The 55,440-nt window shown below is 65.2% G+C and carries 56 protein-coding genes (2 of these 56 cut by a window edge); 31 read left to right on the forward strand and 25 right to left on the reverse strand.

The window, feature by feature from the left end:
• Together ACE04A_RS02310 and clpS are read right to left on the reverse strand one after the other, a co-directional pair.
• Window positions 1-848, reverse strand: partial view of an alpha-2-macroglobulin family protein gene (locus ACE04A_RS02310; RefSeq protein ID WP_448715959.1) — the 5' end (the start) only. It extends 4,390 nt beyond the left edge of the window; only the first 848 of its 5,238 coding nucleotides appear in the window; it begins with the start codon at window positions 846-848; the stop codon falls past the left edge of the window.
• A 146-nt stretch (window positions 849-994) separates the two neighbouring features.
• Window positions 995-1,309 carry an ATP-dependent Clp protease adapter ClpS gene (clpS, locus tag ACE04A_RS02315; protein ID WP_006220276.1) on the reverse strand — a complete coding sequence of 105 codons (315 nt, stop codon included), beginning with the start codon at window positions 1,307-1,309 and terminating at the stop codon, window positions 995-997.
• 227 nt (window positions 1,310-1,536) lie between these two features.
• On the opposite strand from clpS, the gene ACE04A_RS02320 reads away from it, so the two are divergent.
• The gene (locus ACE04A_RS02320) at window positions 1,537-1,782 is read left to right on the forward strand and encodes a cold-shock protein (protein ID WP_006220277.1); all 246 of its coding nucleotides are present in this window, start codon (window positions 1,537-1,539) and stop codon (window positions 1,780-1,782) included.
• 91 nt (window positions 1,783-1,873) lie between these two features.
• Complete coding sequence (locus ACE04A_RS02325; protein ID WP_485819825.1) at window positions 1,874-2,386, forward strand: DUF192 domain-containing protein; 513 nt, start codon at window positions 1,874-1,876, stop codon at window positions 2,384-2,386.
• A 111-nt stretch (window positions 2,387-2,497) separates the two neighbouring features.
• Here ACE04A_RS02325 and pcaF read toward each other — a convergent pair whose 3' ends face one another.
• From pcaF to xseA, 5 genes are all read right to left on the reverse strand, one after another.
• Complete coding sequence (gene pcaF, locus ACE04A_RS02330; RefSeq protein WP_100856362.1) at window positions 2,498-3,703, reverse strand: 3-oxoadipyl-CoA thiolase; 1,206 nt, start codon at window positions 3,701-3,703, stop codon at window positions 2,498-2,500.
• A gap of 159 nt (window positions 3,704-3,862) precedes the next feature.
• The gene (locus ACE04A_RS02335) at window positions 3,863-5,284 is read right to left on the reverse strand and encodes a chloride channel protein (RefSeq protein WP_279996356.1); all 1,422 of its coding nucleotides are present in this window, start codon (window positions 5,282-5,284) and stop codon (window positions 3,863-3,865) included.
• 78 nt (window positions 5,285-5,362) lie between these two features.
• Window positions 5,363-6,985 carry a methyl-accepting chemotaxis protein gene (locus tag ACE04A_RS02340; RefSeq protein WP_259246248.1) on the reverse strand — a complete coding sequence of 541 codons (1,623 nt, stop codon included), beginning with the start codon at window positions 6,983-6,985 and terminating at the stop codon, window positions 5,363-5,365.
• A 286-nt stretch (window positions 6,986-7,271) separates the two neighbouring features.
• Window positions 7,272-7,850, reverse strand: a complete 579-nt coding sequence (gene sodB / locus ACE04A_RS02345) for a superoxide dismutase [Fe] (RefSeq protein ID WP_050445200.1) — start codon at window positions 7,848-7,850, stop codon at window positions 7,272-7,274.
• A 166-nt stretch (window positions 7,851-8,016) separates the two neighbouring features.
• On the reverse strand, window positions 8,017-9,384 hold the full coding sequence (xseA, locus tag ACE04A_RS02350; protein WP_438859095.1) for an exodeoxyribonuclease VII large subunit: 1,368 nt from the start codon (window positions 9,382-9,384) through the stop codon (window positions 8,017-8,019).
• 350 nt (window positions 9,385-9,734) lie between these two features.
• On the opposite strand from xseA, the gene ACE04A_RS02355 reads away from it, so the two are divergent.
• From ACE04A_RS02355 to lpxK, 3 genes are read left to right on the forward strand one after another with little or no spacing between them, the layout of a single operon-like run.
• A complete protein-coding gene (locus ACE04A_RS02355; protein WP_259246246.1) occupies window positions 9,735-10,358 on the forward strand; it encodes a MotA/TolQ/ExbB proton channel family protein in 624 nt (207 codons plus the stop codon).
• A complete protein-coding gene (locus ACE04A_RS02360; protein ID WP_100856366.1) occupies window positions 10,355-10,768 on the forward strand; it encodes an ExbD/TolR family protein in 414 nt (137 codons plus the stop codon). Before ACE04A_RS02355 ends, ACE04A_RS02360 begins: the two co-directional genes overlap by 4 nt.
• Window positions 10,765-11,808 carry a tetraacyldisaccharide 4'-kinase gene (lpxK, locus tag ACE04A_RS02365; protein ID WP_448715958.1) on the forward strand — a complete coding sequence of 348 codons (1,044 nt, stop codon included), beginning with the start codon at window positions 10,765-10,767 and terminating at the stop codon, window positions 11,806-11,808. Before ACE04A_RS02360 ends, lpxK begins: the two co-directional genes overlap by 4 nt.
• Here the strand turns inward: lpxK and ACE04A_RS02370 are convergent.
• A complete protein-coding gene (locus tag ACE04A_RS02370) occupies window positions 11,805-14,045 on the reverse strand; it encodes an IgaA/UmoB family intracellular growth attenuator (RefSeq protein WP_448715957.1) in 2,241 nt (746 codons plus the stop codon). The two genes, lpxK and ACE04A_RS02370, sit on opposite strands and share 4 nt — an antisense overlap.
• A 191-nt stretch (window positions 14,046-14,236) precedes the next feature.
• Here ACE04A_RS02370 and ACE04A_RS02375 point away from each other — a divergent pair, with 191 nt between their 5' ends.
• The 7 genes from ACE04A_RS02375 to rpsT all read left to right on the forward strand — a co-directional run bounded on the left by ACE04A_RS02375 (window position 14,237) and on the right by rpsT (window position 20,235).
• Window positions 14,237-14,416, forward strand: coding sequence for a Trm112 family protein (locus ACE04A_RS02375; protein WP_100857804.1), 180 nt, complete (start codon window positions 14,237-14,239; stop codon window positions 14,414-14,416).
• 10 nt (window positions 14,417-14,426) lie between these two features.
• On the forward strand, window positions 14,427-15,191 hold the full coding sequence (kdsB, locus tag ACE04A_RS02380; RefSeq protein ID WP_259246243.1) for a 3-deoxy-manno-octulosonate cytidylyltransferase: 765 nt from the start codon (window positions 14,427-14,429) through the stop codon (window positions 15,189-15,191).
• A gap of 90 nt (window positions 15,192-15,281) precedes the next feature.
• Window positions 15,282-15,938, forward strand: coding sequence for an adenylate kinase (gene adk, locus ACE04A_RS02385; RefSeq protein WP_259246241.1), 657 nt, complete (start codon window positions 15,282-15,284; stop codon window positions 15,936-15,938).
• Between the two features lie 134 nt (window positions 15,939-16,072).
• On the forward strand, window positions 16,073-16,831 hold the full coding sequence (locus tag ACE04A_RS02390; protein WP_100856370.1) for a 3-hydroxyacyl-CoA dehydrogenase: 759 nt from the start codon (window positions 16,073-16,075) through the stop codon (window positions 16,829-16,831).
• A gap of 110 nt (window positions 16,832-16,941) precedes the next feature.
• Window positions 16,942-18,501 (forward strand): murein biosynthesis integral membrane protein MurJ, encoded by a 1,560-nt coding sequence (gene murJ / locus ACE04A_RS02395; protein ID WP_259246240.1) that lies wholly within the window; start codon window positions 16,942-16,944, stop codon window positions 18,499-18,501.
• A 193-nt stretch (window positions 18,502-18,694) separates the two neighbouring features.
• Complete coding sequence (locus ACE04A_RS02400) at window positions 18,695-19,666, forward strand: FecR domain-containing protein (protein WP_259246239.1); 972 nt, start codon at window positions 18,695-18,697, stop codon at window positions 19,664-19,666.
• A 305-nt stretch (window positions 19,667-19,971) separates the two neighbouring features.
• Entirely contained in the window at window positions 19,972-20,235 is a 264-nt protein-coding gene (gene rpsT / locus ACE04A_RS02405) for a 30S ribosomal protein S20 (RefSeq protein ID WP_025135824.1), read from the forward strand.
• Window positions 20,236-20,354: 119 nt separating this feature from the next.
• Here rpsT and ACE04A_RS02410 read toward each other — a convergent pair whose 3' ends face one another.
• The gene (locus ACE04A_RS02410; RefSeq protein WP_259246238.1) at window positions 20,355-21,278 is read right to left on the reverse strand and encodes a LysR family transcriptional regulator; all 924 of its coding nucleotides are present in this window, start codon (window positions 21,276-21,278) and stop codon (window positions 20,355-20,357) included.
• Window positions 21,279-21,393: 115 nt separating this feature from the next.
• Here ACE04A_RS02410 and lysA point away from each other — a divergent pair, with 115 nt between their 5' ends.
• Window positions 21,394-22,626, forward strand: coding sequence for a diaminopimelate decarboxylase (gene lysA / locus ACE04A_RS02415; RefSeq protein WP_448715953.1), 1,233 nt, complete (start codon window positions 21,394-21,396; stop codon window positions 22,624-22,626).
• Between the two features lie 77 nt (window positions 22,627-22,703).
• On the opposite strand, the gene garL is transcribed toward lysA, so the two are convergent.
• From garL to ACE04A_RS02440, 5 genes are all read right to left on the reverse strand, one after another.
• A complete protein-coding gene (gene garL, locus ACE04A_RS02420) occupies window positions 22,704-23,471 on the reverse strand; it encodes a 2-dehydro-3-deoxyglucarate aldolase (RefSeq protein WP_259246236.1) in 768 nt (255 codons plus the stop codon).
• A 76-nt stretch (window positions 23,472-23,547) separates the two neighbouring features.
• Complete coding sequence (locus tag ACE04A_RS02425) at window positions 23,548-24,549, reverse strand: tripartite tricarboxylate transporter substrate binding protein (protein ID WP_485819826.1); 1,002 nt, start codon at window positions 24,547-24,549, stop codon at window positions 23,548-23,550.
• Between the two features lie 115 nt (window positions 24,550-24,664).
• Window positions 24,665-25,777, reverse strand: a complete 1,113-nt coding sequence (locus ACE04A_RS02430) for an Ldh family oxidoreductase (RefSeq protein ID WP_259246234.1) — start codon at window positions 25,775-25,777, stop codon at window positions 24,665-24,667.
• Window positions 25,778-25,830: 53 nt separating this feature from the next.
• On the reverse strand, window positions 25,831-26,604 hold the full coding sequence (locus tag ACE04A_RS02435) for a FadR/GntR family transcriptional regulator (protein WP_485819827.1): 774 nt from the start codon (window positions 26,602-26,604) through the stop codon (window positions 25,831-25,833).
• Window positions 26,605-26,708: 104 nt separating this feature from the next.
• The gene (locus tag ACE04A_RS02440; protein ID WP_100856378.1) at window positions 26,709-27,638 is read right to left on the reverse strand and encodes a dihydrodipicolinate synthase family protein; all 930 of its coding nucleotides are present in this window, start codon (window positions 27,636-27,638) and stop codon (window positions 26,709-26,711) included.
• A 187-nt stretch (window positions 27,639-27,825) separates the two neighbouring features.
• Between ACE04A_RS02440 and ACE04A_RS02445 the strand changes: the two genes are divergently transcribed.
• The 3 genes from ACE04A_RS02445 to ACE04A_RS02455 all read left to right on the forward strand — a co-directional run bounded on the left by ACE04A_RS02445 (window position 27,826) and on the right by ACE04A_RS02455 (window position 30,974).
• A complete protein-coding gene (locus ACE04A_RS02445; protein ID WP_259246233.1) occupies window positions 27,826-28,827 on the forward strand; it encodes a Bug family tripartite tricarboxylate transporter substrate binding protein in 1,002 nt (333 codons plus the stop codon).
• A 73-nt stretch (window positions 28,828-28,900) separates the two neighbouring features.
• A complete protein-coding gene (locus ACE04A_RS02450) occupies window positions 28,901-29,872 on the forward strand; it encodes a Bug family tripartite tricarboxylate transporter substrate binding protein (RefSeq protein WP_259246232.1) in 972 nt (323 codons plus the stop codon).
• A gap of 145 nt (window positions 29,873-30,017) precedes the next feature.
• Window positions 30,018-30,974 carry a 2-hydroxyacid dehydrogenase gene (locus tag ACE04A_RS02455; protein ID WP_447992302.1) on the forward strand — a complete coding sequence of 319 codons (957 nt, stop codon included), beginning with the start codon at window positions 30,018-30,020 and terminating at the stop codon, window positions 30,972-30,974.
• Window positions 30,975-31,122: 148 nt separating this feature from the next.
• Here the strand turns inward: ACE04A_RS02455 and ACE04A_RS02460 are convergent, their stop codons facing one another.
• From ACE04A_RS02460 to radA, 3 genes are all read right to left on the reverse strand, one after another.
• Entirely contained in the window at window positions 31,123-31,359 is a 237-nt protein-coding gene (locus ACE04A_RS02460) for a hypothetical protein (protein ID WP_259246230.1), read from the reverse strand.
• Window positions 31,360-31,622: 263 nt separating this feature from the next.
• Window positions 31,623-32,450: a sulfite exporter TauE/SafE family protein gene (locus ACE04A_RS02465; RefSeq protein ID WP_448715950.1), complete on the reverse strand. Its 828-nt coding sequence runs from the start codon at window positions 32,448-32,450 to the stop codon at window positions 31,623-31,625.
• Between the two features lie 50 nt (window positions 32,451-32,500).
• Complete coding sequence (gene radA / locus ACE04A_RS02470) at window positions 32,501-33,862, reverse strand: DNA repair protein RadA (RefSeq protein ID WP_259246228.1); 1,362 nt, start codon at window positions 33,860-33,862, stop codon at window positions 32,501-32,503.
• Between the two features lie 179 nt (window positions 33,863-34,041).
• Here radA and ACE04A_RS02475 point away from each other — a divergent pair, with 179 nt between their 5' ends.
• Together ACE04A_RS02475 and hpaR are read left to right on the forward strand one after the other, a co-directional pair.
• On the forward strand, window positions 34,042-34,635 hold the full coding sequence (locus ACE04A_RS02475) for a hypothetical protein (RefSeq protein ID WP_448715949.1): 594 nt from the start codon (window positions 34,042-34,044) through the stop codon (window positions 34,633-34,635).
• Window positions 34,636-34,756: 121 nt separating this feature from the next.
• Entirely contained in the window at window positions 34,757-35,233 is a 477-nt protein-coding gene (hpaR, locus tag ACE04A_RS02480) for a homoprotocatechuate degradation operon regulator HpaR (protein WP_259246226.1), read from the forward strand.
• 7 nt (window positions 35,234-35,240) lie between these two features.
• Here hpaR and hpaD read toward each other — a convergent pair whose 3' ends face one another.
• Both hpaD and hpaE read right to left on the reverse strand, forming a co-directional pair.
• Window positions 35,241-36,092 (reverse strand): 3,4-dihydroxyphenylacetate 2,3-dioxygenase, encoded by an 852-nt coding sequence (gene hpaD, locus ACE04A_RS02485; RefSeq protein WP_447990053.1) that lies wholly within the window; start codon window positions 36,090-36,092, stop codon window positions 35,241-35,243.
• Between the two features lie 22 nt (window positions 36,093-36,114).
• A complete protein-coding gene (gene hpaE / locus ACE04A_RS02490) occupies window positions 36,115-37,581 on the reverse strand; it encodes a 5-carboxymethyl-2-hydroxymuconate semialdehyde dehydrogenase (RefSeq protein WP_279996368.1) in 1,467 nt (488 codons plus the stop codon).
• A 197-nt stretch (window positions 37,582-37,778) separates the two neighbouring features.
• Here hpaE and ACE04A_RS02495 point away from each other — a divergent pair, with 197 nt between their 5' ends.
• From ACE04A_RS02495 to hpaI, 4 genes are read left to right on the forward strand one after another with little or no spacing between them, the layout of a single operon-like run.
• Entirely contained in the window at window positions 37,779-38,831 is a 1,053-nt protein-coding gene (locus ACE04A_RS02495) for a fumarylacetoacetate hydrolase family protein (RefSeq protein WP_485819828.1), read from the forward strand.
• Between the two features lie 25 nt (window positions 38,832-38,856).
• Window positions 38,857-39,612, forward strand: a complete 756-nt coding sequence (locus ACE04A_RS02500; protein ID WP_448716120.1) for a fumarylacetoacetate hydrolase family protein — start codon at window positions 38,857-38,859, stop codon at window positions 39,610-39,612.
• A 20-nt stretch (window positions 39,613-39,632) separates the two neighbouring features.
• Entirely contained in the window at window positions 39,633-40,436 is an 804-nt protein-coding gene (gene hpaH, locus ACE04A_RS02505) for a 2-oxo-hept-4-ene-1,7-dioate hydratase (protein ID WP_259246222.1), read from the forward strand.
• A 15-nt stretch (window positions 40,437-40,451) separates the two neighbouring features.
• Window positions 40,452-41,252 (forward strand): 4-hydroxy-2-oxoheptanedioate aldolase, encoded by an 801-nt coding sequence (gene hpaI, locus ACE04A_RS02510; RefSeq protein WP_259246221.1) that lies wholly within the window; start codon window positions 40,452-40,454, stop codon window positions 41,250-41,252.
• 71 nt (window positions 41,253-41,323) lie between these two features.
• Here the strand turns inward: hpaI and ACE04A_RS02515 are convergent, their stop codons facing one another.
• Window positions 41,324-42,043, reverse strand: coding sequence for an SDR family oxidoreductase (locus ACE04A_RS02515; RefSeq protein WP_259246220.1), 720 nt, complete (start codon window positions 42,041-42,043; stop codon window positions 41,324-41,326).
• Window positions 42,044-42,217: 174 nt separating this feature from the next.
• On the reverse strand, window positions 42,218-43,345 hold the full coding sequence (gene alr, locus ACE04A_RS02520; protein ID WP_100856392.1) for an alanine racemase: 1,128 nt from the start codon (window positions 43,343-43,345) through the stop codon (window positions 42,218-42,220).
• 128 nt (window positions 43,346-43,473) lie between these two features.
• On the opposite strand from alr, the gene hpnC reads away from it, so the two are divergent.
• From hpnC to hpnE, 3 genes are read left to right on the forward strand one after another with little or no spacing between them, the layout of a single operon-like run.
• The gene (hpnC, locus tag ACE04A_RS02525) at window positions 43,474-44,304 is read left to right on the forward strand and encodes a squalene synthase HpnC (RefSeq protein ID WP_279996370.1); all 831 of its coding nucleotides are present in this window, start codon (window positions 43,474-43,476) and stop codon (window positions 44,302-44,304) included.
• Window positions 44,305-44,320: 16 nt separating this feature from the next.
• Window positions 44,321-45,184, forward strand: coding sequence for a presqualene diphosphate synthase HpnD (hpnD, locus tag ACE04A_RS02530; RefSeq protein ID WP_448715945.1), 864 nt, complete (start codon window positions 44,321-44,323; stop codon window positions 45,182-45,184).
• On the forward strand, window positions 45,181-46,503 hold the full coding sequence (gene hpnE, locus ACE04A_RS02535; RefSeq protein ID WP_448715944.1) for a hydroxysqualene dehydroxylase HpnE: 1,323 nt from the start codon (window positions 45,181-45,183) through the stop codon (window positions 46,501-46,503). The genes hpnD and hpnE overlap by 4 nt, the downstream gene beginning before the upstream one ends.
• Before the next feature lie 17 nt (window positions 46,504-46,520).
• Here hpnE and crcB read toward each other — a convergent pair whose 3' ends face one another.
• Window positions 46,521-46,913, reverse strand: coding sequence for a fluoride efflux transporter CrcB (gene crcB, locus ACE04A_RS02540; protein WP_448715943.1), 393 nt, complete (start codon window positions 46,911-46,913; stop codon window positions 46,521-46,523).
• A 244-nt stretch (window positions 46,914-47,157) separates the two neighbouring features.
• On the opposite strand from crcB, the gene ACE04A_RS02545 reads away from it, so the two are divergent.
• The 5 genes from ACE04A_RS02545 to ACE04A_RS02565 all read left to right on the forward strand — a co-directional run bounded on the left by ACE04A_RS02545 (window position 47,158) and on the right by ACE04A_RS02565 (window position 51,613).
• Entirely contained in the window at window positions 47,158-47,784 is a 627-nt protein-coding gene (locus ACE04A_RS02545; RefSeq protein ID WP_448715942.1) for a PepSY-associated TM helix domain-containing protein, read from the forward strand.
• A gap of 28 nt (window positions 47,785-47,812) precedes the next feature.
• A complete protein-coding gene (locus ACE04A_RS02550) occupies window positions 47,813-48,328 on the forward strand; it encodes a DUF2271 domain-containing protein (protein WP_259246213.1) in 516 nt (171 codons plus the stop codon).
• A 31-nt stretch (window positions 48,329-48,359) separates the two neighbouring features.
• Window positions 48,360-49,160 carry a DUF4198 domain-containing protein gene (locus ACE04A_RS02555; protein WP_259246212.1) on the forward strand — a complete coding sequence of 267 codons (801 nt, stop codon included), beginning with the start codon at window positions 48,360-48,362 and terminating at the stop codon, window positions 49,158-49,160.
• Window positions 49,161-49,242: 82 nt separating this feature from the next.
• A complete protein-coding gene (locus ACE04A_RS02560; RefSeq protein ID WP_485819845.1) occupies window positions 49,243-50,235 on the forward strand; it encodes an FAD:protein FMN transferase in 993 nt (330 codons plus the stop codon).
• Between the two features lie 4 nt (window positions 50,236-50,239).
• Window positions 50,240-51,613, forward strand: a complete 1,374-nt coding sequence (locus ACE04A_RS02565) for a sulfite reductase subunit alpha (protein ID WP_448715941.1) — start codon at window positions 50,240-50,242, stop codon at window positions 51,611-51,613.
• 33 nt (window positions 51,614-51,646) lie between these two features.
• Here the strand turns inward: ACE04A_RS02565 and ACE04A_RS02570 are convergent, their stop codons facing one another.
• Both ACE04A_RS02570 and ACE04A_RS02575 read right to left on the reverse strand, forming a co-directional pair.
• The gene (locus ACE04A_RS02570; RefSeq protein WP_485819829.1) at window positions 51,647-52,606 is read right to left on the reverse strand and encodes a tripartite tricarboxylate transporter substrate binding protein BugE; all 960 of its coding nucleotides are present in this window, start codon (window positions 52,604-52,606) and stop codon (window positions 51,647-51,649) included.
• Window positions 52,603-54,078 carry an N-acyl-D-amino-acid deacylase family protein gene (locus tag ACE04A_RS02575; protein ID WP_485819830.1) on the reverse strand — a complete coding sequence of 492 codons (1,476 nt, stop codon included), beginning with the start codon at window positions 54,076-54,078 and terminating at the stop codon, window positions 52,603-52,605. Before ACE04A_RS02575 ends, ACE04A_RS02570 begins: the two co-directional genes overlap by 4 nt.
• Before the next feature lie 89 nt (window positions 54,079-54,167).
• Here ACE04A_RS02575 and ACE04A_RS02580 point away from each other — a divergent pair, with 89 nt between their 5' ends.
• Entirely contained in the window at window positions 54,168-55,157 is a 990-nt protein-coding gene (locus ACE04A_RS02580; RefSeq protein WP_448715938.1) for a LysR family transcriptional regulator, read from the forward strand.
• 32 nt (window positions 55,158-55,189) lie between these two features.
• Here ACE04A_RS02580 and ACE04A_RS02585 read toward each other — a convergent pair whose 3' ends face one another.
• On the reverse strand, window positions 55,190-55,440 hold the final stretch of the coding sequence (locus ACE04A_RS02585; RefSeq protein ID WP_100856404.1) for a phosphoenolpyruvate hydrolase family protein. The gene runs 580 nt beyond the window's last position; 251 of the gene's 831 nt are visible here — the last part of the coding sequence; its start codon lies off the right edge, out of view; it ends in the stop codon at window positions 55,190-55,192.

Genomic DNA, 55,440 nt, shown 5'->3' on the forward strand with positions numbered 1-55,440 from the left:
TAGCGCCAGTTGTCCTCTTCGTCGTAGCCGGCTTCATCTTCGTCGGATGCGCGCGCGGTGTTGCGGCCAATGCCCAGCACCGTTTCGAACAATTCCGGCACGCGATCCGGCGCCACGCGCAGGAACTGCACGTCGACCTCGGGCACGTTCACGGTTGCGACCGGCAAACCGCCGTTCTGGCCGGCCGGCAGCACCACGCCACGGCTGGCGAAATAGAACGACGGCGGCATGGCCTGCGTATTCACTTCGCAATTCGAGGTTTCAGCCAGCACGACCTTGTCACCGACGCCGGGCAAACCCGAACGTACCGTGATGGCGTATTTGCGCTGCGGCTGGATGTAGGGGAAATACACCATGCGCGGGTTCTCGCCCACGATCCAGCTGCCTTTCAGGATCTTGCCTTTGGGCGCGGAATCACCAGGCTTGACCGAGGCCGGCTGGTCACCCGCATTGGCGGCGGTTTCGTTGTCTTCGTCGGCCTTGCCGGACGAGGCGCCCAGGTCGGTGACCTGAAGGAAATCATCCAGCTTGGCCTTGGCGTCCACCGGCTGGGTGAAGGTGACCGAGAGCGACAGCGCGTCGTTGAACTGGCGCGGCTGGCAGGTCAGCGCCGCAAAGGGATCGGGTGCGCCCACCGTCGCGCTGGCGCCCAACGCGGGCTTGCCGTCACCAGCCGCAGCGGCCGGGGCCGCAGCAGGGGCCTGCGTCGCGGAGGAAACCGCCGGCGCCGGGACCGGGGCCGCGCCCTGCTTGTCCTTACCGCCCATCCACCAGCCCACGCCGATGGCGCCCGCCAACACCACAACGCCGGCAACCGCCAGCCAGGTCTTACTAACCTTTCCACTCACGGCAAACCCCTCCGCCTACTCGAATACAACGCTCCTGTGCGGCGGAGCTGCCGACCTGCTGCGCCGCGCGCTTCCCCACACGCGGAACCTGCCGTGTCTTGCACAGCACAACGCCGCCTTCGAGGGCGGCGTCTTTATTCTGGGTATTAAACGGGTTCCATCACACATTGCAGCGGGTGCTGACGCGCCCGCGCATACTGTCCTACCTGGGCAATGCGGGTAGCCGCGAGGTCTCGGGGATACACCCCGCATACTCCGCGACCTTCGTGATGCACTTGCAACATGATCCGCGTTGCCTCTTCATGGTTTTTATTGAAGAATTTTTGCAGGACTTTCACGACGAATTCCATCGGCGTGTAGTCGTCATTCAGCAGCAGAACCTGATACATCGGAGGCGGCGCGGCGCGTGCCGGTGCCTTCTCGACGGCCAAATCATGCTGGGTATCCAAGGTAGAACTCATAGGGCGGCTATTCTATTTAAACTGGGGACGCCTAACGCGCAACTTACTTAAAATTACACGCAGAAATACGTAGTTTCCATACTTGACGACACGAAGAAAAGCGGCGCATTATCAGCGCATTCTGGGGTTTTCAACTCATCGAAAATCTGACAGGAATTCGGAGGGGGGGACAGAGGTCTAGACCGCGATGCCCTTCTGTCAACATACGATTCAATGAGGCAGTCCGCATGTCTGATACGACCGCAACCGCCGTCCAAGGGGACAATCCCAAATCGACGGGTACCGTCAAGTGGTTCAACGATGCAAAGGGGTTTGGCTTCATTACGCCCGACGACGGCGGTGAAGATCTGTTCGCCCACTTTTCGTCCATACAGATGAATGGTTTTAAAACCCTGAAGGAAGGCCAGAAAGTGGCTTTCGAAATCATTCAGGGGCCTAAAGGCAAACAGGCGCTTAATATCACGGCGGCCTGAGTATCCCTTAAAGTGCAGCGGTAAGGCTGCACCATTATCCAGGCGGGGCTTTCGGGCCCCGCCTTGTTATTTTCTTTTTACTGCGCCAGTCATGCTGAAGAATGTGAAGTTATTGCCTGTCAACCCTACGTTGTTCAAGACAGCGTTCTTTAAACCAGCATTTCTGAAAGCACTGTCGGCGGCACTGGCCCCCACGGCGCTTGCGCTGACCGCGGGCGCCCAAGCGCAAACCGGTCCACAACCGCCCTTGCCCACCACGCAGCTTTCAGCGGGCATCCATATTATCCGCGCGGAAGTCGCCGATACCGACGCCACCCGCCAAAGCGGCCTGATGTTCCGCAAAGAACTCCAGGGCAACGACGGCATGCTGTTCGTGTTCGAGCGGCCGGACGTGCAGTGCTTCTGGATGCGCAACACGCTCTTGCCGCTCTCGATAGCCTTTATCGCCGACGACGGCACGATCGTCAATATCGACGACATGGCGCCCCAGACCGAAGACCCGCACTGCGCAAGAAAGCCGGTGCGCTATGCCCTGGAAATGGCCCAAGGCTGGTTCGACCAGCACGGCATCAAGGCCGGCCGGAAAGTCGACGGGCTGCCCTGATCGGCGGCCCCAGGGCGCCAGCGCCCCCTTCAGATACGGCAAGGGAGCCCCATGGGGCTCCCTTTTCGCTTCCGCCCCTGTCAAAGCAGCGGAAAAAACAACACTTCAGGCTTAGACGCGCTCGATGATCAGCGCGATGCCCTGGCCCACGCCGATGCACATCGTGCACAGCGCGTAACGGCCGCCCGTGCGGTGCAGTTGGTTGATGGCCGTGGTGGCCAGACGCGCACCAGACGCACCCAAGGGGTGACCCAGGGCGATCGCGCCGCCGTTGGGGTTCACGCGCGGGTCGTTGTCGGCAATGCCCAATTGACGCAGCACAGCCAGGCCTTGGGCGGCGAACGCTTCGTTCAGTTCGATCACGTCCATCTGGTCCAGCGTCAGGCCGGTTTGCGCCAGCACTTTCAGCGTGGCGGGCGCCGGGCCGATACCCATGATGCGCGGCGCAACGCCGGCGGTGGCCATGCCGACCACGCGGGCGCGCGGCGTCAGGCCGTGGCGGGCCGCGGCCTTTTCATCGGCCAGCAGCAATGCGGCGGCGCCGTCGTTCACGCCCGACGCATTGCCGGCCGTGACGGTGCCGCCTTCGCGGACCACGCCCTTCAGCTTGGCCAGCGATTCCAGGCTGGTTTCACGCGGGTGTTCGTCTTTGGAGACGACGATGGGGTCGCCCTTTTTCTGGGCGATCGACACCGGCACGATTTCGGCATCGAACACGCCTTCTTGCTGAGCGCGAGCCGTCTTTTGCTGGCTGGCCAGCGCGAACAGGTCTTGGTCTTCGCGGCTGATCTTGAAGTCGTCAGCGACGTTTTCGGCCGTTTCGGGCATGGAGTCCACGCCGTACTGGGCCTTCATCAGCTTGTTGACGAAGCGCCAGCCGATGGTCGTGTCGAAGATGGCGGCGCTGCGCGAGAACGCGCTGTCGGCCTTGCCCATGACGAAGGGCGCGCGGCTCATGCTTTCCACGCCGCCGGCCAGCATCAAGCCGGCTTCGCCTGCGCGGATGGCGCGGGCGGCGGTGCCGATGGCGTCCAGGCCCGAACCGCACAGGCGGTTGACCGTGGCGCCGGGCACTTCGATGGGCAGACCCGCCAGCAGCGTGGCCATGCGAGCCACGTTGCGGTTGTCTTCACCGGCCTGGTTCGCGCAGCCCATGATGGCGTCGTCCAGTTCTTCCCAGCGCACGCCGGGGTTGCGCGCAATCAGCGCCTTGATGGCAACGGCAGCCAGGTCATCAGGGCGCACGCTGGCCAACGCACCGCCGTAGCGGCCGAAGGGAGTGCGGATCGCATCACAAATAAAGGCATTCACGGTCATGGGAAGCTCGAAGTGAAGTGAAAAATTCGGGATCGGACGATCTTAGCGCACCGCATTTCGCGCCAAGTTGGTGCACAGTCGAGGTGTCCGCTACACGGACGGTGTCCGGTAGGTGTTCACCCTGATTGCGTGGCGGGGGGGGGGGGGGGCCCAACGCCGTCAGGCTGACGGCGCCTTGGACGGCGCGACGCCTGACTCGGCTTGCGCCGCGCGGCCCGCTTCTACCAAGGCTTGCCGACGGAAACGCCCCGCCGCCAAATGGTAGAACGGTTGCGGGCAGAACTGGCGCGACACGCCAGAGGCCAGCAAAGACCCCACCAGCAACCAGAACAGCATCGGCTGACTGCCTGTCATTTCCATCACCACCACGCTGGCCGTCAGCGGCGCCTGCGTGGCCGCGGCCAGGAAAGCCGCCATCGACACGAGCACCAGCACGCGCTGGTCAACGCCCTCGCCCGCGAGCTCCCAGATGTGCTGGCCGATGCCGGCGCCCGTGGTCAGCGCGGGCGTGAAAATGCCACCAGGAATACCTGCCCAATACGACGCGACGGTAGCCGCCAGCTTGGCCAGGCCGAAGCCGGCCGGCGCCGTGTCGTGGCCCGACAGCAGGTCGGCCGCCACGCCGTACCCGGTGCCGTAAACACTGCCGGCCGTGCAAAGGCCGATCACCGCCAGCACCAGACCCATGATGAAGGCCGTCCAGATAGGATGCGCGCGGATCCAGGCGCGCCAGGCGGCCGGTGCGGCGCCGGATGCGCCTTTGCCGAGCAGCCGCGCGAAGATGCCGCCCAGCGCGCCGTTGATCGCGCCGCAAATGACGATCCACATCACCATGCCATGGGCCAGCGGCGCGCCGCCGAACACGCCGAAGTACGGGTTGTTGCCCTGCACTGCCACCACCAGGAAGCCGGCGGCCAGCACGCCGATCAGGACCAGGCGCTGCCAACGCAGCACCGTGCCGCGCCCCAGCTCTTCGATGGCGAAGATGACGCCGGCAAGCGGCGCATTGAAGGCAGCAGCCAGCCCGCCCGCCGCGCCGGCGGCGATCAGTTCATTGGAATGGAAGCCGCGCAACTGCACGCCACGACGCTTCCAGAAGTCGCCCCAGGCCAGCATCAGCGCGGCGCCCACTTGCACCGACGGGCCTTCGCGCCCGATCGACGCGCCGGCCAGCATGCCGAAGAACGACAGTGGGATCTTCCATAGCGTTTGCGCCAGCGACACCAGGCTGCTTTGGCTGGGGCCGGGAGGCAAGGACAGCGCGCCGATGACTTGTGGAATGCCGCTGCCCGCCGCGTTCGGAGCAAAGCGCAGCGTCAGCCAACGCAGCGCGGCCAGGCTGAATGGCAGCACCAGCAAGGCAAGCCAGCCATTGTGGCCCACCCATTCGCGGTTCCAGTCCAGCGCCTTGTCGGCCAGATACGCAAACCCCAGCGACATCATTGCGACCAGACCCGCACCGCCCAGCAGCAGCGCCATTTGCAGGCTCTTGCGCGACAAGCGGTTGATCTGGCGCACCTTGCGCCGCATCAGGCGGCGGGCGGCGGTGGTGGTCCGGCGAAAAGGTTCGGTCAGGCTCATGGGCTGCTGGCGTGCGGCGCAAAGTGAGTAACCTTACCACTCTCACCTGACCCGCAGCCCACAAGTGTCAGCAGAAAATCACACCGCCGGAAGCAGTCGAGCTTGCGCGATGTGCGCCGAGCTCGCGCTCGACCCCGCGCCCGCTTCGACCTTGAAGCGGCGCACTTCCTGCGCCAGACGCCCGGCCTGCTCCTGCATGCTGGCGGCCGCTGCCGCCGCCTCTTCGACCAGCGCGGCGTTCTGTTGCGTCACGGAGTCCATCTGCGATACGGCCTGGTTGACCTGGCCAATACCCGCCGATTGCTCTTCCGACGCGCTGGCGATGTCGCGCACCAACACCGCCACCTGACGCACGCTGTCGACCACTTCGCGCATGGTGCGGCCGGCTTCGTCGACCTGGCGCGTGCCGCCTTCGACGCGCGCGGCCGACTCATCGATCAAGGCCTTGATTTCCTTGGCGGCCACCGCCGAACGCTGCGCCAAGGTGCGCACCTCGCCCGCCACCACGGCAAAGCCACGGCCTTGTTCGCCCGCGCGCGCCGCTTCCACGGCGGCGTTGAGCGCCAGGATGTTGGTCTGGAACGCAATACCGTCGATCACACCCGTGATATCGGCGATGCGGCGCGAACTATCCGAGATCGCGCTCATGGTCTGGACCACGCCATCCACCACTTCACCGCCACGCACCGCCACGGTAGACGCATGCGTCACCAGACGGTCGGCCTCGGTGGCGTTGTTGGCGTTTTGCTGCACGGTGCTGGTCAGCTCTTCCATCGACGCCGCGGTTTCTTCCAGCGACGAGGCCTGCTCTTCGGTGCGTTGCGACAGGTCGGAGTTGCCTTGCGCAATTTGCGACGACGCCGATGCGATGCTTTCACAGCCGTCGCGCACGTCCGCCACGATGCGGGCCAGGCTTTCGTTCATGGCCTTGAGCGCGGCCATCAGCTCGCCCGTTTCGTCGCGCGTGGCAACCTGGATGTTGGTGGTCAGGTCACCCGCGGCCACCTGGCGCGCGGCCTTCACGGCTTGCTCCAGCGGGCGCACGATGCCGCGCGTCACCAGCCAGCCCAGCAGCATGCCCACCACCACGCCGGCCACGGCCAGGATGATCATTACCGCGCGCACGGTGTTGTACAGGTTCGTGGCCACATCGACGGATTGCGCGGTGGACTTTTCCTTGCCCACGGCCAGGTCGGTCATCAGGTCGTCAAGCTTTTGCGACGAGGTGATGACGCGCTTTTCGATCTCGGCAACTTGCGGATCCGTCTGCGTCAGCGACTGCGATTTCGCGGCGGCGAAGAACGCTTCCGACTCACGCTTCCAGACCTGCTCGGTCTCGACGAACTGCGCCAGCAGGCGCTTGCCCTCTTCTTCGTGGAAATTCTTGGCGGCCTTGTCGCGCAGCACGTCCATGTTCTTGACGGCCTCGTCGAACTGCTTCTTCAACGCCTGACGGTCCTGATCGGTGCTGGCGGCCAGATAGCCGCTGCGGGCACGGCCCGCGTAGATCAGGTGCAGATTGGATTCTTTCAGATCCGAGATGCCCCGCAGCTCGGTGTCGTACAACCGGTCATTCAATTCGTTGATGCGAGACAGCCCCCAAACCCCAAAAGCCCCGATCGCACCCCCAATTACCGCCACGAGCAAAAACGCGCCCGACAGGCGCGCCCCGATGCGCAAGCCTGAAAATAAGCGAAACATGCTTCCCTTCCCTGTAGTTACCCCGGTTGTGAGCGGGCATGCCGCAATCCGTTGGCCCCGTGGTTCAGCCCCCCGACCGTTGGCAACAATAGAGGCAGGAAACCCTAGGGATAACCCTAGATAAAAGCATGTTTCGTCGTCATTTCCCTGGAATGAAATCGACAATCGACAGGGTTTTGTAAGCTGAATTTTTCCTGAATAGGAATAAAAAAACCCCTTGGCAATGCGCAAGGGGTTTTTTGGTGCAAGCCAGCGGCGTGGAAGCCGAGGCTTGTTTCTTTACCGATCAGGCAAAGTTCTTGGCGGCGAACTCCCAGTTCACCAGGGCCCAGAAGTTTTCCAGATACTTGGGACGCGCGTTGCGGTAGTCGATGTAGTACGCGTGTTCCCAGACATCACAGGTGAGCAGCGGCGTGTCGGCCGTGGTCAGCGGGGTGGCGGCGTTGCTGGTGTTGACGATGTCAACCGAGCCGTCGGCCTTCTTGACCAGCCAGGTCCAGCCCGAACCGAAGTTGCCGGCTGCCGACTTGTTGAACGCTTCCTTGAAAGCGTCGAAGCTGCCCCACTTGGCGTTGATGGCGTCAGCCAGCTTGCCCGAGGGTGCGCCGCCGGCCTTGGGGGCCAGGCTGTTCCAGTAGAACGTGTGGTTCCAGATCTGGGCGGCGTTGTTGAAAATGCCACCCGAGGACTTCTTCACGATGTCTTCCAGCGACAGCGTTTCGAATTCCGTACCCGGGATCAGGTTGTTCAGGTTCGTGACGTAAGTCTGGTGATGCTTGCCGTAGTGGAACTCCAGCGTTTCCTTGGAAATGTGGGGAGCCAGGGCGTCGAGTTCGTAAGGCAGGGGGGGAAGAGTATGTGCCATGTGTGGGTTCCTTCTGTTGAGTGCACGATCAAGCCGGTCAATTGTATCGGCAACTAATGAGGATACCGCGTTAACCCCGTGCCCGCGCGGGGTTAACGCGCCGCATCCGCCAGAGCAATGGTCTGCGTTGGAATGTCATTGGCCGGCATGCCGCGCCAAGCAGGGCTTAACCGGCGTCGCGCGTCTTGCGGGTCTGCCGCACGTCGACCTGCGCGCCGCCTTGCGCAAAGCTAAGGTCCAGCGCCTGCCCGGCTTCCAGGGCGGCGGCGTCGCGCACGATGCGGCCGTCGGCGTCACGCGCAATGGCGTAGCCGCGCGCCAGGGTGTTGCCCGGATCAAGCGCGCGCAATTGCGCCGTGGCCGAGGCCAGGCGGTTGCGGCCCTGCACCAGCAGGCGGGCATGCGCCTGGCCCAGGTGGCGCGCCGCGTTGGCCAGGCGGTCGGCCGCGCGGCGGGTGTCGGGCGCCCGGTGCGACAGGCGCTGTGTCAGCAGATTGACGCGAGCGGTACGCCGGTCTTGCGGGCCGGACCAGGCGGACGCCAGGCGAAAGCGCAGGCTGTTCAAGCGTTCGCGCTGGTGCTCCAGCCGTTGCGCGGGCGACACCAGTTGCCCCGCCGCACGGTCCAGGCGCTGCGCGGCGCGCTCCAGGCGGCGTTGCTGGCCGCGCGCCATGGCCTGGGCGGACTGCATGACCTGGCCCAGCAATTCAGAGCGCGGCACGCAGGCAAGTTCCGCCGCGGCAGTGGGCGTCGGGGCGCGCACGTCGGCCACGAAGTCCACGATGGTGAAGTCGGTTTCGTGGCCCACGCCGCTGATCACGGGAATCTCGCTGACTGCCACCTGGCGCGCCAGGTCCTCGTCATTGAAACTCCAGAGGTCTTCGATGCTGCCCCCGCCCCGCACCAGCAACAGCGTGTCCACTTCGGCACGCGCATTGGCAAGGCGTACCTGGGCAGCCAGACGGCTGGCGGCGTCCGCCCCCTGAACTGGGGCCGGATAGATGATGACCGGCACCTGCGGCGCCCGGCGAGCCAGCGCCGACAGCACATCCCGCAACGCCGCCGCGTGCAGCGAGGTGACGACGCCGATCGCGCGTGGCAGCCGGACGGGCTCGCGCTTGCGGGCCGGATCGAACAGGCCTTCGGAGGCCAGTTGCTCTTTCAACCGCAGAAATGCTTCATACAAGTTGCCCAGCCCGGCGCGGCGCATGGCATCGGCCTGCAACTGGTAGTCGCCACGGGGCTCGTAAAGGGAAACCCGGGCGCGGATTTCGACCTGATCACCCGCGCGCGGCACAAAGCCCACTGCGTTGGCGCGGCTTCGGAACATGACAGCGCGCACAGAGGCCCGGCTGTCCTTGAGCGTGAAGTACCAATGCCCGGATGCCGCCTGCGTGAAGTTGGAAATCTCGCCTCGCACCCACAACGCCGGAATGCTGCGCTCCAGCAATTGCCCTACTGCTTGGTTTAGCTGGGCAACTGTCAGGATATCCCGCGTGAATGCGTTGTTTGTGACTGCAAGTTCAATTGTCATGAGGCTTCCCGATGCGTATCTGTCCACAGGTCACGCGGAGCGGGCCGCCATGATACCGTTTCCAGCGAATTTTGCAGCGACCGCCCCGAAAGCCAATAAAAAACACGCAAGGCACTGATTTAAATGAGGTTTTTTATTAAACCCGGCTGCGCGATTTTGAAGCAAACAAGCGCAAGCCCTGTGCCCACAAGCGTTCCGGGGAAGTTTTGCACAGAATTATCCACAATTTCTGTGGATAATTCCGGGGGTTCCCCGCCTTGCCACAAACCCGCCGCGCCGTTACAGTTTCGGCTTGATCTGATTCCAAGGCGCGAGCGCTTCGCTGCCCTGGCCCCCGGGAGTTGAACGCTTTGCTTTCCATTTTGCGCGAGGCCGGCTGGCCTATCTGGCCCCTGCTGGCGACATCCGTGCTGGGACTGGCGCTGATCTTCGAGCGCTTCTTCTCCCTGCGCCGCAGCCTGATCCTGCCCCGAGGGCTGAACGATCAGGTGGTGGACATGCTGCGCAACCGCCAAGACACCCCTGAAGCCATCAACCGGCTGGAACGCAATTCGCCGCTTGGCCGCGTGCTGGCCGAGGTGATGCGTCACCGCCATCTGCCGCGCGAAGAACTGCGCAGCGTGGTCGAAGACACCGGGCGCGCCGTCGCGCACGACCTCAGCCGCTACATCCCCGCCATTGGCACCATTGCCGTCGTGGCCCCGCTGATGGGCCTGTTCGGCACCGTAGTCGGCATGATCGAAATTTTCGGTTCGTACACGCCAGGCGGCGGCGACCCCGCCCAACTGGCGCGCGGCATCTCGATTGCGCTGTACAACACCGGCTTCGGCATCCTGATCGCCATTCCCGCCATGATCGCGCATCGCTACCTGCGCGGCCGGGTCGACGGCTACCTCAGCGCCATGGAGCAATCGGCCTCGCGGCTGGTCCGCGCCTTGTCGCCGACGCCCCCCGTGCGCGAGGGGCGTTCATGAATTTCCGTGGTGCCCGCGGCGAGCGCGACGAGCTGGACATCAACCTGATTCCGCTCATCGACGTGTTGCTGGTCATCCTGATCTTCCTGGCGGCCACCACGTCGTTCACGCGATTCACGCAGTTGCAGGTGACGTTGCCCCAGGCCTCGTCGGAACAGGACACGCCCCCCGCACTGGAAGTGGCGGTCAGCCAGGACGGGCGCTACGCGCTGAACGGCACGCTGATCGACGTCTCCACGCCGCCGGAAATCGCCGACGCGCTGCGCCAGGCCGCGGCCGGCAAACCCGATGCGCTGGTCATCATCAACGCCGACGCCCAGGCCACCCATCAATCCGTGATCAACATCATGGAAGCCGCCCGCCTGGCCGGCATTGGCCGCGTCAACTTCGCCGCCCAGACTTCACGGTGAGCACCCCGCGTTCGTCCCCTTCGCTGCTGGCGCGCCAGTGGCAGCACGGCGGCTGGCTGTCGGCCCTGCTGCTGCCGCTATCCGCCCTGACGGCGTGGGCCGTGGCCAGAAAACGGGCCGCCTACCAAAGCGGCGCCAAACCCAGCTACCGCGCCCCCGTGCCCGTCGTGGTGGTGGGCAACATCTATGTTGGCGGCACGGGCAAGACGCCCGTGGTGATTGCCACCGTGCAAGCGCTGCGCGAACGTGGGTTTACGCCCGGCGTGGTCAGCCGGGGCTACGGCGTGAAGATCGGCGCGCAGGCCCGGGTCGGCGTCGGCGCCTTGGAGCCCGCCCGCTTTGGCGACGAACCCGCACTGATTGCGCGCGCCACGAACGCCCCGGTGTCCGTGCACCCCAAACGCGCGCTGGCGGCCCAAGCCTTGCTGAAAGCCCACCCCGAGGTGGACGTGATTGTCTCCGACGACGGCCTGCAACACCTGGCCCTGGCCCGTGATGTGGAAATCGTGGTGCAGGATGAGCGCGGCGTGGGCAACGGCCGGCTGCTGCCCGCCGGACCATTGCGGGAACTCGCCAGCCGCTTGCGCGAGGTGGATGTGGTCGTCACCAACATCGGCACGCCAGATGGCAGCCCGGCCGACACGGGCAACGCCCGCCCCCACCCGGTGCGCATGTGGCTGGAACCTGGCGACACCCGCAACATCGAAAACGGGGCAACGCGCCCGCTGTCCGCCTATGCAGGGCAAGCCCGCATTGCGGCGGCGGCCGGCATCGGCAATCCGGAACGCTTTTTCACGACGCTGCGCGCGGCGGGGATCACGCTGGACGCGACGCTACCCCTGCCGGACCATCACGATTACGCCGATTCCCCTTTCCAGGCGATGACGGCGGACACCATCCTGGTCACGTCCAAGGACGCGATCAAGTGCGCCGCGTTGCACGACGCGCGCCTGTGGGAGGTGCCGGTGCAGGCAGCGTTTTCGGATCCCCAGCTGTTCGATTGGCTGGCGCAACGTCTGCGCCAGCCCGCCCACGCTTAAAAGAACGCGGGCTTGGCGGTGCCGCGGCGCTGCGCATGGTCCTGCAAGGCCTTGCCGCGCGCTGACGCGGCGCGTATGCGGATCAGGGCCAGGGGCGCATGCACCAGAACCAGCAGCGCGGCCAGCAGCAACCATGCCATATGGGCGACGGACGGCCAGGGGTTGTCCAGGCTGCGCGAGGCATCCACCGTGATTGCCGGCGCACCGGAAGCATCACCGTCCACGCCCACCACCAGGCCGCCAACCTTGAACGGCATGGCGCCATCCGGCAGGAACATGCGCACCTGCTGTTGCCATTCGGCCAGGGCGTCCGCCGTGCGGGTCCGTTTCAACTCGGGCAACAAGGCATACGGGCCCGGCAGCACGTTAAGCACAAGGCCCCCTTTTTGCGTGTCCATTGCAAGGTCCGACGCGCGGTACAGTGCAGCCCGGACGGCGGGTTCGGCGCTGGCACGGGCCAGGCGCCGAGCCTCTTCGACGGAGCGGGACAACATCAAGCCTTCGTCGCCACGGCCTTTCGCCGTCAAGGCCCCCGCTTCCACCAATTTGAGCAACTCGAGCCATTCTCGCGGCTCTTCCCTGGCCAACGTAACGCTATCGACAAAGGCGCGCTTAAGCCGATCGCAAGCGGCGATAGCCTCGCCGGAAACGGCCTCGCAGGCCGTTTCGATGCCCAGCACCGTGTTGCTCAGTCCCACCACATTCACCACCGACACCGACCGCCCGTTGTACAGCCCCATCTGGTTATTACGCATTTGGCCGAGGACTTGGCCCTTCACCAGCATATCCATCATCGGATTGGGTTTGGTCCTGAGGAAATCACCGGAATACAAACGCAACAGCGGCTCATCAATCTCCAACTGCGCGGCTTGAGGCTGGCCCCCACCCCAGCGCAGCCGGCTGCAATCGAATGCCGCCCCGCCCCCGCTGAACTCATCGGCTCGGACCAGCTCGCACCGCGCGCGGCCTTGCAACGCCACCAAGGTACCGAAGCCCGGAAGATCTTTCTTGAACTCCGCGGCCGAGTCATAAGAGCGCGGCTGCGCGCCGCTGACCCAGGCGCGCGTCAGTGCAGCATCCGCTTTCAGGTTGTCGGCCGTGATCCACAATGCCGCGCCGGCCAGCAGTCCGACCAGCGTCAACGTCACATGCCGCCCCCAGTAGACGCGCGGGAACAGGCGTTGCTCTTCGTCCAGAGAGTGACTGCCGCCCAGACGCACGACGGAGTAGTCCTGCACCCGCATGTCGACGTCGACGCGGCCGTCGTCCGGCAGCACCAGGTTGCTGCGCCAGTGTTCCGGCAATTTGATCGGCAGCTTGTCGCCCAGGAAAAGCTGCGTGGACACGGCCTGCGTGTTGTCCGGATTGGTCAGCACGATAGCGTTCAGTTCACCGCGCGCACGATTGACCTTCTGGGGTGCGTCGGGCGCGCGACGTCGCCAAGTCAGCCACAGGGCCAGCACCGCCAGCGCGGTCGCCGCGCCGGCAAACGCCAAGCCGCCATCCGCCGCCGTCACAGCCAGACAAATGAAGGCCAGCAACCAGACCACCGACACCCAGAAGGCGACGCCCGGTTGCTGGCGCTCGGCGATTTCGGCAGGCGTTTCGTCGCGTTGGCTCAGAATTTCCACCCGTACCACATCGGCCAGGCTGTGTTCTCCCTTTTCGCCGAGCTTTTCGCCCTGCTCGCCCGCCGGGCCTGCATCGGGCTCTTGCGGCACCACGTCCTGCAACGCTCCAAGCTTGCCGCTGGACCATTGTTGGTCCTGCTTCTGACGGCGTTGATCACGTTCCCGGCCCCCGGCGATGTCGAATTCACCGTTCAATGCCACGACGATGGCGAATTTCTCGGTCATCACGACGTCAGCAACGTTATCCTCGCGCAGATAATTCCGCGCGTCGTACGGCAACACCACATCGACGCCGCCCAGCGTGTCATGCATGGTCGACCCGCCCTGGCCGGTTTCGAGCCCATGTCGCACGAATGCGCCCTTCAGCGGGAACACGCGGTCATTGACCAGGCTGGCCGTTTTCTTGGGATTCGCGGGGAACACAAGGAATGGCTGCACCAAGGCGGCCTCTTCGGACGTCATTGCCCGCAGCGACTGACCCTCATGCTTGAGCTCACGCAGCGCGCCTTTGTTATCGCTGCGCCGCATCATGTACGTGATCCAGCTGATCAACGACCAAACCAGAATGATCAGCATCAATCCTAGCTTGAGGGTGTTGGAATCCATCTTGCTATCTTCCTCCGCATAGAACGCGGCGGATGATAGCGCTGATGCGTCCCATATTTTGAGACGGATAATTCAATTCATGACATTAATTAACCAAGCGCGTATGCACGCGATTCCGACTTCGCGAAAATCAGACCTGCTCCCCAGGCAAGCGGGTCCTGCCCCACGCAAACTGTTTTAGAATCGCGGTCATGGAATCCCGACTTCTCGACATCCTCGTCTGCCCCTTATGCAAGGGCCGCCTCGAACACGACCGGCAGCAAGCCGAACTGGTTTGCCGTGCCGACCGTCTGGCTTTCCCGATTCGTGACGGTATTCCCGTCATGCTGGAGTCGGAAGCCCGCGTCCTGGACGAAACCGTCTCCTCCTGACCGCCGCACCGTGAGCTTCATTGCCCTGATTCCGGCGCGCGCCGCCTCGACCCGCCTGCCCGACAAACCGCTTGCCGACATCGCCGGCAAGCCGATGGTCGTGCGTACCGCCGACCGCGCCGCCCTCTCGGGCGCGTCGCAACTGTTCATTGCCACCGACGACGTCCGCGTCCAGGCGGCCGCGCAGGCGCATGGCCTGACCGCCCTGATGACGCGCGGCGACCACCCCACCGGCACCGACCGGCTGGCCGAAGCGGTGGAACAGTTGGGCCTGCCCGACGACGCCATTGTGGTGAACGTGCAGGGCGACGAACCGCTGATCGAACCGGAACTCATCGACGCCGTCGCCGCCAAGCTGCTGGCCTGCCCCGAGGCGGATATCGCCACCTGCGCCTGTCCGCTGGCCGACGCCGAGGCGCTGTTCAACCCGAATGTGGTGAAGCTGGTGTGCACCGCGGATGACCGCGCCATGTATTTTTCGCGCGCCCCCATTCCCTGGGCCCGCGACGCGCTCGCCAGTGGCGAACGGGTGCTGGCCGACGGCCTGCCCGCCTGGCATCACATCGGCCTTTACGCCTACCGCGTGTCGTTTCTGCGCCGTTTCCCGACGCTGCCGCAAGGCATGCTGGAACGGTTCGAGTCCTTGGAACAACTACGCGCCATGGAACATGGCCATCAAATCGTCGTACACCGTACGTTCAACCCTCCCGCGGCAGGCGTAGATACCCCGGCTGATCTGGAGCGCGTGCGACGGTTCTACAGCAAACAGATGTAAGGGTTATTCCCATGGCGCAGCCCCGCATTGGCTGCTGCGTTGCGGCATAATTCCCCGGATCACAAAAAATAAACCCCATCAGGAGCACTCATGCGTCTCATCTTGCTCGGACCTCCCGGCGCCGGCAAAGGCACCCAGGCCGCGTTTCTCACCCAACACTTCGGCATTCCTCAAATCTCCACCGGCGACATGCTGCGAGCCGCGGTGAAGGCAGGCACGCCCTTGGGTATTGAAGCCAAAAAGGTCATGGATGCCGGCGGTCTGGTTTCCGACGAGATCATCATCGGCCTGGTCCAAGACCGCCTGAAGCAGCCCGACTGCGCCGGCGGCTACCTGTTCGACGGCTTTCCCCGCACCATCCCGCAGGCCGACGCGCTGAAAAGCGCCGGCGTCAAGCTCGACTACGTGGTGGAAATCGAAGTGCCCGAAGAAGACATCATCGAACGCATGAGCGGGCGCCGCGTGCACCAGCCCAGCGGCCGCAGCTACCACGTGCGCTTCAACCCGCCCAAGGTCGAAGGCCGCGACGACATCACCGGCGAAGAACTGATCCAGCGCGACGATGACCGCGAAGAAACGGTGCGCCATCGCCTGTCCGTCTATCGCGAACAAACCCGTCCCCTGGTCGATTACTACTCGACCTGGGCGCAGCAAAACGCCGCCGAGGCTCCCAAGTACCGCAAGATCTCGGGCGTGGGCGCCGTCGACGAAATCAAGTCGCGCCTGTTCGAAGCCGTCAAGAGCTGATTGGCGCTTTGATGGCCCAAAGGCCTTCGGCGCCGGCTGGACGCAATGCGCTCCGGCATCGGCCCGAAGGCCTTGTCGCATTCGGCGCCTGCCGCGCCGCTTTCATCCCCTTGAATTGAACTGGTGGTAGAGACATGGAAATCGCGAACAAGGTATTCATCGTTACGGGTGGCGCGTCCGGATTGGGCGCGGGCACCGTGCGCATGCTGGTCGAAAACGGCGCCAAGGTCGTCATTGCCGACGTGCAGGACGAACCCGGCCAGGCCCTGGCCAAAGAGCTGGGCCAGCGCTACGTGCATTGCGACGTCACCCAGGAAGCCGACGGCAAGAGCGCCGTGGCCGCCGCGCAAGAGCTGGGCGCCCTGTTTGGCCTGATCAACTGCGCGGGCGTCGCTCCCGCCGCGAAGATCGTGGGCAAGAACGGCGCGCATCCGCTGGATCTGTTCCAGAAGGTTGTGTCGATCAACCTGATCGGCAGCTTCAACATGATGCGGCTGGCCGCCGAAGCCATGAGCGCCAACACGCCCGAGCCCACCGGCGAACGCGGCGTCATGATCAATACCGCATCGGTTGCTGCATTCGACGGCCAGATCGGTCAGGCGGCTTACGCCGCCTCGAAGGCCGGCGTGGCCGGCATGACGCTGCCGATCGCCCGCGACCTGGCCAAGACCGGCATTCGCTGCATGACCATCGCCCCGGGCATTTTCGGCACGCCGATGATCTTCGGCATGCCCCAGGAAGTGCAAGATTCGCTGGCCGCCAGCATCCCCTTCCCCGCCCGCCTGGGCCGCCCGGAAGACTACGCCAAGCTGGTCCACAGCATCGTCACCAACGATATGTTGAACGGCGAAACAATCCGCCTGGACGGCGCCATCCGCATGCCGCCGAAGTGATGTAGTACAAAGGCCGGCCCACGAAGTGGGCCGCCTTTTTATGTGACAGTCTTCACGTTTCACGCAGTCGTTTCGGGCCGGCCCGCACTTTTTTTACGTAGTACCCATCCATGAGCCTGTTTCGTTCGGCGGCCACTGTCAGCAGCTTTACCCTGCTGTCCCGCATTTCCGGCCTGATCCGCGACATCCTCGTCGCCCGCGCGTTTGGCGCCGGCCCCATCACTGACGCCTTCTGGGTCGCCTTCCGCATCCCCAACCTGCTGCGGCGCTTGTTCGCCGAAGGCGCGTTCGCCCAGGCGTTCGTGCCCATTCTGGGCGCCGCGCGCAACCAGCGGTCGGAAGAAGAAGTCCGCATTCTGCTGGATCGCGTGGCGCTGCTGCTGACCGCCGCGTTGATGCTGATCACCTTGATCGGTATCGTGGCCGCGCCCTGGGTGGTGTCGGCCATGGCCAGCGGCCTGCGCGGCGCCGCTCGCGATACCGAATTCGGGGCGGCCGTCTGGATGACGCGGATGATGTTCCCCTACATCTTCTGCATGTCCCTGATTGCCTTCGCCTCGGGCGTGCTCAACACCTGGCGCCGTTTCGCTGTGCCGGCCTTCACGCCGGTGCTGCTGAACCTGTCGATGATCGCCGCCTGCATCTGGCTGGCCCCGCGCATGGATGTTCCCGTCTATGCGCTGGCGATCGGCGTGATGATCGGCGGCGTGGCGCAACTGGCCGTACAGTGGGTCGCCCTGGCGCGATTGGGCCTGACCCCACGCTTTTCGCTGCGCTTTCGCCAGGCCTGGGCCGACCCCACCGTGCAGCGCATCCTGAAGCAGATGGCGCCCGCCACGCTAGGCGTGTCTGTGGCGCAGATTTCCTTGCTGATCAACACCAATATCGCCACGTGGCTGACGCCGGGCAGCGTCACCTGGCTGTCTTTCGCCGACCGGCTGATGGAGTTCCCCACCGCTTTGCTGGGCGTCGCATTGGGCACCGTGCTGTTGCCCAGCCTGTCGGCCGCCCACGCCCGCGACGACCAGGGCGGCTATAGCGCCCTGCTGGACTGGGGCCTGCGTCTAGTGCTGTTGCTGGGCCTGCCCGCCGCCGTGGGCATGGCGTTGCTGTCGGACGGCCTGGTGGCCACCCTGTTCCATTACGGCGCGTTCGCCGCGGACGACGTGCTGCAAACGCGCCTGGCCGTGATTTCCTACTCGGCCGGCTTGATCGGCCTGCTGGCCGTGAAGATTCTGGCCCCCGGTTTCTACGCCAAGCAGGACATCCGTACCCCGGTCAAGATCGCCATCGGCGTGCTGATTTTGACGCAGTTGATGAACCTGGTGCTGGTACCCATCATGGCCCATGCCGGCCTGGCGCTGGCCATCGGCCTGGGCGCCTGCCTGAATGCACTGGCCCTGCTGATCGGCCTGCGCCGCCGCGGCGTGTATCAGCCCGGCCCTGGCTGGACCGTGTTTGCGCTGCGCCTGCTGCCGGCGCTGGCGGCGCTGGCCGCCCTGCTCTGGTACGCAGACGGCAAGATCGACTGGATCGGCTTGCAGGCCCATGCGGGCTTGCGGGCGGCGTGGCTGGGTGGCGTCCTGGCGGCAAGCGGCGTGGTCTACTTCGGAATGTTGTTACTCTTTGGGTTCCGACTTAAAGACTTTGGCCGTCGTCCAAAAGCCTGATTTCATCCCTGCGGGCGACATTCCCACCAAAAAGCCGGCTTCGCGCCGGCTTTTTGCATTAGATTCGTCAAGAATTGACAAGCGGCCGGTAATCTTTGGTAAAAAACCTTTATTATTTACAAATTGCCATCGAAAGGATTCCCGCGCGGCTTGCGTGCGGGAAGATGAAGTGAAGTACGCCCAAGGACAACCCATGGCGGACCAGGTGATCAATTGGTTGCTCTTGCTGCGCTCTGGCAAGGCAACCGCGCAGGACTACAACGACTTCCTGGCGTGGCGTGCGGCTGACCCTCTCCACGAGAATGCCTGGCAGCAACTGACCGGCACGCTCGCAGGGTCGACGTTCGGACGGCTTGGTGACGCTTACCCCGCAGCGGGTTACGCCACCGGAGCCGCGCCTGCCGCGCCGTCGCTGATCCCTCCGCCCCCGGCCATCGTGCCGCCCCGACGCCGTTTTCTGACCGGCGCGTTGGCGCTCGCCAGTACCGGTGCCTGCGCCGCCTACGTCGGCAACGCCTTCTACCCGCTCAATAACGTGGCCGCGGACGCCGCCACGGCAACCGGCGAACGCCGCCGTTACCTGCTTTCGGACGGCAGCCAACTGCTGCTGGACGCCCGCAGCCGAGTCGACCTGGACTTCACCCCTGCCTACCGCCAAGTCCGTTTGCTGGACGGCGCGGTGACGGTTTCCGTTGCCCCCGACGCGCGCCGCCCCTTCCTGGTACAGACGGCGGAAGGTACCGTTCGCGCGCTTGGCACCCGCTACATGGTGCGCCAGCAGGCACAGCGCACGGTGGTGGTGGTGCATGAGCACGAAGTCGAGGTCGAAACCATGGCTGGCGCCCACGGCACCGTCCGCGCCGGCACCGGGGCCCGGTTTGATGTATCCCGCATGGACATCCCGCGCGCCGAACTGATGGCCGAAGCGGCGTGGGAATCCGGCTGGGTCGACGCCCGGGGCCGCCCGTTGGCGGAAGTGATCGCCGCGCTGCGCCCCTACCGCACGGGCACGTTGCGTGTGTCCATGGCTGCGGGTGGTTTGCCCGTGTCGGGGCATTTTCCGCTGGACGACACCAACGCCGCGCTCGACGCGCTGCAAGAGATGATGCCCATCAACGTGCGGCGTTTTACGCCCTGGTTCGTGTCCATCAACGTCGCCACCTGACAACGCTATGCCGCGCGCCTGTGCCTCGGGCTCGCTTCGTTGTATACTCGGTACCGTATTTTTATCCAGTAGGCGCCGCGGGTTTTCCTCAAGGCTTTGGTTCTAGGCTTTAGCAGGGATTATCCGAAAGGGTTCACTAGCTAAAACACTTTAGCTAGAACTCTTTAGCCCCAGGGACTTTTCTTCCCCAGCGCCCCCCGCCCGGTTGACGGGCGCTCCATCGACAGATCTGACATTAAAAGCTTGCAATCCCACGGGGACTTGCTAAAATGTTGGACTTTGCCGAATTCAACTTATATAGCAACATGGCCAATACCGCCCAAGCCCGCAAGCGCGCTCGCCAATCCGTTGAGCGCAACAAGCACAATTCCAGCCTGCGCTCGATGCTGCGCACCGCCATCAAGCGCGTTCGCCAATCTATCGCCGCTGGCGACAAAGCTGCGGCTGGCGACGTGTTCCAGAAGGCCTCGAGCGTGATCGATCGCGTGGCTGACAAGAACATCATCCACAAGAACAAGGCTGCTCGCCACAAGAGCCGCCTGGCTGCCGCCATCAAGGCGCTGGCCTAAGATTCTGCCGCCCCGCTTTTTGGGGCGTCATGAATACGGCAAATGAAGAAGGATGCCCCCGGGCATCCTTTTTTGTTTTCTGCTGGTTTTGCAACGGTTTTGTCGAAATCCAGTTTCGCCTAATGCGCGCCGGCATACGTATCCGCCAGCCTGGCCTTGATGGCGTCAGCGGCATCGGATAGCGCTGCCATGAACCCATCCACCAGCGGATTGGCCGGACGATGCTCCGGAAAGACGGCGTTGACGCGAAACGGCAATGAGCGGCGCAGCGGCCGGATGTGCAAGCCGCGACCCGCGAAATCCAATGCCGTCAGCGGGTTCACGATAGCCAGGCCCAGCCCGAGTCGCACGAACGTGCAAACCGACACCGCTGTGGGCGTTTCAACGATGGACCGCCGCAACACCCCCGCTTCCGCAAACGCTTCGTCGATCTGTAACCGATAGGGATCGTTGGCCGACAGGCTGACAAAAGCGTGCCCTTCGAAATCCGCCAGATCGATTTCCGCGCGCGCCAGCAGCGGATGCCCGTCCGGCAGCACACATACCTCATCCACCTGCAGCAGCAGCCGAACCCGCGTGCCAGCCGGGGCGGCGTCGTGTTCGGTCAGGCCCAAATCGTAGCGCTGCGCTGTCAGCCACTCTTCCAGAAACGGCGATTCCTGCGTTTCCACTGACAGGCTTACCCCCGGATGCAGGCCATGAAAGCGCCGAAATGCGTCGGGCAGAATGGAATGCGAAAAGGCAGGCAAGGCGATCACCGACAACTGCCCGCCCCGGAACTCGCGCAGCCGCGCCGCGGCCGACACCACGCGCTCCAGGCCCGCATAGGACTGCCGGATCTCGTCGTAGAGCGCCAGGGCGGGCATGGTGGGTCGCAGGCGGCCGTGTACGCGCTCGAATAGCGCAAAGCCAATGCCCTGCTCCATGCGGGCCAGTTCGCGGCTGACGGTGGGCTGCGAGGTGCTCAAGAGCTCGGCGGCCCGTGTCACGCTGCCGGCGATCATCACCGCCCGGAACACTTCGATATGCCGGTGCGTCAGCACGCCACGCCCCATATCAGGAATGAATGGATCTTCAACATATAAGCATTTTACTGGATGCCTTGAAACCGGCATCATTCCGCCTGCTTTCAACTCTTCCATTCAAGGTCAGCCCGTCATGGCATTCGATCCGCGCCAACTCACCCAACTCGCCACGCAGCATGGCACGCCGCTATGGGTGTATGACGCCGCCGTCATCCGCGAACGCATTGCGCAACTGCGCCGCTTCGACACCATCCGCTATGCGCAAAAAGCGTGTTCCAACCTGCACATCCTGCGTCTGATGCGCGAGGAAGGCGCGGTGGTCGACGCCGTATCGCTGGGTGAGATCGAACGCAGCCTGGCCGCCGGCTTCGACCCCAAGGGCGAGCCCGAAGGCATGGTCTTCACGGCCGACCTGATCGACCACGCCACCTTGGCCACTGTGCTCAAGCACGGCATCACCGTGAACGCCGGCTCGCTGGACATGCTGGACCGCGTGGGCCAGGCCTCGCCCGGCCATCGCGTGTGGTTGCGCATCAACCCCGGCTTTGGCCACGGCCACAGCAACAAGACCAACACCGGCGGCCCGCAAAGCAAGCACGGCATCTGGATCGACGACGTGGCGCAAGCCGTGTCTATCGTGCGCCGCCACGGGCTGAAGCTGGTCGGCATCCACATGCATATCGGCTCGGGCGTGGACTACGGCCACCTGTCCAGCGTCTGCGACGCCATGGTCGACGTGGTGCGTTCGCTGGACCATGACATCGAAGCCATCTCGGCTGGCGGCGGCCTGTCCATTCCTTACCGCGATGGTGAACCGCGCATCGATTGCGACCACTATTTTGAACAATGGGATTCGGCCCGCAAGCGCGTTGAACAGTTCCTGGGCCATGACGTCCGGCTGGAGATCGAACCGGGCCGCTTCCTGGTGGCCGAAGCCGGCGTGCTGGTCACCGAGGTGCATGCCGTCAACCACCGCCCCGAGCGCGACTTTGCCCTGGTGGACGCGGGCTTCAACGATTTGATGCGCCCGGCCATGTACGGCAGCTTTCATCGCATCTCGGTACACGCGCGCGACGGGTCGGACCCGCAGGGCGTGGCCGAAACGCGCATCGCCGTTGCCGGACCGCTGTGCGAATCGGGTGACGTGTTCACGCAGGAAGAAGGCGGCGTGATGACCGACCAGTTGTTGCCGCAGCCGCGCATTGGCGACTTCATGGTCATGCACAACGCGGGCGCATATGGCTCGTCGATGTCATCGAACTACAACAGCCGGCCGCTGGCGCCCGAGGTCTTGCTGGATAACGGCGAAGCGCGTTTGATCCGCCGTCGCCAGACCGTCAGCGAATTGCTGGCGCTGGAGGACTGAGCACTAAGACTCAGCAAGAAAATCAAACCACACGCCCCGCCTTGTTCGCGGGGCGTGTCGCATCAAGCCCTACGCAATCAAGTCGGGAATGCGTCGCGCAAGGCAAACGTGGCTTGCTTGAACACGCCCAGGTCCGTACCCACGGCAACAAAGTGCATGCCCATGTCCAGATAACGCCGCGCATCCGCATGCACGGGTGCAAGGATTCCCACGGCCTTGCCCTGGGCCGTCACGCGCTGATGCAGATGGCGGATGGTTTCTTGCACTTCCGGGTGGCCGGGATTGCCGATGTGGCCCAGCGCGGCGGCCAGGTCCGACGGGCCGATGAACACGCCATCCACCCCTTCCACGGATGCAATCTCGTCCACCGCCTCGATGCCCGGACGGCTTTCAATCTGCAGCAGCACGCAGATGTTGTCGTTGATGGTTTGCAGGTAGTCCGGCACCGTGCCATAGCGGTTGCTGCGCTGCGCGCCCGCCACGCCGCGCATGCCCTGCGGGGGATAGCGGGTAGCCGCCACCGCCAGGCGCGCGTCAGCTTCGGACTCGATGAACGGAATCAGCAAGTTGTAGAAGCCGATATCCAGCAGGCGCTTGATCTGCACCGGATCATTCCACGACGGCCGCCCGACGGCGGCGCTGGCGCTGCCCTGCAATGCCTGCAACTGTTGCAGGAACATTGGCACCTCATTGGGCGAATGCTCGCCGTCCAGAAGCAGCCAGTCGAAGTCCGCCAGCCCGACCAGCTCGGCCGTGATGTGGCTGGACATGCACATCCAGAATCCGATGAGCCGTTCGCGGGCAAGGATGCGTTGCCGGAAGCGGTTGGGTAAGGGAGAGTTCATTGCTACCTTCGTCTGTGCAAGATAAAAATCCGAAAACCTGAAAGAACAGGCCGGGCCGAAACCCGGCCGCCCCGCGTCAATCCATGCGAGCGCCCGACGCCTTGGCCGCCTTGCCCCACTTGCTGATTTCGTTATCGACGAACGCCGAGAACGACTTCGGGTCGTCGCCCACCACGACAAAGCCCACGCTCTCCAACTTTTGCCGGATGTCGGGCGAAGACAGCGCTTTGACGGTTGCCTGGTTCAAGCGCTGGATCACGGCAGGCGGCGTCTTCGCGGGTGCGGACAAGCCAAACCAGGATTCCGCCGAGAAGCCCGGGTAGCCCGATTCCGCCACCGTGGGCGTGTCGGGATAGGCCGGGTTGCGCTTGGCGCTGGCCACGGCCAAGGCGCGCAATTTGCCCGATGTCACCTGCGGCAGCAGCGTGTCCTGATTCAGGAACATGACCGAGACGCGCCCGCCGATCATGTCGGTAATGGCCGCGGCGCCGCCCTTGTACGGCACATGCACCAGGTCAATCTTGGCGTCCTGCTTAAGCATTTCCATGGCCAGGTGGCCCGACGAGCCGCTGCCCGAGCTGGCATGCGTGTACTTGCCCGGGTTCTCGCGCGCCAGCTTGATGAAGTCGGCGAAAGTCTTGCCGGGAAAATCCATGTTGGCGACCAGCACATTCGGGCCGGTGGCCAGCAGCGAGATATGCGCGAAGTCGCTGTTGCGATACGGCATGTTCTGGTAGATGGCGTAGCTGATGGCATTGGAGCCCACGCCCGACAGCAGCAAGGTGTAGCCGTCCGGCTCGGCCTTGGCCACCACATCCGAACCGATGTTGCCGTTGGCCCCGCCCTTGTTTTCGACGATGACGCTCTGGCCCAGTTCTTTGGAAAGCTCGGCCGCCAACAGCCGGCCCACCGAGGCGGTGCTGCCGCCGGCCGGGAACGGCACGACCAGCTTGACCGGCTTCGTTGGCCAGGCGCCGGATTGCGCCATGGCTGCCGCGGGCAGCAGCGCCGCGGCGCCAAGCGTGGCCGCGGCAAGCACGGCAAGGCGTCTGCGCGCCGAGGGTTTGGGTTGTTGCATGGTTGTCTCTTCCGTATGGTTTTTCTTAGGGTGTGAGCCCGGTGACCGGGTCTGGTGTTAGGGGTAAAACAATTCGGGCACAACAAAGTCAGCGCAACAAACAAACCGCTTGCGATCAGATATCGTCCAGCAGATAGGGCGTGCCCGCGCGTTCGCAGATGCCGCGCAGGCGCTCGGCCAATGCCGCCGAAATGGGGATGCCGGCGCGCAACCGGCGCGCGCGCTCGGCCGCTTCGGGTTCACCCGCCACCAGCACCGGCTCATCGGGGTTGGCCGGCGGCGTGTCGTGCAGCGAATCGATCATGTCGTCCATATCGGATTCGAATGAGCCTGCCGCGCGGAACGCATCGGGGTTCAAGGCCAGGAAGAAATGGCCCACGTCATCCGGCTCGCCTGGTTTGCGCGTCGGTGCGCGGCGCGCGGCAAACGCGCTGCCGCTCAGCGTGCCGCCAAGTATCTGCGCCATCATCGCCAGGCCGTAGCCCTTGTGGCTGCTCATGGCGGGCGTGCCACCCAAGGGCGTCAGCCCGCCTTCGGGATGTTTGAAGATGAATTGCATCGCGGCATCGGCGTCCGTCACGGCGCCGCCCTGCCCGTCCACCGCCCAGCCGGGCGGCAGCGGTTTACCCAGGAAGTCATACACCTTGACCTTGTTCGCGGCGACGGTGGTGGTGGCCATGTCCAGCACGAAAGGCTCGTTGTGCGCGGCCGGTGCGCCGAACGCAATGGGGTTGGTGCCCAGCATGGGCATGGCGCCGCGCGTGGGCACCATGATGATGCCGTTGGCGCTGCTGGTGACCAGCCCGACCACGCCGCGCTCCACCGCAATGCGCGCATAGACGCCGGCCGCGCCGAAGTGATGCGAGTTGCATACCGACACCGCGCCCACCCCGTGTTCCAAGGCCTTGTCCACGGCCAGGTGCATGGCCTGCGCGGCCACCGGATAACCCAGGCCACCCATGCCGTCGATCAGCGCGCTGGCGCCACCGTCGCGCACCACCTTTGCGCGCGCGTCCAGCCGCAAGGAGCCGGCGCGCCATTTTTCCTCGTAGGAAGGCAGCATCGAAATGCCATGTGAATCGATGCCCAGCAGATCCGTCTGCGCCATCAGGCCGGCGGTGGTGTGCGCCAGGTCCTCATCCATGCCCCATGCTTGCAGCACCTGCAAGATTTGTTCACGCACCTGCTCTACCGGCACGTCCCTGGCTGTTGCTCCGTTGCCTTGCACTGGTTTGTCTCCGTTTGATGTTATGTGGCGGGCGCACCCCGGCGCGCGATCGATCAGTCGCGGTCGCGGTCCACCAGCCGATGGCGCGCCTGCCCCAGATGAAACTGCATGGCCACGCGCGCGCGCTCGCTGTCCTGTTCGCGGATGGCGTCCAGGATGGTGGCGTGTTCGTCCACCACACGCTGCGCGCGCTGGCGCGAACCGGTGCGCGTCAGGCTCAACGTGAGCCGCATGAAACCGTTGATGGATTCGTGGATGCTTTCCAGCACGCCCAGATAGAAGTCGTTGCCGCTGGCCTCGGCGATGCTGGCATGAAAAGCCAGGTCGGCTTCGGGCGACACCTGGCCGTGCGTCAGGCTGTCGGCAAACGCGGCATGCGCGTCGGCGATTTTCTTGAGTTGTTCGTCGGTGCGGCGCAGTGCCGCCAGCCGCGCGGCATCGCCCTCCAGGGCGACGCGCACCTCTTGCGCGCGCAAATACGCGCTGACGTTCTGCACATCGTTGAACGTCTTCAGGCGCGGCGCGGGCTGATGGCTCACAAACCTGCCCAGCCCCTGATGCGCGGTGATGAGCCCATCGGCGCGCAAGCGCAGCAGCGCTTCACGCACCACCGGCCGCGACACCCCGAAGCGCTCCGAGATCTCGTTCTCGGACGGCAGCTTGTCGCCCACGTTCAGGCCACCCGACACGATCTGTTCAAAGATCTGCCCGTAGACCTGGTCCGCCAGCCGCACCCGGTGTCCGCGTTCCAGCACATGGGAACCGGATACGTCGGCCTGTTCGGGCGCTTGCGGTTCGGATGATGTTGTTGTTTTGGATCGGGCCACGAAACCTCCTGAATGCGTAAGGCCTGCCCGCCTTTACGCGGACAGCGCCCATCGTACCGCCAACACGCGGAACGATGAGCGAAGCGCGGCCATGCCGTTCACGCTCAAGCCGCCACGGCTTCCTTGTCCCAGGCGGCCAGGGCACGCGCCACCGGGGCCACGCGCTCGCGCTCGGCGCTGGAAATGCCGGTCAGCAGCGGCAGCATGGGGCCCATGTCGGCCACGCCGGACAAGGTCACGGCGTCGTGCAGCACGCGGATGGGGCTGATGCCGTCGCGGCAGTCTTCCAGGCCCATGTAGTGTTGGCGCACGGCCTCGGCTTCGTCGTAGCGGCCTTCGCGCAGCAGATGCAGCAAGCGCATCGATCCGCGCGGCGCCACGCAGACGGAGCCCGACGTAAAGCTCTTCAAGCCGAAGTCGCGGTAGTGCACGATGGCCGGGCGTTCGCCGATGCCGCTAACGACCCAGCGCGAATCCACGGATTCCAGCAGCGACGACAGATACGCATCCTTTGCCGGCTCGTCGCGAACGACGGCGTACTTGAACGCCACGATGCGGCCTTCTTCAATAAGCCGGGCGGCGGTTTCGGGCGCCAGGTAGTCGGCGGACTTGATGTACATGACGGCCGGCTTGCCCAGCGCGTCGGTGAAGCGGCGCACGCCATCGGCCAGGCCCGCATCCGTATAGGGGAACGACATCGGCAGCAGCATCGCGGTGGGAAACGCACGCGATCGCAGGATGGCCGCCTGGTCCATCATCTTGCCGTAGTCGGGCCCCACCGAGGGCAGGATCCACGTGTCCGAACCGGCCAGGCCAGCCAGCATGTCCACGATGCGCGCGTATTCGCTGACACCCACGTTGTAGAAATTGGCGTTGCCGCCGTACATGACGTTGCGCACGCCGCCCGCTTCCAGATGGCCCAACAGCGCCTTGTTGGCGGCCTCGTTCAGGGAAAGATCGTCATGGCGGGCCAGGGGCGGCACGGCAATGACCGAACGCTGCAAGTCCTGCGCGGTGACCGGGGAAGTTTTCATGGACGGGGCTCCTGGCTGATCCAGTTGTCAGATAAGTAAGGTGAAAAAAGTATACTTGGTTGACAAGCATAATCTCAATACCTATATTTGTTTGACAAGTGAAACGGCATCACAAAGCGGGGTGCGTTGCGGCACCTTGCGGTTGAAAAGAAAGCGCGGCCACGCGCACACCCAAGGAGACAAGACCATGCACGCCCCCATCGCGCGACGCCGGCTGATCGCGGCCGCCACCTTGACGGCCATCGCCTTGGCGCTACCCGCCGCGCAAGCCCACGCCGACTACCCCGAACGCGACGTGAAGATCATCGTGCCCTTCCCCGCCGGCGGCACCGCCGACATTGCCGCGCGCGTCGTGGCCGCGGAACTGGGCAAGACCTGGAACAAGTCAGTGGTGGTGGACAACAAGGCGGGCGCGGGCGGCAACGTCGGCACGGCGGAAGCCGCGCGCGCCACCGCCGACGGCTACACCTTGCTGATGGGCACCGTCAGCACGCATGCCATCAACCAGTCCGTCTACAGCAAGCTGCCCTACGATCCGGTGAAGGATTTCATGCCGGTCACGCTGGTCATCCCCGTGCCGAACATTCTTGAGCTGAACCCCAAGTTCGCGGACAAGCACGGCATTCGTACCGTGGCTGACCTGATCAAGTACCTGAAGGCAAATCCGGATACCGTCAACATGGCTTCCACCGGCAACGGCACGTCCACGCATCTGTCGGGCGAACTGTTCCAGACCATGACGGGCACGCGCATGACGCATGTGCCGTACAAGGGCAGCAGCCCCGCGCTGACCGACGTGATGGGTGGCTCGGCCGACCTGATCTTCGACAACCTGCCCTCGTCCATGGGCTATATCAAGGGCGGCAAGCTGCGCCCGCTGGCCGTGACCACCACCGCGCGCTCGCCCGCCCTGCCCGACGTGCCGACCATGGCCGAAGCAGGGGTGAAAGGCTACGAGGCCTCGAGCTGGTTCGGCCTGCTGGCGCCGGCGGGCACGCCGCCCGCCATTGTCGAGAAGATTCAGCGCGACGTCGCGGCCGCCTTGCAACAGGAGCCGGTGCGCGCGCAGTTGCAGGCGCAAGGCGCCACGCCGTCGGGCAACACGCCCACGCAGTTCAAGCAATTCATGGCGCAAGAGACCGTCAAGTGGGCCGAGGTGGTGAAAACCTCGGGCGCGAAAGTCGACTGAACCTACGCAAATTCGGCCCGTGCGCAACGCGTGAGCGCCGGGCTTTTCATCACCACGCGAACCAGGAGACAACATGAATAAACTGTTCTGCGCGGCCGCCGCGGCGGGCGCTGTGCTACTTGCCGGGCCCACGGCCCAGGCCGCGGACTACCCGGAGAAGCCGGTCACCATGATTGTGCCGTTCGTGCCGGGCGGTTCGTCCGACATCACGGCGCGCTCGGTCACGCCGGTGCTGTCCCAGACGCTGGGCCAGACCTTTGTGGTTGAGAACAAACCCGGCGCCAACAGCGCCATCGGCGCGCAGGCACTGGCCCGCAGCACGCCCGATGGCTACACGATGATGGTCGGCTCCATCGGCACCTTCGCCATCAACGAAGCCCTCTACAAGAATCTGTCCTACAACCCCAGCAAGGACTTCGCTTACCTGACGCAGGCGGTGCGAAACCCTAATGTGCTGGTAGCGGCTACCAAGTTCCCTGCCAGCACCGTTGCCGAACTGGTGGCCTATGCGAAGAAAAATCCGGGCAGCGTGTCTTACGCCTCGTCCGGCACGGGATCGTCGGACCACCTGTCCGCCGTGCTGTTTCGCCAGCGCACGGACAGCACCGGCGTGGACGTGCCCTACAAGGGCGGCGGCGCGGCCATTGCCGACCTGATCGGCGGACAGGTCAACGTGTCGTTCCAGAACCTGGGCGCGGTGCAAAACCACATCAAGGCCGGCAAGCTCAAGGCTTTGGCCATCACGGGGGATACGCGCGCGGCCGACCTGCCCGACGTGCCGACGCTGGCTGAAGCCGGCATCAAGGACATGGTGGTGTATTCGTGGCAGGGCTTCGCGGTGCCCAAGGGCACGCCGCCGGCCGTCGTGGACAAGCTGTCCAAGGCCTTGCAGAACGCGCTGCGCGACCCGAAGACCAAGCAGACGCTGCAAGGCTTGGGCTTTGAAGTCGTGGCCAACACGCCGGAACAGTTCGCGGCGTTCCAGCAGGCCGAAGTGAAGCGGTGGAAGGACGTCATCCAGAAGGCCAACATCCAACTGGAGTAGGCGACGCCGGGCCGCCGGACCGCCGGACCGCCGGATCGCCGGACCGCCGGATCGTCATGGGGGGGTGTCTTCGGGCATCCCCTCAGCGGCTTTCAAGCTTGAATCAAGTAGCATGACCGTTTTCGCCATCCACTCGTACGACAACATGACCACCAAGCATCGCATCATCCAGGTCGGCTCGCTGGCCGGCTCTCCCTCCGCCAACAAGAACCTTGCCGACGGCTATGACGTCGTGGAATTGTGGAAGTTTCCCGACCGCAAGGCCGCGCTGGCCGAACACGGCAAGGGCATCACCGCCGTCGTCACGTCGGCCAATTTCGGCGCCGACGCCGAACTGATCAACGCGCTGCCCGACCTCAAGGCCATTTGCAGCTGGGGCGTGGGCTACGAGACCATCGACGTGGACGCCGCCAAGAAGCGTGGCGTGCAGGTCAGCAACACGCCCGACGTGCTGACGGATTGCGTGGCTGATCTGGCTTGGGGCCTGCTGATCGCGGGCGCGCGCCGCATGGGCCAGGGTGAACGCTTCGTGCGCGCCGGCCAATGGGGCCAGGTGCATGGCAGCATTCCGCTGGGCCAGCGTGTCAGCGGCAAGAAGCTGGGCATTGTGGGCCTGGGTCGCATCGGCGAAGCCATCGCCAAGCGCGGCGCGGGTTTCGACATGGACGTGCGCTATCACAACCGCAGAAAGCGCGACGACATCGCTTATGGCTACGAGGCATCGCTGGTAGACCTGGCCGCCTGGGCCGACTTCCTGGTCGTCGCGACGGTGGGCGGACCCAGCACGCGCCATCTGGTGAACCAGCCCGTGCTGGAAGCGCTGGGCCCCAAGGGCATCATCGTCAACATCGCGCGCGGCCCCGTCATTGACGAAGCCGCGCTGGTGGCGGCGCTGGAAGCCGGCAAGCTGGGCTGCGCCGCGCTGGACGTGTTCGAACACGAACCCAAGGTGCCGCAAGCGCTGATCGACAGCGACAACGCCGTGCTGCTGCCGCACATCGGCAGCGCCACGCTGGAGACGCGCCTGGACATGGAAAACCTGATGCTGGACAACCTGAAGTCCTATTTCGACACCGGGCGCGTGATCACGCCGGTGGAGTAAGCGTCAGGAGCTTTGCGCGCCTGGACCACATATCGCGCGCAAATGAAAAAGCCTCTCGGCGCCCATACCGAGAGGCTTTCGACTTTCCGGCCCCAAGAGGCCGGTAGTCTTCCTGCAAAGGAACTAGCGGGGTTTTACCGTCCCTGCCTTACTTCGCCGGCGTGGTGCCGGATTGGCCCATACTTGAAGCCGCGCCTGATTTCGCGCCCGCGTGTTTGGCGGAGGCTTTGTCAGACTTGTGATGCTTGTGCTGCGCGTGGGTCTTGGAATCACCCGCCTTGGCTTGCGCATCAGCGCCCGCCGCGAACGCAGAAGGCGCAGCAGCAAGACCGAGGCACAAGGCCGAAGTGGATAAGAACGCAGCGATACGGGAGTGTGTCGTCATTGCATGAACTCCTGGATAAACAAGGCCGAAGCCCGTTCGGCAGTGGGCGGCAACATCGCCGCTTATGCCGTACTCCGTTTGAAGAGCGAGCATGCGGAAGGTTCAATGCGGAACCAGAAAATTTCGGCTGCTAACGCCTGGAAATAACGCTGTCGATACGCTGTCAGGGCACTATCGGCGGGCTGTCGACGCATTGACGATGCGTTGTCGCTGCGTTGGCGCTGCATTGGCGCTGCGTTGTCGACGTCCTATCAACGCCCCCTCTACGATTCGAATACCAACAACGCGACGGTCGCAAACAGCAGCAGCGCGAAGCAGACTCTCAGTTTGCGTTCGGGCAGCTTATACGCCAAGCGCACGCCGACCGGCACGAACAGCAAACTGCCGATCGCCATCGGCAGGCCCACCATCCAGTTGGCCTGGCCGGCCCAGGCGTAGGTGATCAGCGCAATGGTCGAACCGGGAATCACCATGCACAGCGCCAAGGCCTGCGCCGTGGTCTGCGACATGCGGAACACCGTCGTGATGATGGGCACGGCCAGCACCGCACCGCCCACGCCGAAGAAGCCACCCAAGGTGCCGCACAACATGCCCAGCACGCTGGCGCGCCGTGGCGTGAGGATCGGGATCGGGCGCGACGGCGCGTGCTTAGTCGAAGGAGGTTCCGACCGCTGTTCCGGCGATTGCTCGGGCCGCTGGCGGCGGGCGGCAACGCGGACGGCGCGCCAGGTCTGCCAGACGTAGAACAACGCAACAAAGAACAGGAACACGGCGAAGCTCTGGCGCAGCACGCTGGAATCAATGCCCAGCGCCAAGCGCGCGCCCACCCAGGTGAACACCACCGCACCCGCGGCGCCTGCCGCGGCAACGCGCCTGTCGATACGCGCTTGCTGGTTGTACTTGCGCACCGCAACGGTAATGGCGGGCAGCACCATGATCAGCGCGGTGCCCTGCGCCAACTGCTGCGACATGCCCATCAACAACACCAACGCGGGAATGGCGATGAGCCCGCCGCCGATGCCCAGCGCACCGCCCATGAAACCGATCAGGCTACCCGCGGCCAGGCAGACGGCAATAATCAACAGACTCACTTCTTGCTTGCTCCAGCAATCCTTGTCTTCATGACCAGGTAATCAGCGCGTCAGCGCAGTTTGTCCAACGCGGCGTCCAGGCGGTCCACCGCCCAGATCTCCAGTCCGTCAATGGGTTGACGCGGAGCATTGGCCTTGGGGATGAGCGCAATCGAAAAACCCAGCTTGGCCGCTTCACGCAGGCGTTCCTGCCCGCGCGGCGCGGGACGGATTTCGCCGGCCAGACCGACTTCGCCAAAGGCGATCAGGCCGCGCGGCAGCGGCTTGTCGCGCAGCGATGACATGATGGCCAGCAGCACCGGCAAGTCCGCCGCGGGCTCGGTGATGCGCACGCCGCCCACCGCATTGACGAACACGTCCTGGTCAAACGTGGTGACCCCGGCGTGCCGGTGCAGCACGGCCAGCAGCATGGCCAAGCGGTTGCCTTCCAGCCCCACCGTCAGCCGGCGCGGGTTGGGCGCGTGCGAACTGTCGACCAGCGCCTGAATCTCGACCAGCAGCGGGCGCGTGCCTTCCTGCGTGGCCATCACGCACGAGCCCGCCACCTGTTGTTCGTGCTGCGACAGGAACAGCGCTGACGGGTTGGCCACGCCGCGCAGGCCACGGTCGGTCATGGCGAAGACGCCCAGTTCGTTGACCGCGCCAAAGCGGTTCTTGAACGCACGTACCAGCCGGAACGAGGAATGCGTATCGCCTTCGAAATACAGCACCGTGTCGACGATGTGTTCCAGCACGCGAGGGCCGGCCAACGCGCCGTCTTTCGTAACGTGGCCGATCATGACGATGGCGATGCCGGTCTGCTTGGCCAGGCGCGTGAGTTGCGCCGCGCATTCGCGCACCTGCGACACCGACCCCGGGGCGGCGCTCAATTCGCCGCTGTACACGGTCTGGATGGAGTCGATCACGGCCACGGTGGGCTTTTGTTCAGACACCGCCGCCTGGATGGCTTCCAGCCGGATCTCGGCCAGCAAATTGACGTTGCCGGTTTGCAGGTCCAGCCGGCGCGCGCGCAACGCCACCTGCTCGGCCGATTCCTCGCCGGTGACATACAGCACGTTGGTGCTTGCCGACAACGAAGCCAGCGCCTGCAGCAGCAGCGTGGACTTGCCGATACCCGGGTCACCGCCAATCAGCACGACCGCGCCGGCCACCAGGCCGCCGCCCAGCACGCGGTCGAATTCATCCAGCCCGGTGGGCTGGCGCGGCGTTTCGCGGGCTTCGATTTCAGACAGGCTGCGAACCGGGCTGGCCGAGGCCAGTGGCGCGTAGCGGTGCGCGGCGGCGGCGGGGGTGGATGACTCCACCGTCTCTTCCAGCGTGTTCCAGGCATTGCAGTGGGGGCATTTGCCCTGCCACTTGGGGGTGGTGCCGCCACAGTCGGCGCACACATATACGGTTCGGGATTTGGCCATGCGCGAAAGTGTACCGGCAACCTACTTTGCCTGGGGCCGAGGCCGACGTTTCAGGATGCGGAACGGCGAAATTTACCTGCCGGAAATGCCGCGAATCGCGCATAATCGACGGATACAGCGCCCGGCAAAGATCAACGCATAGGCTAATTGCCACCGGACGCCACCGTGAGGAGTAGCGCATGAGCATTACCTATCGCCCCCCTTTCGACGAAGACGATGCCCGGGATCTGCGCGCCCTGTACCGCAAGCTCGGGCCCGGCAGCAGCCCTGAACTGGACGCCGCGGTGCGCCGCAGTTGGCACCCTGGACATAGTTGGCACCCCGGCTGGGCAGCCGCCGCATGCGCCATGCTGGTTGCCGGCCTGTTCGCGTGGACCAATATGCGCGAAGCCGTCCCCCAAAACGAAACCGACACGCAGGCTGTAACCCAGGCTGCCGGCGGTCACACTGGGTCTTCTTCGGCGATGACCCTGGCCTCGGCCCCGCCCATGGCCCCAGCAATCACCGAAGCGATGACCCCGCCCATGGCCCAGCCCGCCCCGGCCGTGGAATCCGTCCCCGCCGTGGCCACCCAGGCAAGCGAGCCCGCTGCCGTGGAAGTGGCGGCGTTCAGCGAACAGGACATCGAGGCCCGCGTGGCCCACATCCGGCAACTGATGCAGGACGACCAGCAAGACGCCGCCGTGCTCGCGCTGCGCGAACTGCAACAGGGTGCCCCGGACCTGGCATTGCCGGATGATCTCCAGGAACTGGCTCAGCAAAATCCCGCCTGACGGTGCTTACCCAACCCCGCGCGGTGGCCGCTTGCATGGCAGCGCCCACCGCGTTGTTGTGCGCATGACGCACTGAAATTTGTGGTCAAAAAATGGGCGGCTTCTTGCTAACATAGCCGCCATGAGTCCGAGCTTCCACCACCGCAATCTTCCCCACCTGCTGCTATACGCGCGCGAAACCCTGATGGCGCATTTCCGTCCCGTGCTGCACGCGGCCGGGGTCACCGAACAACAATGGCGGGTATTGCGCACCCTGAGCGAAACGGGCGCGATGGAACCCAACCAGATCGCGCGCAGTTGCCAGATCCTCAGCCCCAGCCTGACCCGCATGCTGGCCGGCATGGAAGAACAAGGCCTGATCAAGCGCGTGCGCTCCAGCGCCGACCAGCGCCGCCAGGAAATATCCCTGACCCCGAAAAGCCACAAGCTGATCGATCGCATGCGCCCGCATGTGGACGCGAAATACCAGGAAATCGAGGCGAAGATCGGCAAGGAATTGCTGGACCGCCTGTACCACGACGTCGACACCATGGTGGCGCTGATCAAGCGCGATGCGCCGTCGTCGGCGGACGCCGCCGATTCCGGCGATTCCGCCTGAAGCGGGTTCAGTCAGGCACCGGGAAGATCGCGTTGATCTGGCCCGTGCCGGAACTGGTGAAGTAGTCGGTCACCACCTCCACCGGCTTGTCGTAGCCGTCCCACCCCAGCAAGCCCAGCAACATCGCCGTGTCGTGCATGCCGCCCTCGCCCACGCAAAGTTCGGCGTATTCGGGAAGCATGGCGCAGAAGGTTTTCCAGTCTCCCTGGCGCCAGAGTTCCACCACGCGCAAATCCACCTGGCGGAAAAATTCGCGGCTGATCTGGTGCATGGCGGCTTCGGGGCTGTTGTTGTCGTTGAAGCGATGCGACAAGGACCCGCTGGCCAGCACCGCCACGCGGCTGTCGCTGGCGTCGATGGCCTGGCGCAAGGCCGCGCCAAAGCGCCGGCTGTCTTCCAGCGCGTGCCAGGCGCACCACGCGGCCACCGACACCACCTTGAAGCGGCCGTCGCCGTTCATGTAGCGCATGGGCACCAGTGTGCCGTATTCAAGTTCCAGGCTATCGATTTCGTGGCTGCGCGTGCCCACGCCCGCCGCATTGGCGCATTCGGCGATGCGGCGGCCCAGCTCGGGATTGCCGCCATAGGCGTAGTCCATGTCCTTGATGAAATGCGGCAGTTCGTTGCTGGTGTAGCGCCCCTTGAAGGCGTGGTTGGCGTTCACGTGATAGCCGCCGTTCACCAGCCAATGCACGTCCAGCACCACGATCGTGTCCACGTCCAGGTCCCGGCAACGCTGGCCGATCACGCGGTGGCCCTCGATGGCGGCCTCGCGGCAGCCATGGTGCCTGCCGGGTAGCTCCGACAGATACATCGACGGCACATGCGTCACCTTGGCCGCCAGTGCAAGCTTACCCATGATGGTTGTCTCCTTTACGCATTCACACACCCCACTTGGGGATGTGGTGGCTGCCCATCGACACGCACACGTTCTTTATTTCGGCGAATACCTCGTAGCTGTATTCCCCGCCCTCGCGCCCCGTGCCGGATTCCTTGGTGCCGCCGAACGGCTGGCGCAGGTCGCGCACGTTCTGGCTGTTGATGAACACCATGCCCGCCTCAATGCCGCGCGCCAGGCGGTGCGCCCGGCCGATATCGCTGGTCCAGATGTAGGACGCCAGCCCGTACTTGACGTCGTTGGCCAGCGCCAGGCCTTCGGCTTCGTCCTTGAACGGGATCAGGCAGGCCACTGGCCCGAAGATTTCTTCCTGCGCGCAACGCATGCGGTTATCCACGTCGGCCAGCACCGTGGGCCGCACGAAATTGCCGCCCGCCAAGTGGGCCGGCAAGCCCGCCGGCTTGCCCGCGCCGCCCGCAAGGATACGCGCCCCTTCCTGTTCGGCAAGCTGGATGTAGCCGGTGACCTTTTCCCAATGCTGGCGCGTGATCATCGCGCCCACGTGGGTGGCCTCGTCGGTAGGGTCGCCCACCACCAGGCGTTGCGCGCGCTCGGCGAATTTGCGCACGAAATCATCGTAGATGCTTTGCTGGACAAAAATACGCGAACCCGCCGTGCAGCGTTCGCCGTTCAGCGAAAAAATCGTGAACAAGGCGGCGTCCAGCGCGCGCTCGACATCGGCGTCGTCAAAAATCAGCACGGGCGATTTGCCGCCCAGTTCCATCGAATATTTCTTGATGCCACCCGCGCTGGCCAGGATCTTCTTGCCGGTCACCGTGCCGCCCGTGAACGAGATGGCGCGCACGCCCGGGTGACGCACCAACGCGTCGCCCGCCTGGGCGCCGTAGCCCTGCACCACGTTCAGAACGCCCGCGGGGATGCCGGCTTCAAGGGCCAGGCGGCCCAACTGGTCGGCCGTCAGCGGTGACAGTTCCGACATTTTCAACACGGCGGTGTTGCCCAAGGCCAGGCACGGCGCCGTTTTCCAGGTGGCCGTCATGAACGGCACGTTCCAGGGCGACACCAAGGCGCATACGCCCACCGGCTGGTACAGCGTGTAGTTCAGCATCTGATCGTCCACGGGATAGGTGTGGCCGTTCATGCGGGTGCAGACTTCGGCAAAGAAATTGAAGTTCTCGGACGCGCGCGGGATCAGTTGCTTGCGGGTTTGCGAAATGGGCAGGCCGGTGTCCCGCGTTTCAAGTTCGGCCAATTGAGGGACGTTGGCGTCGATCAGTTCGCCCAGGCGGCGCATGAGGCGGGCGCGCTCCTTGGCGGGCGTGTTGGCCCATTTGGGAAAAGCCTCGGCGGCGGCGGACACGGCGGCGTCGATCTCTGTTTGGCCGCCCGCGGCAACCTCGTCGATGGCTTCACCCGTGGCGGGGTTATAGGTGACGAATCGGTCGTCGCTATCGACCTCTTTGCCGTTGATCCAATGCTTGATGCTCACGTGCGGCTCCTCGTTTTGATCGTGGTCCACGGCGTTGTCGGTCGCCACCACTTTTAATTAACACGTTAACTTTATGCCGGCAAGATGGCGCTGTCAACGACGCTGTGTTTGCCTGACGCGGCCCTATGCATTCGTTGCCGCCGATCGTCTTTCCCGCTATTCTAATTAACATGCTAACAATTTTGGCGGATGACTCCATGCCCCATATCTGGATTGAGTATTCGGGCAATCTGGCCCTGGATACGCACGCGCTGATGCGCACGGTGCAGGACGCCGCCGTCGGCGACGGCAGCCTGTTCCCCTTGGCCGGGGCGCGCACCCGGGCCCTGCGCGTGGACGACTGCCTGATCGTTGACGGCCACCCCGACAACGCCTTTGTCCACGTCGTGCTGCGCATTGGCCATGGTCGCAGCGATGCGCAAAAAGCCGCCTTGGGTGAACGCGTTTTCAAGGCGCTGAGCGCCGCGCTGGCGCCGCACATGGCCATGCGGCCGCTGGGCATTTCGATGCAGATCGAAGAAGCGGACGCGGTGCTGAACTACAAGCAGAACAACTACCGCGACTACCTGGCCGCGCGCGCCGCGCAGGCCGACGCCGCCCTGGCCGGACCGCCGCGCACCGTGGTCGGCGCCGCACTCAATACGCGCCAGTCGCTGGACGCACTGGGCGACAGCGTCAACGCGCCGCCCTACAAGGCGGCGCCCCGCGCGCCCGTGCTCTACGTCAAACCGGCCAACACCTATGCGCGCGACGGCGACACCATCGCCCTGCCCCCCGACGTGGATGAAATCGAGGTCGGCGCGTGCCTGGGCGTGGTGTTCTCGCGCCGCGCCACGCGCGTGAGCGAAGCGAACGCGCTGGACCATGTGGCGGGCTATCGCGTTGTGGCGGACTTGTCGGTGCCACACGCCAGCTTCTTCCGCCCCGCGCTCAAACAGAAATGCCGCGACGGCTTTTGCCCGATGGGCGACACGCTGACGCCGGTCTCGGCCGTGGCGGACCCCGATGCGCTGGACATCGAAGTGAGCGTGGACGGCGTGGTGGTGCAACGCGCCACCACGGCTGATCTGGTGCGCCCCGTGGCGCGGCTGATTGCCGACGTGACGCAGTTCATGAGCTTCGAGGCCGGCGACATGCTGCTGGTGGGCGCGCCCCACGACGCACCGCGTGCGCGCGCCGGGCAACGCTACGACATCCGCATCGTGCAGGTGGGCACGCTGGGCAACATGCTGGCCGCCGCCGCAACCTGAGGAACCTGCCATGAAACACGCCGCCATGAAACACGCACGCATCGCCTATCAAGGCGCCATCCACCGCGTCACCGAGGCGGACAGCGCCCCCGGTCACGTCCTGCTGCCGGATGGGCGCGTTCTGGCCGAAGACGCCGTTACCTGGTTGCCGCCCATTGAGCCCCGCACGACGTTCACACTGGCCATCAACTACGCGGACCACGCCAAGGAACTGGCGTTCAAAGCCCCCGACGAACCGCTGGGCTTTCTAAAAGCCGCCAACACCTTCGTCGGCCATCGCGCGCGCACGCTGCGCCCGGCCGACGTCGCGTTCATGCACTACGAATGCGAATTGGCGGTGGTCATCGGCAAGACGGCGCAGCGCGTCAAGCGCGCCAACGCCTATGACTACGTGGCGGGCTACACCGTCGCCAACGACTACGCGCTGCGCGACTACCTGGAAAACTGGTATAGGCCAAACCTGCGCGTGAAAAGCCGCGACACCTGCACGCCGCTGGGGCCTTGGCTGGTGGATCGCGACGACGTGCCCGACCCCATGAACCTGAACCTGCGCACCACCGTCAACGGCGTTGAAACGCAGCGCGGCAACACGCGCGACATGGTGTTCGACGTGCCCGCGCTGATCGAATATTTCAGCAGCTTCATGACCTTGTCGCCCGGAGACCTGATCCTGACCGGCACGCCGGACGGCATCGTCAACGTGATGCCCGGCGACGAGGTCGTGACTGAAATCGAAGGAATCGGAAGACTGGTCAATACCTTGGCCGCCTTCCCGTCATAACACCCACTTCCGGACTCTCCATGCTAGACACCCAAACCGTACGCGCCATTGCCGCGCGCCTGCACGAGGCCGAGCGCACGCGCACGCAAATCCGCCAGATATCGCTGGACCACCCCGACATCGACATAGCCGATGCCTACGCCATCCAGCGCGCCTGGATGGACATCAAGCTGGCGGCGGGCCGCGTCAAGCGCGGCCACAAGATCGGCCTGACCTCGCGCGCCATGCAGCAGTCATCGCAGATCGACGAGCCTGATTTCGGCATGCTGCTGGACGACATGTTCTTTGAAGACGGCGGCGCCATTCCGGCCGGCCGCTTCATCCTGCCGCGCCTGGAAGTGGAGCTGGCCTTCGTGCTGGGCAAGCGGCTGCAAGGCCCGAACGTGACGCTGTTCCAGGTGTATGACGCCGTTGAATACGTGATCCCCGCGCTGGAGATCATCGATGCGCGCTCGCACGGCATCGACCCCGACACCCAGCGGCCGCGCAAGGTGTTCGATACCATTGCCGACAACGCCGCGAACGCCGGCGTGGTGATGGGCGGACGGCCGGTGAAGATGGGCGATATCGACCTGCGCTGGGCCGGCGCGATCCTGTCGCGCAATGCCGTCATCGAAGAAACCGGCGTGGCCGCGGGCGTCTTGAATCACCCGGCCAATGGCGTAGTATGGCTGGCTAACAAGCTGGCCGCCCACGACGTGGCGCTTGAGGCGGGCGAGATCATTCTGTCGGGCTCGTTTACCCGCCCCGTGGCCGCCCGGCCGGGCGACACCTTCCACGTCGATTACGGCGTGCTGGGTTCCGTCAACTGTCATTTCAACTAACACGGCACGCCGTCCATGGACATCCTGACCAATACCTTCAAAGAAGCCCTGCGCAACCGCGAGCCCCAGATCGGCCTGTGGGCCGGACTGGCCAGCGCTTATACCTCTGAAATCATTGCGGGCGCCGGCTTCGACTGGCTGCTGATCGACGGCGAACATGCGCCGAACACCTTGCAGACCACGCTGTCGCAACTGCAATCGGTGGCGGCGTATCCGGTGGCCCCCGTGGTGCGGCCGGCCTGGAATGACCCGGTGCAGATCAAGCAGATTCTGGACACCGGCGCGCAGACCTTGCTGGTGCCCATGATCCAGTCGGCCGAGGAAGCCGCCGCCGCCGTGGCCGCGGTGCGCTATCCGCCCGCCGGCATCCGGGGCGTGGGTAGCGCGCTGGCGCGGTCGTCACGTTGGAACCGCATCCCCAACTACCTGGAACGCGCCAACGACCAGATGTGCGTGCTGGTGCAGATTGAGACCCCGGCCGGCATAGATGCGCTGGACGACATCCTGGCCGTGGACGGCGTGGATGGCGCCTTTATCGGCCCGGCTGATTTGTCGGCGGGCATGGGGTATCTGGCGCAACCGGACCACCCCGAAGTGCTGGCCACCATCGACCAGGCCATTGCGCGCATCGTGCGCTCCGGCAAGGCCGCCGGCATCTTGCACAGCGGCGTGGCGCAGGCCAAGCATTACCTGTCGCTGGGTGCAACCTTCGTGGCGGTCGGCGTGGACGCCGTGCTGCTGGCGCGCGCGGCGGAAAAGCTGGCGGGCGAATTCAAGGACGTGAAGAGCGTGGTGGCGGGCAAGGGGCCGTACTAAGGCAAAAAGCCAAGGCAAAAAAAATGGCGCACCGTCAAAACGTGCGCCATTTTGTTTTCACTTCAGTGCAATCAGGAGCGTCCGGCAAGGCTGCCGCCGCCGTCCACACCCAGCACCTGCCCGGTAATGAATCCGGCATCATCCGACAACAAGAAAGCAATGGCAGCCGCCACTTCGGCCGGCGTGCCCAGGCGCTTCATGGGCACCGAGGCCAGCGCGCGCTTTTCACCTTCGCTGCCCGCCGGGCGGGTGGCGCGGAACATTTCCGTTTCGATCGGGCCAGGGGCCACCGCATTGGCGGTGACGCCGTATTCCGCCAGCTCAAGCGCCCAGGTGCGGGTGCAGCCCACCAGCGCATTCTTGGCGGCCGAATAGGCCGTGCGGTCCAGGCCGCCGTAGATGGCGCGGCTGACCACGTTCACGATGCGGCCGGCGCGGCGCACCTTCATCGATTCGATAAAGGCCTGCGTTACCTGCACCGCCACGCGCACGTTCAGGTCCAGCACGTTGTACAGCGTGGCCAGGTCGATTTCACCCAGCGGCTGGGGCGACGCGATGCCCACATTGTTGACGACCGCGTCCACGGGAAACTTGTCGCGGATTTCTCGCAAGACCTCTTCGGTGCGGCCGGCATCCGCCAGGTCACAGGGGTAGAGGTAGCCGGGAAAATCCACGTCGTTGGTATTGCGCGCAATGCCAACCACATGACAGCCCATGTCGGACAGCCGCTGCGTGAGCGCCCAGCCTATGCCCTTGGTGGCGCCCGTTATGAGCACGCATTTGTCCTTCATGGATTGAAACCTCGTAGTCAGATTGCTCGGTCAAAAACGGGCGCGTGGGCGCCCGGTGTTCCAAGTAGACACCATCCTGAGATGGCTGTCTTGTAAATTGCGTAGCAATTCTTGCGCACCGGACACCGGCCGAAAAAGAGCGGCGGGCGGCGCGCGCAATGCGAAAAACGCCCCTCAGGCGTCGCGGCTGACCGGCACGCGCGGCGCCAGGGCGCACAGCAATTCGTAGCCGATGGTGCCCGCGGCCTGGGCCACTTCGTCCACCGAGGGGCCGTCTTCGCCCCACAGCACCACGGGCGCGCCGACACCGGCGGCGGGAATCGGGTCCAGGTCGACGATCAGCATGTCCATCGACACGCGGCCAACCAATTGGGTGCGAATGCCGGCCACGACGACGGGCGTGCCGGTGGTGGCGTGGCGCGGGTAGCCGTCGGCGTAGCCGCAGGCCACGATGCCCACGCGCATGGCGCGTTCAGCGCGGAAGATGGCGCCGTAGCCCACCGAATCGCCCGCCTTGAGTTCTTGCACGGCGATGATCTCGGAACTGAGCGTCATGGCGGGGCGCAGGCCGAAGGACGCGGCCTCGGCATCAGCGAAGGGCGAGGCGCCATACAGGCAGATGCCCGGGCGCACCCAATGCGTCTGCGTGGGCGAGCCCACCGCGATGTCGGCAAAACGCAGCGTGGCCGCGGAGTTGCAGACGCTGATGGCGCCCGGCATCTTATGCGTCACCGAATTAAACAGCGCCAATTGCTCGGTCACGCCCTGGGGGCCGTCCGCGCAGGCGAAGTGCGTCATCTTGCCCACCGACCCCAGCGTGCCCTGCTGCTGCAACAGCATGGCGCGTTCATGCGCGGCGGGGTAAGAGGCGGGGCTGAAGCCCAGCCGGTTCATGCCGCTGTTGAGCTTGAGCATGACGTCCACGCGCCGGGTGAAGCGGGCGCGCGCCAGCATGTCGAGTTGTTCCCGGTTATGCACCGTGGTGCTCAGGTGGTAGCGGTCGATCAGATCCAGGTCGGCGGGTTTGAAAAACCCTTCCAACAGCAGGATCGGCCCGCCCCAGCCCGCCTCGCGGCAGCGCACGGCTTCGTCCAGGTCCAGCATGGCCAAGCCCTGTGCCTTGGAAAACCCCGTCACGGCCTGCTCGATGCCGTGGCCGTAGGCGTTGGCCTTGATGACCGCCCATATCGAAGGCGGCAGCCCCGAGGCGGCCTGTGCCGTCTGTTCAAGGTGGCGGTGCACGGTGGCAAGATTGTGCGCAAGCGCGGAAACGGAGACAGTGGCGGATATGGGGCGCGGCATGGTGTGAGATCCTGTGGCGCTTAAGTCTAACTGATCGCCGCCGGCATCGGCACGGCATCTCGCCCCGAAAGGCGACTACTCTAAAATGGTGCGAACCCGCTCCGGGGCCGCCCTCTGCACCACGACCCATGTCCATCGATCACTACGAGAACTTTCCCGTCGCCTCGCTGCTGCTGCCGCGCAGGCTGCGCGGCGCCGTGACCGATATCTACCGCTTCGCCCGCGCCGCGGACGATATCGCCGACGAAGGCAGCGCCACCGACGAAGAACGCCTGGCGCAATTGGCAGCCTATCGCACCGAACTGCATCGCATCGGCGCCGAACCGGGCAACACGCCCCCACCGGGCCTGCCGCCGCTGGCCGACATCTTCACGCCGCTGGCGCGCACCATCGCCCGGCATCAACTACCCATTACCCCGTTTTACGACCTGTTGTCCGCTTTCGAGCAGGACATCACCGTCAAGCGCTACGAAGACTACGCCACGCTTGCCGACTACTGCACCCGTTCGGCCAACCCGGTCGGCCGCCTGATGCTGCACCTGTTCGACGCCGCCAGCCCGCAAGACGTGGCCGAAAGCGATGCCATCTGCACCGGTTTGCAACTGGTGAATTTCTGGCAGGATGTGCGGGTCGACTGGCACAAGCAGCGCGTCTACCTGCCCCAGGAAGACCTGCGCCGCCACGGCGTCACCGAAGACGACCTTGCCGCCTGCCGCCTGACGCCGCAGTGGCGCGAACTGATGGCGTTCCAGGTTGAACGCACGCGGGCACTGCTACACTTCGGCGCTCCGCTGGCACGCCGCCTGCCCGGCCGCATCGGCCTGGAGCTGCGCCTGGTGGTGCAAGGCGGGCTGCGCGTGCTGGAGCGTATCGAGGCAAGCAGCTACGATGTATTCATGAACCGCCCCGAATTGGGCGCCAAAGACTGGGCCATCATGCTGTGGCGCTCTATCAAGTAACAGGCCCTGCCTATCTATGACCCCTGACGAATATTGCCAGGAGAAAGCCGCCAAAAGCGGTTCCAGCTTCTACTACTCATTCCTGTTCCTGCCGCCCGAACGCCGCCGCGCGATCACGGCGCTTTACGCCTATTGCCGCGAAGTGGACGACGTGGTCGACGAATGCACCGACCCGTCGCTGGCCCGCATCAAGCTGGCCTGGTGGCGCACGCAGGTCGACCAGATGTTCGACGGCAAGCCCGACCACCCCGTCACGCGCGCGCTGCAACCGCACCTGGAAAGCTGTTCGATCACCCGCGAGCGCCTGCTGGCCGTGGTGGACGGCATGGAAATGGACCTGGACCAGACGCGCTACCTGGACTGGCCCGGCCTGCGCAAGTACTGCTGGCACGCGGCCGGCGTGGTCGGCGAGCTGTCCGCCGGCGTGTTCGGCTACAGCGATCCCAAGACGCTGGTCTATGCCGAAAAGCTGGGCCTGGCGTTCCAGATGACCAACATCATTCGCGACGTTGGCGACGATGCGCGCCGTGGCCGTATCTATATTCCAATCAACGACATGCAGCAGTTCGAGGTCAAGGCGTCGGACATTCTGAATGGCGAGTACTCCGACCGTTTCAGCGCCTTGATGAAGTTCCAGGCCGACCGCGCCCGCGAACTCTACCGCGAGGCCATGAGCAATCTGCCCGAAGCGGACCGCCGTTCACAACGCCCGGGCCTGATGATGGCCGCGATCTACCACGCGCTGCTTGATGAAATTGAACGCGACAACTGGCAGGTGCTGCACCAACGCATCTCGCTGACGCCGCTGCGCAAGCTGTGGCTGGCCTGGAAAACCTGGGTGGGCGGCGGACGCGGACTGGTCCGCCGGTTGGCGCGGTGAAGGCGGCGGTTATCGGTGCGGGCTGGGCCGGCTTGGCGGCCAGCATCGCCCTGCGCGAAGCTGGCGCCAAGGTCACCGTGTTTGAAGCCGGCCACACGCCCGGCGGCCGCGCCCGCCGCGTATTCCATGAGTCTTTCGACGCCCCGCTGGACAACGGCCAGCACCTGCTGGCGGGCGCCTACCGGCAAACGCTGGCGCTGATGCGCCGCGTGGGCCGCAACCCCGACGCCCTGCTGATGCGCCGGCCGCTGCGGCTGGCCAGCCTGGACGGCCGCTTCCGTTTGTCCGCGCCCCGGTTGCCCGCGCCCTTGCACATGGCGGTTGCCATCCTGCGCGCACGCGGCCTGACCTGGGCCGACCGCTATGCCGCACTGCGCCTGATGCGTGGCCTGAAAGCCATGTCGTGGTCGCCCCCGCGCGACTGGACCGTGCTGCAACTGCTGCACTATCACGCGCAATCCGATGTGCTGATCCGCCAACTCTGGGAACCGCTGTGCCTGGCCGCGCTGAACACGCCTTGCGCCACCGCCAGCGCCGCGCTGTTTGCGCGCGTGCTGCGCGATAGCCTGGCCGGCGACCGCGAAGACAGCGACCTGCTGCTGCCCTGCACCGACCTGTCGGCGCTCTGGCCCGACGCCGCGGCGCGCCAGGTCACCATGCGCTATGGCAACACGGTGCGCCAACTGCATCCCTCGGCTGACGGCATTGTCGTCAACCAGGAACGCTTTGATGCCGCCGTGCTGGCCGTGCCACCCACCTATGCCGCCCGGCTGCTGGACGCGCCCTTGCGCGAGGCCGGTGCCATCGGCCTGCTGGAAGCGCTGAAGGCATTCGACTACCTGCCGATCGCCACGCTGAACGTACGCCTGGCCGAACCCTGGCGCTTGCCGGAACCCATGATGATGCTGCGCGAGGAAGCCGCGCGCGGGCACGTCGGGCAGTGGGTGTTCGACCGCGCGCAATTGGCGGGCGACACCAAGGCCGGCGAACTGGCCGTGGTGGCCAGCGCCGCTACCCGCATCGCGGAACGCAATCGCCGCCAGGTCATTGAAGCCTTGATTGATCAAGTCGCTGAACAGGCGGCGCGCCACCCCGCGCGCCTGCCCGCCATGCCGGAAGTGACGGCCGCCGAACTCCTGATTGAAAAGCGCGCCACCTTCGCCGCGGTGCCTGGCTTGACCCGCCCGCTGAATACCACGCCATGGCCTACCCTGGCGTTGGCGGGCGACTGGACGGATACGGGCTACCCCGGTGTGTTGGAAGGCGCGGTGCAAAGCGGCCTGCAGGCGGCTCGCGTGTTGAATCCCCGCGCGAATTGAGTCGCGCCGCTATTCTTTCAGCGCAATAGATGCACGGTGGCGATGCCCGCCGCCGTCAACGCCAGCGACCCCACCAGGCTGATACCTGCATAGCCGAATGCGGTGCCATAGGCGCCGCGCTCCAGCATGGACACGGTTTCGGCCGAGAACGTGGAAAACGTGGTCAAGGCGCCCATAAATCCGGTGATGACCCCGAGCCGGATCCACGTCGGCCATTCCGGGTGGCCCGCCACCAGCGCCAGCGCCACACCCACCAGATAGCCCCCCGCCAGGTTCACGGTGAACGTGCCCCAGGGCCAGGACTCCACGTTCAACCACATGCTGACCAGCCAGCGCGTCCACGCGCCCAGCACGGCGCCCAGGCCCACGGCCAGGAAGTTCAGCGGAATCAAGGTTTGGTAAATGGACATGAGCGTCGGGGCGTCCGGGCGGGCCGGGCGCCAAGCAAAAGACCAGCAGCAGCATAACCCGCGCTTCCTCAAATCTGGCTGAAAAACTCAGGCCCTTCGCCGCTGTTCGGCCCTTGATCCCCCAGGGGTTTCGCGACCCCGCCACGTCGTAATCGATTGAAATTTCCTTGCTCGCGCCGCCCTGCCTTTTATAAGAGTAATTCTCATTAAATGTTAGAATCCGCCGCTTCAAACCGAATCCCGCATGGACAGTCAACCCACTCCGAAGCGCCGGGCCTACTGGCTCAAGACCTTGCATCAATGGCACTGGATCAGTTCGGCGCTATGCCTGCTGGGCATGCTGCTGTTTGCCATTACCGGTCTCACGCTGAACAACGCCTCGCACATTGAATCGAAGGCGGTGGTTACCACCCGCCAGGCGCATTTGCCCCAATCCGTGCTCAAACAGTTGACGGCGCCGCCCAAGCAGAAGAAGGCGCCCTTGCCGCCCCCCGTGGCGCAATGGCTGGACGACACGTTCGATGCCGGCGCGGCGGGCAAAGCCGCCGAATGGTCGGCCGACGAGGTCTATCTGTCCTTGCCCCGCGCGGGCGGCGACGCCTGGTTGTCCATCGACCTGGCCAGCGGCGACGTCGAATACGAACGCACCGATCGCGGCTGGGTTTCCTACCTGAACGATTTGCACAAGGGCCGCAATACCGGCCTTGCCTGGAGTTGGTTCCTGGACATCTTCGCCGTCGCCTGTCTGGTCTTTTCGCTGACCGGGCTGGTGCTGTTGAAGATGCATGCCGGCAACCGTGGCGCGACCTGGCCCATGGTGGGGTTGGGCGTGGTGATTCCCGTCGTCCTGGCGCTGCTCTTCATCCACTGATTCCTTCGATCCGCCCCTGGAGATTTCCATGCGCAAACTGTTGTTGTCGGCCCTGCTGGCCGGTGCCATCGCCCGAACGGCCAATGCGGCCGACATCGGCCTGTCCATCGAAGTGCCGCGCCTGGATGTGGCGGAGTACCACCGCCCTTATGTGGCGATCTGGATCGAAAACGCCGACCAGAGCGTGGCCGCCGACCTGGCCGTCTGGTACGACGTGGCCAAGAAGAACAACGAAGGCACCGAGTGGCTCAAGGACATGCGCCAGTGGTGGCGTCGCAGCGGCCGCAACCAGCAGTTTCCGGTGGATGGCGTCAGCGGCGCGACCAAGCCCGTGGGCAAGCATGCGCTGAACTTCGACGCATCCTCGAAGCCGCTGGCCTCGCTCAAGCCCGGCCAATACGCCGTGGTGGTGGAAGCGGCGCGCGAAGTTGGCGGCCGCGAATTGCTGCGCATTCCTTTCCAGTGGCCGCCGCAAAAGGCGGAGCAACTGACTGCGCAAGGCGAACACGAACTGGGCGCCATCGCGCTCAACCTCAAACCCTGATGCCCACCCCTTGCCTTCAAGGAACACGAACATGAAATCCGCCGCCAAACTGGCCGCCGCCCTGGCGCTGTGCCTGCCCTTCGCCGCCCACGCGCATGATGTGTGGATGGTGCCGTCATCGACCGTGCTGTCGGGCACCGATAGCTGGATCACCGTTGACGCCGCAGTCGGCAACGACAAGTTCTATTTCAACCACGCGCCGCTGCGCCTGGACGGCCTGGCCGTCATCGCGCCGGACGGCAGTGCCGCCGAGGCCGAAAACATCAATCGCGGCAAGCTGCGCAGCACCTTCGACCTGCAACTCAAGCAAAGCGGCACCTACCGCGTGGCCGTCGTCAACGACGGCGTGTTCGCGCGCTGGAAGGAAGACGGCAAGAACAAGCGCTACTTCGGCAAGGTGGAAGGCATGGCGCAAGCCGTGCCCGCCAACGCGCAAGAGCTTGAGGTATCGCAAAGCCTGGGCCGCGTGGAAACCTTCGTCACGGCGGGCAAGCCCAGCACCGTCAAGCCGGTGGGTCGCGGCCTGGAACTGGCGCCTGTCACCCACCCGAACGACTTGTTCACGGACGAAGCGGCCACCTTCCAGATGCTCTTGGACGGCCAGCCCGCCGCCAACCTGGAAGTGAACGTCGTGCCCGGCGGCAGCCGCTATCGCGACAAGGTCGGCGAGATCAAGCTCACCACTGACAAAGACGGCAAGTTCTCCGTCAAGTGGCCGCAACCCGGCTTGTACTGGATTGAAGCCGGCATGGAAGACGCCAAGGTCAGCGTGCCGCAAGCGAAGAAGCGCCGCCTGTCCTACGCCGGCACCGTCGAAGTGCTGCAACCCTAAGCAGGACGATCGCGTGCCGGTTGTTCCGTCCTACGCGCCTGGCGGCACGGCCGCCCCCGTCGTGCGCGTGGCCTATGGCGCCATGCCCTCACCCCTGCCCGCCCTGGCGGCGCTGGCGGGGGCGACCATGGGCACCACCTGGTCAGCGCGCATGGCCTTGCCCGCCGGGTGCCGCGAGGACGCAGCGCGGCGCGCCATCCAGGCTGCGTTGGACGAGGTGGTGGCGCAGATGAGCACCTGGGAATCGGTGTCCGACATCACGCGCTTCAACCAGGCCACGCCCGGCTGGCTAGCACTGCCGGATGGATTCTTCCATGTGCTGCGCCATGCCATGCTGTTGGCCGAGGACAGCGGCGGCGCCTACGACCCCACGGTGGGTCCGCTGGTGAATGCCTGGGGCTTTGGTCCGCACCAGCGCGCCTTCGAACCGCCTTCGCCCGCCGCCATCGACACCGCCCGCCCGCGCTGCGGCTGGCAGCGGGTGCGGCTGGATACCGCGCAGCAGGCGGCGTTTCAGCCGGGCGGCGCGTATCTGGACCTGTCGTCCATTGCCAAGGGCTATGGCGTCGACCGCGCCGCGCTGGCGTTGGACGCGCTGGGCATCACGCAGTACCTGGTGGAAGTGGGTGGCGAATTGCGCGCACGCGGCAAGCGGCCCGACGGCCAGCCCTGGCGCGTGGCGATTGAAGTGCCCGATGCCAGCGACGACCACGCGCTGGCCTTGCCGCTGCAAGACCACAGCATCGCCACGTCGGGTGACTATCGGCGCCACGCCGGCAACGGCGACGCGCGCTATGCCCACACCATCGACCCGCGCACCGGCCGGCCGGTACGCAATAACGTGGCGTCGGTATCGGTGCTGCACCCCGAATGCATGCAGGCCGACGCGCTGGCCACCGTGTTGACGGTGCTGGGCGAAACGGACGGCCTGGCCTACGCCCGCCGCCACAACCTGGCGGCCTTGTTCATCCTGCGCGACGCCCACGACTACCGCGTCGTTGCGACTCCGGCATTCGAGGCGTTGGTCCAGACCCTGCCCCCGAGCCCGCCCCAAGCTCTGGCCCAAGCGCGCTGATCCAATGAGCCCTACCCGCCTGATCGCAGCCGCTGGCGTCATCACGCTATGGCTGCTGCTGTGCCTGTGGGCATGGCGCCGTGCACAGCAACACAAGGCGCGGCAGGCGCAGGCGCTGCAAGCCCTGAACGCCCCCGCCGCCGACGATGCGCTGCTGGTCGCTTACGCAAGCCAGACGGGCTATGCCGAAACCTTGGCGGCGCAAACCGCCGAATCCCTGCGCGCGGGCGGCTTGACGGTGCGCGTGGCCGAGCTTGGTCAGTTGGACCTGGCCCGCCTGTCCGGCTACCGCCGCATGCTGTTCGTGGTCAGCACCTATGGCGAAGGCGATCCGCCCGACTCGGCCGCCGCGTTCGCCAGCCAGATGCAGGCCGTGCACACACGCGCACTGGCCGGCGCACAAACCGCCGTCCTGGCGCTGGGCGACAGCGAATACGCGCATTTCTGCGGCTTTGGGCATCAGCTTGATGACTGGCTGCATGCGCAAGGCGCCACGCCGCTGTTCGACCTGGTGGAAGTGGACAACGACGACCCTGCCGCGCTGCGCCACTGGCAACATCATCTGGGCCTGCTGGCCGGCCGTAGCGACCTGCCCGACTGGCAAGCCCCGGTCTACGAACCCTGGCGGCTGGCGGCGCGCACACTGCTGAATCCCGGCAGCCAGGGCGGACCTTGCTACTTGCTGACGTTGACGCCGCCGACCGGCCAGGCAGCGCACTGGCAGGCCGGCGATATCGCGGAAATTGGTCCGCGCCTGGAGCTCGGCGGGCCGCTGCAAACGCACCGCGAATATTCCATTGCGTCGCTGCCGCAAGACGGCGCCATCGATCTGCTGGTGCGCCAGATGCGCAGCGCGGATGGCGGGCTGGGCGTGGGTAGCGGGTGGTTGACCCACGTGGCCCAGGTCGGCGAACAGATCGACCTGCGCGTGCGAAGCAATCGCAACTTTCATGCGCCCGACGATGCGCGCCCGATGATCCTGGTGGGCAACGGCACCGGGCTGGCCGGGCTGCGCGCGCTGATCAAGGCGCGCTGCGCGGCGGGCCATCGTCGCAACTGGCTGATATTCGGCGAGCGCAACGCTGCGCATGACGCCTTCTGCCGCGACGACATCAGCGCCTGGCGCGAAGACGGCACGCTGGAACGGGTGGACACGGTCTATTCGCGTGACCAGCCCCAACGCCGGTACGTGCAGCAGGTGTTGCGCGAGGAAGCGGACACCGTGCGGCAATGGGTGTCGGCGGGCGCCGCGATCTATGTCTGCGGCAGCCTGCAAGGCATGGCGGCGGGCGTGGATGCCGCGCTGGAAGACATTCTGGGTGCGGAGCCCCTACAAGCGCTGCTACACGCCGGCCGTTACCGGCGCGACGTGTACTAGGCACGCTTTGGTACGTGCCCCGACCCGCGTTGCTTATTGCAGCTTGATCTGCGCGCGGTCGATCACCGTCTTCCAGCGGTCGCGTTCGGTGCGGATCTGCTCGCCGAATTCAGCCGGGGTATTACCCAGCGGAAACGCGCCCGTCTCCTCCATCTTCGCGGCCGTGGCCGGGTCCCGCATCGCCTGGGCAAAGGCCTGCGCCAGCTTGTCGCGCACGTCGGCCGGCATGCCCGCCGGGCCCACCACGCCGTACCAGGCGGTAACGTCGTAATCCTTGTAGCCTTGCTCGGCAAACGTCGGCACATCCGGCAGACGCGGGTTGCGCTGGGCGCCCGTGATGGCCAGCGCGTGCAGATGCTTGCTCTTGATGTAGGGCAGCGACGACGGGAAATTGTCGAAGATCACCGGCACCACGCCGCCCACCGTGTCGGTCAGCGCAGGCGCCGAGCCCCGGTACGAAATGCTGTTCATCTTGCCGCCAATCAACTGCATGAACCAGATCATGCCCAGGTCATTCACGCCGCCCGCGCCGGCATTGGCGTAGCCGTCCTTGTTCGGATTGGCGCGCACATGTTCGACGAATTCGGCCAGAGTCTTCGCCGGGTATTTCGGGTTGACGCTAAGAATGTTGGGGCTGGTGACCAGGTTGCTGATAGGCGTGAAGTCCTTGACCGGGTCATACCCCAGCTTGGGAAACAGGTGCGGCGCGGTGCCGTGGGTGCTGACGGTGGCCAGCCCCAGGGTGTAGCCGTCCGGCTTGGCGCGCGCGGTGGCCATCATGCCGATGGTGCCGGACGCGCCCGTGCGGTTTTCCACCACGATCTGCTGGCCCAGGATCTCGCCCGCCTTCGCCGCCGCCACCCGCCCGACGATGTCGGTGGGGCCGCCGGCCGGAAACGGCACGATCAAGGTAATGGGATGGTCTGGAAAAGCGGCGTGGGCGGCAGGCAGCACGGCGGCCAGCGCCACGGCAATCAGTGTCTTGCGCATCATGATGGGTTGATCTCCTTGGGGTTGTTGTTGTGAGCGGCCTCGCGCCGCAATATCTTGCCGGGCCGTGTCATGCCCGGCGTGGCGGGAAACACCGGCTGGCCATTGACCAGCACGTGTTCAACGCCAATGGATGGCAGCGTGGGCGCGTCCCAGGTGGCGCAGTCGGCCACCGTATCCGCGTCGAACACCACGATGTCCGCCCAGGCGCCGACGCTGAGCTGGCCGCGTTCGGCCAGGCCGAACACGCGCGCGGGCAAGGCCGTCATCTTGGCCACGGCAGCTTCCAGCGTCAGCAGTTGGGCTTCGCGCACATAGCGGCCCAACACGCGCGTGAAGCTGCCCCACAGGCGGGGATGCGGATGCGCGTCGTTGGGCAGGCCGTCCGACCCGACCATGCAGCATTCGTGTTTGAAGATGCGCTGCACCTCGGCCTCGTCCATGGCGAAATAAATGGCGCCGGCAGGGCAAAGGCGTTGCGCGGCTTCGGTCTTGTCGCAACCCCAGCGCGCGGCGATATCGGCCAGCGATTCGCCGCTGCATTCGGGATGCGGGACTGACCACGTGATGCGAATGTCGTCGATGCTGTCGGCGCGCTCGGGGATCAGGATCGTTGAGCTGCCCGGATACGGATAGATGTCCAGCGCCACGTCGATGCCCTCGGCGCGAGCCCGGTCGATGTTGGCCAGCGTGGCGCGGCTTTTGCCCCAGTTGCGCGGCATCATGCATTTGTGGTGCGACAGCACCGTGGCGCAACCCGTGTTGCGGCCCACGGACAGCACTTCGTCCACGGCGGCCTCGACCTCGTCGCCCTCGTTGCGGATGTGGCTGGTGTGCAGCGCGCCGTGGGCCGCGGCCACACGCGCCAGGCCGTCCAGTTCCGCTTGCTCGGCCACGCCGCCCGGCTGGTAGGCCAGGCCCGTGCTGAAACCCACCGCGCCGGCCGCCAGTGCATCGGCCAGCATGCGCTGCATGGCGTCCTGCTCGGCCGGTGTGGGCGCGGTGGTGGGGTCGCGCATGGCGGCCAGCCGCAGGTTGGCGTGGCCGACCAGCGCCGCCACGTTGATCATGGGTTGCTGCGCGCGCAAGGTGTCGAAGTAGGCGTGCATGTCGGCAAACAAGGGCGTTTCGCCCAGCAGCGCCAACGCCGCCGCCGTGTTGCCAGGCAAGGGCGCGGGCGCGCCGCTGACGCCGCAATTGCCGACCACCACCGACGTGATGCCCTGGCTGGTCTTCCATTCCAGACCAGGCTTTTCCACGAACATCAGGTCATCGTGGCCGTGTGAATCAATAAAGCCCGGCGCCACGATCTTGCCGTGCGCCGCCACCCGGTGCGTGGCGCTCACGCCCGACAGGTCACCAATGGCCGCGATGCGTTCGCCCGCCACGCCCACGTCCGCGCGAAGCCTGGGGCCGCCCAGGCCGTCGATGACCCAGCCGCCTTCAATGATCAGATCCAACTGTTCGTGCCGCATGATTGTCCTGCCTGGATGAAGCCCCTAGTATCGTCGGCGCGATCAATCTGGAAAAATTGTTTTTATTGATCTATCTATCGTGATTTGAAATGAATCGCCTACCCAAGCACGTCACCCTGAAGCACCTGACCGCGTTCGTCGCGGTGGCACAGGAATCCAGTTTCACGCACGCGGCCAAGCGCTTGTTCCAGACCCAATCGTCCGTGACGAGCCTGGTGCGACAACTGGAAGACGCCTTGGCCACGCAGCTTTTTGCGCGCACCAGCCGGCGCGTGCTGCTGACCGCGGCGGGCGAAGAATTCCTGCCGCGCGTGATGCGCTTGCTGGCGGATTTTGATGGCGTGATCGAAGACGTGGTGCGCTTTGGCGCGCTTGAGCGCGGGCGCGTGGGCGTGGCGGCGGCGCCATCGGCCATCACGCAGATCATCGCGCCCGCCGCCACGGCCTTCGCCGCGCAATACCCCGCTGTGCGCCTTTACCTTAGCGACGATAATTCCGGCCGCATCCAGCGCAAGGTGGCCGCCCGCGAGGTGGACTTCGGCCTGACCAGCCGCTGGGCCGATGCGCCGGGGCTGCGCTTTGACCCCTTGCTGGAAGACCGCTTCGGCGTGCTCTACCGCGCCGATGACGATAGCCTGCGCCCGGGCCGCGACGGCACTATGCGATGGTCGGACCTGGCGGGGCGCAAGCTGGTGGGGGTGGTGGACGAAACCGGCATCATGGCGCTGCTGCGCGCCCGCGCCGACCTGCCGATCGAGGCGGGCGCGCCGTTCTATGAAGCGTCCAGCACTACGTCGCAGGCGGCGCTGGTCAAGGCGGGGTTAGGGGTGGCCCTGCTGCCCGCGTTGGCCGCTGAACGAGTACGGGAACCCGGGCTGGCCTATGCGCTGCTGGCGCGCCCGACCGTCGTGCGTACGGTGTGCATCATCCGGCACAAGGAATATCCGTTAAGCCCGGCAAGCCATGCGCTGATCCGCGCTATTCATGATTACCTGCGCACGGCGACGCTGCCCGCCGGCTGCAAGCGGGTGCGAGAAATTCCCGGCAGGCCGAAGCCGGAGCCGGGTCTTAGTCAATAGGCTGAATCCACCGCATGCATCAACAGCCTGAATCAAAAGCTCAGATTCTTGAACTCGCGCGTGGCGGCGGTCAGCGCTTGTTCGGTGGGCAGGCGTTCCATGGAACTGGCGCCGTAGAAGCCGTGGCAATGCTTGCAGGCGCGCAGCACGTGGGCGGCGTCCTCGGGCGTGGCGATGGGGCCGCCATGACACAACACGATGATGTCGGGCCGCACCGCCAGCGCGGCGGCGGCGATGCGGTCGATGGCCGCCACGCAGCCGTCCAGCGTCTGCGCGGTTTCAG

The sequence above is a fragment of the Achromobacter colocynthidis genome (assembly GCF_057334535.1).

Excerpts from the sequence above, each read along its gene's own strand:
- ACE04A_RS02560 (WP_485819845.1), top strand. The coding sequence starts at position 49,243 with ATGCCCTCACCCCTGCCCGCCCTGGCGGCGCTGGCGGGGGCGACCATG.
- hpnD (WP_448715945.1), top strand. The coding sequence starts at position 44,321 with ATGACCCCTGACGAATATTGCCAGGAGAAAGCCGCCAAAAGCGGTTCC.
- rpsT (WP_025135824.1), top strand. The coding sequence starts at position 19,972 with ATGGCCAATACCGCCCAAGCCCGCAAGCGCGCTCGCCAATCCGTTGAG.
- ACE04A_RS02360 (WP_100856366.1), top strand. The coding sequence starts at position 10,355 with ATGAATTTCCGTGGTGCCCGCGGCGAGCGCGACGAGCTGGACATCAAC.
- ACE04A_RS02475 (WP_448715949.1), top strand. The coding sequence starts at position 34,042 with ATGAGCATTACCTATCGCCCCCCTTTCGACGAAGACGATGCCCGGGAT.
- crcB (WP_448715943.1), bottom strand. The coding sequence starts at position 46,913 with ATGTCCATTTACCAAACCTTGATTCCGCTGAACTTCCTGGCCGTGGGC.
- hpnC (WP_279996370.1), top strand. The coding sequence starts at position 43,474 with ATGTCCATCGATCACTACGAGAACTTTCCCGTCGCCTCGCTGCTGCTG.
- radA (WP_259246228.1), bottom strand. The coding sequence starts at position 33,862 with ATGGCCAAATCCCGAACCGTATATGTGTGCGCCGACTGTGGCGGCACC.
- ACE04A_RS02570 (WP_485819829.1), bottom strand. The coding sequence starts at position 52,606 with ATGATGCGCAAGACACTGATTGCCGTGGCGCTGGCCGCCGTGCTGCCT.
- hpaR (WP_259246226.1), top strand. The coding sequence starts at position 34,757 with ATGAGTCCGAGCTTCCACCACCGCAATCTTCCCCACCTGCTGCTATAC.
- ACE04A_RS02390 (WP_100856370.1), top strand. The coding sequence starts at position 16,073 with ATGGAAATCGCGAACAAGGTATTCATCGTTACGGGTGGCGCGTCCGGA.
- lysA (WP_448715953.1), top strand. The coding sequence starts at position 21,394 with ATGGCATTCGATCCGCGCCAACTCACCCAACTCGCCACGCAGCATGGC.
- ACE04A_RS02400 (WP_259246239.1), top strand. The coding sequence starts at position 18,695 with ATGGCGGACCAGGTGATCAATTGGTTGCTCTTGCTGCGCTCTGGCAAG.
- ACE04A_RS02515 (WP_259246220.1), bottom strand. The coding sequence starts at position 42,043 with ATGAAGGACAAATGCGTGCTCATAACGGGCGCCACCAAGGGCATAGGC.
- alr (WP_100856392.1), bottom strand. The coding sequence starts at position 43,345 with ATGCCGCGCCCCATATCCGCCACTGTCTCCGTTTCCGCGCTTGCGCAC.
- ACE04A_RS02335 (WP_279996356.1), bottom strand. The coding sequence starts at position 5,284 with ATGAGCCTGACCGAACCTTTTCGCCGGACCACCACCGCCGCCCGCCGC.
- ACE04A_RS02455 (WP_447992302.1), top strand. The coding sequence starts at position 30,018 with ATGACCACCAAGCATCGCATCATCCAGGTCGGCTCGCTGGCCGGCTCT.
- ACE04A_RS02450 (WP_259246232.1), top strand. The coding sequence starts at position 28,901 with ATGAATAAACTGTTCTGCGCGGCCGCCGCGGCGGGCGCTGTGCTACTT.
- ACE04A_RS02325 (WP_485819825.1), top strand. The coding sequence starts at position 1,874 with ATGCTGAAGAATGTGAAGTTATTGCCTGTCAACCCTACGTTGTTCAAG.
- pcaF (WP_100856362.1), bottom strand. The coding sequence starts at position 3,703 with ATGACCGTGAATGCCTTTATTTGTGATGCGATCCGCACTCCCTTCGGC.
- hpaH (WP_259246222.1), top strand. The coding sequence starts at position 39,633 with ATGCTAGACACCCAAACCGTACGCGCCATTGCCGCGCGCCTGCACGAG.
- ACE04A_RS02445 (WP_259246233.1), top strand. The coding sequence starts at position 27,826 with ATGCACGCCCCCATCGCGCGACGCCGGCTGATCGCGGCCGCCACCTTG.
- ACE04A_RS02425 (WP_485819826.1), bottom strand. The coding sequence starts at position 24,549 with ATGCAACAACCCAAACCCTCGGCGCGCAGACGCCTTGCCGTGCTTGCC.
- ACE04A_RS02555 (WP_259246212.1), top strand. The coding sequence starts at position 48,360 with ATGAAATCCGCCGCCAAACTGGCCGCCGCCCTGGCGCTGTGCCTGCCC.
- ACE04A_RS02550 (WP_259246213.1), top strand. The coding sequence starts at position 47,813 with ATGCGCAAACTGTTGTTGTCGGCCCTGCTGGCCGGTGCCATCGCCCGA.
- xseA (WP_438859095.1), bottom strand. The coding sequence starts at position 9,384 with ATGACAATTGAACTTGCAGTCACAAACAACGCATTCACGCGGGATATC.
- ACE04A_RS02375 (WP_100857804.1), top strand. The coding sequence starts at position 14,237 with ATGGAATCCCGACTTCTCGACATCCTCGTCTGCCCCTTATGCAAGGGC.
- ACE04A_RS02545 (WP_448715942.1), top strand. The coding sequence starts at position 47,158 with ATGGACAGTCAACCCACTCCGAAGCGCCGGGCCTACTGGCTCAAGACC.
- ACE04A_RS02580 (WP_448715938.1), top strand. The coding sequence starts at position 54,168 with ATGAATCGCCTACCCAAGCACGTCACCCTGAAGCACCTGACCGCGTTC.
- sodB (WP_050445200.1), bottom strand. The coding sequence starts at position 7,850 with ATGGCACATACTCTTCCCCCCCTGCCTTACGAACTCGACGCCCTGGCT.
- ACE04A_RS02340 (WP_259246248.1), bottom strand. The coding sequence starts at position 6,985 with ATGTTTCGCTTATTTTCAGGCTTGCGCATCGGGGCGCGCCTGTCGGGC.
- ACE04A_RS02460 (WP_259246230.1), bottom strand. The coding sequence starts at position 31,359 with ATGACGACACACTCCCGTATCGCTGCGTTCTTATCCACTTCGGCCTTG.
- garL (WP_259246236.1), bottom strand. The coding sequence starts at position 23,471 with ATGAACTCTCCCTTACCCAACCGCTTCCGGCAACGCATCCTTGCCCGC.
- ACE04A_RS02370 (WP_448715957.1), bottom strand. The coding sequence starts at position 14,045 with ATGGATTCCAACACCCTCAAGCTAGGATTGATGCTGATCATTCTGGTT.
- hpaD (WP_447990053.1), bottom strand. The coding sequence starts at position 36,092 with ATGGGTAAGCTTGCACTGGCGGCCAAGGTGACGCATGTGCCGTCGATG.
- ACE04A_RS02565 (WP_448715941.1), top strand. The coding sequence starts at position 50,240 with ATGAGCCCTACCCGCCTGATCGCAGCCGCTGGCGTCATCACGCTATGG.
- adk (WP_259246241.1), top strand. The coding sequence starts at position 15,282 with ATGCGTCTCATCTTGCTCGGACCTCCCGGCGCCGGCAAAGGCACCCAG.
- hpaI (WP_259246221.1), top strand. The coding sequence starts at position 40,452 with ATGGACATCCTGACCAATACCTTCAAAGAAGCCCTGCGCAACCGCGAG.
- ACE04A_RS02320 (WP_006220277.1), top strand. The coding sequence starts at position 1,537 with ATGTCTGATACGACCGCAACCGCCGTCCAAGGGGACAATCCCAAATCG.
- ACE04A_RS02500 (WP_448716120.1), top strand. The coding sequence starts at position 38,857 with ATGAAACACGCACGCATCGCCTATCAAGGCGCCATCCACCGCGTCACC.
- ACE04A_RS02575 (WP_485819830.1), bottom strand. The coding sequence starts at position 54,078 with ATGCGGCACGAACAGTTGGATCTGATCATTGAAGGCGGCTGGGTCATC.
- clpS (WP_006220276.1), bottom strand. The coding sequence starts at position 1,309 with ATGAGTTCTACCTTGGATACCCAGCATGATTTGGCCGTCGAGAAGGCA.
- ACE04A_RS02440 (WP_100856378.1), bottom strand. The coding sequence starts at position 27,638 with ATGAAAACTTCCCCGGTCACCGCGCAGGACTTGCAGCGTTCGGTCATT.
- ACE04A_RS02495 (WP_485819828.1), top strand. The coding sequence starts at position 37,779 with ATGCCCCATATCTGGATTGAGTATTCGGGCAATCTGGCCCTGGATACG.
- murJ (WP_259246240.1), top strand. The coding sequence starts at position 16,942 with ATGAGCCTGTTTCGTTCGGCGGCCACTGTCAGCAGCTTTACCCTGCTG.